This window comes from Flavobacterium xueshanense (assembly GCF_900112975.1).
Classification (GTDB): Bacteria; Bacteroidota; Bacteroidia; order Flavobacteriales; family Flavobacteriaceae; genus Flavobacterium; species Flavobacterium xueshanense.
Map to the genome: position 1 here is coordinate 153,736 of NZ_FONQ01000003.1, position 57,671 is coordinate 211,406.

The window sequence follows — 57,671 nt, forward strand, 5'->3', positions numbered from 1 at the left end:
TACAGTTATTGTCTTTTAGTAAGTTCGGTAGCTAATCTTGCAACTGTTCTTCTTACACTTCTTATTTGAAGTGGATTCTCAATTGGTGAAATAGCGTGAGCCATTTTTAGATCAGCATATGTTTTCTTAGTCTGGCTAAGCTTTTCTTGCAACTCTGCTGCAGAAAGATCTTTTATTTCTGATTGTTTCATAATATAATATAGATTATGCTTCGAAATCTCTAGCAACGACGAATTTAGTTTTTACCGGAAGCTTCTGAGCCGCAAGACGTAACGCCTCTTTTGCAACTGACAAAGGTACTCCTCCAACTTCAAACATAATTCTTCCGGGTTTAACAACGGCAGCCCAATACTCAACTGCCCCTTTACCTTTACCCATACGTACCTCAAGAGGCTTCTTAGTAATTGGTTTGTCTGGAAATATTTTGATCCATAATTGTCCTTCTCTTTTCATAAAACGAGTTGCGGCAATACGCGCAGCTTCGATTTGACGAGAGGTTAAGAACATTCCATCTTCATGTACAGATTTAATACCAAACATTCCATTAGAAAGTTCATGTCCTCTTTGAGAATTCCCTTTCATTTTACCTTTTTGTACCTTACGGTATTTTGTTCTTTTAGGCTGTAACATTTTTCTTTAGTTTAAAAATTTACTTTCGTTTACGAGCGTCTGGTTTTCCACCTTTGTTAAAAGGTTTTCTATCTCCTCTTGGAGAATCATTACCTTTACCACCAGCACCAGATTGTTTTTTGTCCATTCCAGCAAGTGGAGAAAGATCTCTCTTTCCATAAACTTCACCTTTCATGATCCATACTTTGATTCCCATTCTACCATAAGTAGTGTGAGCTTCAGCCAAAGCATAATCAATGTCAGCTCTGAAAGTTGATAGAGGAACTCTACCTTCTTTGAAACCCTCTGAACGAGCCATCTCTGCACCATTCAAACGACCAGAAATCAGGACTTTGATACCTTCTGCGTTCATACGCATAGAGGCAGCAATAGCCATTTTGATTGCACGTCTGTAAGAAATTCTGCTTTCAATTTGACGACAGATGCTTGTAGCAACTAGATACGCGTCAAGTTCAGGTCTTTTGATTTCAAAGATGTTGATTTGAACCTCTTTGTCAGTAATTTTCTTAAGTTCTTCTTTCAACTTGTCTACCTCTTGTCCACCTTTACCGATAATGATACCAGGTCTGGCAGTAGTGATAGTAACGGTTACAAGTTTCAAAGTTCTCTCAATGATTACTTTTGATACACTAGCTTTTGATAAACGAGCATGGATATACTTTCTGATTTTATAATCTTCGGCAAGCTTATCACCGTAATCATTTCCACCATACCAGTTTGAGTCCCATCCTCTGATGATACCAAGTCTATTTCCAATTGGATTTGTCTTTTGTCCCATCTTGTATTAAATTGCTTGTGTGTTATTAATAGATCCAAGCACGATTGTTACGTGATTAGAACGTTTTCTAATTCTGTGAGCACGACCCTGTGGAGCTGGACGAAGTCTTTTCAACATCATTCCACCATCTACTGTAATCGTTTTAACAAATAAACCAGCTTCTTCCATATTAGCATCAGGGTTCTTTGCTTGCCAGTTGGCAATTACAGATAAAACCAATTTCTCTAATTTTCTTGAAGCCTCTTTAGAACTAAATCTTAAGATGTTAAGTGCTCTTTCTACCTTCTGACCTCTTACTAGATCTGCTACTAAGCGCATTTTTCTAGGTGAAGTAGGGCAGTTATTTAACTTTGCAAAAGCCAATGACTTGTTAGCCTCTTTTCTTGCATCTGCTGTTTCTCTTTTACGAACTCCCATTGCTTCTTATTTTTTACCTTTATTTTTTGCTCCAGCATGACCTCTAAAAGATCTAGTTGGTGAAAATTCTCCTAATTTGTGACCTACCATGTTTTCTGTTACGTAAACTGGTACAAATTGACGACCGTTATGAACTGCGATAGTTTGCCCAACGAAGTCTGGAGTAATCATAGAAGCTCTAGACCATGTCTTTACAACTCCTTTATTTCCACCAGCGATGTTTTCTTGAACTTTCTTGTCTAACTTATAATGAACGAAAGGTCCTTTTTTTAATGAACGTGCCATATCTTATTATTTCTTTCTACGTTCTACGATATACTTGTTACTCGGGTTTTTCTTAGAACGAGTTCTATAACCTTTTGCTGGTATTCCATTTCGTGAACGTGGATGTCCACCAGAAGAACGTCCTTCACCACCACCCATTGGGTGATCGACAGGGTTCATTGCAACAGGTCTTGTTCTAGGTCTTCTTCCTAACCATCTTGTTCTACCTGCTTTCCCAGATACAACTAATTGATGGTCTGAATTAGAAACCGCTCCAATTGTAGCCGAACAAGTCAACAAGATTAATCTTGTTTCCCCAGAAGGCATTTTAATTGTAGCATATTTTCCATCTCTTGCCATTAACTGAGCAAATGTTCCAGCAGAACGAGCGATTACAGCCCCTTGTCCTGGTCTCAATTCGATACAAGAAATAACAGTTCCTAACGGAATTCTACTTAAAGGTAAAGTATTACCAATTTCAGGCTGAGATTCTGGACCAGAAACAAGTTTCTGACCTACTTTCAATCCGTTTTGAGCAATAACATACGTTTTCTCTCCATCAGCATACGCTAACAAAGCGATAAATGCAGTACGATTTGGATCATATTCGATTGATTTCACTGTAGCAGGAATTCCTTCTTTTGTACGTTTGAAATCAATAATACGATATCTCTGCTTGTGACCACCACCCGTATAACGCATGGTCATCTTTCCTTGACTATTTCTACCACCAGAGTTTTTTATCGGCGCTATCAAAGAGCGTTCCGGCTTATCAGTTGTAATGGCGTCATAACCATTCACAACTCTAAATCGCTGACCTGGGGTAATAGGTTTTAATTTTCTTACTGACATTTTATCTTAGATATTGTTGTAAAAATCAATTGTTTGTCCTTCTTGTACTTGAACAATTGCCTTTTTAATTGCATTAGTCTTTCCACTGATTAAACCACTTTTAGTGTATTTCGTAGTTCTGTCCGGTCTTACGTTCATCGTGTTAACACTCAAAATAGTTACTCCATAAGCAGCTTCAATAGCTTTCTTAATTTGCACTTTATTTGCTTTTTTGTCAACAACGAATCCGAAGCGGTTTAAAACTTCACTTTCTTTGGTTACTTTCTCCGTTACTATAGGCTTAATTATGATGCTCATATCCTATTATTTACTTAAATTTTCTTCAATTATCTCCAAAGAACTCTCTAAAAGCACTAAATTATTAGCGTTTAATATAGCGTAAGTACTTAATTCTAAGCTACTTACTACGCTAGAGCCTTTTAAATTGCGTGACGACAAATATACATTTTTATTAACATCACCCAAGACAAACAGGGATTTTTTATTTTCTAACTCTAAAGCTTTCAAAACATTAATGAAATTTTTAGTGTTTGGTGTTTCAAAATTAAAGTCTTCAAGAACGATAATGTTCGACTCTTTTGCTTTAATTGAGAAAGCAGATTTTCTAGCCAAACGTTTCAAGCTTTTATTCAATTTAAATGAATAACTTCTTGGCCTTGGTCCGAAAACTGTTCCACCACCTTTAAACAATGGATTCTTTGCACTACCCGCACGAGCAGTACCAGTTCCTTTTTGTTTTTTAATCTTACGTGTACTTCCCGCTACTTCAGCTCTTTCTTTTGCTTTGTGCGTTCCTTGTCTTTGATTAGCAAGATATTGCTTAACATCAAGGTATACTGCGTGATTGTTTGGTTCTATACCAAATACTGAATCAGAAAGTTGAACTTTTCTTCCAGTATCTTTTCCGTTGAAATCTAATACTTTTGCTTCCATTACTTCTGAATGATTACATAAGAGTTGTTATGACCAGGAATACATCCTTTTATAACAAGCAGGTTCTTTTCAGCTACTACTTTTAAAACTCTAAGGTTTTGAACTTTTACATTGTCTCCTCCCATTCTTCCCGCCATACGCATTCCTTTGAACACTCTAGATGGATAAGAAGAAGCTCCTACAGAACCTGGCGCTCTTAAACGGTTGTGTTGACCGTGAGTTGCTTGACCAACACCACCAAAACCGTGACGTTTTACAACCCCTTGAAAACCCTTACCTTTAGATACACCTTGTACATCTACAAATTCTCCTTCAGAAAAAATAGAAACATCAATAAGATCTCCTAATTTTTGCTCAGTTGCGAAATCTTGGAATTCAACGACTTTTTTCTTAGCTACAGTTCCCGCTTTTTTAAAGTGACCTAAAGCCGCTTTTGTGGAATGTTTCTCGTTTTTGTCATCGAAACCAAGTTGCAACGCTTCGTACCCGTCAACACCTTTGGTTCTGACTTGGGTAACAACACATGGTCCAGCTTCGATTACTGTACAAGGAATGTTCTTCCCGTTTTCGTCGAAAATGCTAGTCATGCCGATTTTTCTACCAATTAACCCAGACATAAATATTAATTATTAATTATTAAATATAAATATAGAACGCAGCTTTTAACCGAATCCTATTTTTTTAGTGGGTGCAAATGTATAACTTATTTACACACAAACCAAAAAAATATTCTTCGCTTAAAAACAGCGCTCTTTTCTTACTAGTAAGCTATTTAAACTTTGATCTCTACTTCAACACCGCTAGGCAATTCAAGTTTCATCAAGGCATCAATAGTTTTTGATGAAGATGAATAAATGTCAATTAATCTCTTGTATGACATTACTTCAAATTGCTCTCTCGCTTTTTTGTTAACGTGTGGAGAACGTAGCACTGTAAAAAGTTTTTTGTGCGTTGGCAATGGAATTGGTCCTGTAACAACTGCACCGGTACTTTTTACCGTTTTTACAATCTTCTCAGCAGACTTGTCTACCAACATGTGATCGTAAGATTTTAATTTTATTCTGATTTTTTGACTCATTTTCTTAAAGATTATGCGTTTCCTTTTGCTTTTTTGATAACTGCTTCCGAAATATTAGAAGGCGTTTCAGAGTAGTGTGAAAATTCCATAGTAGATGTTGCTCTACCTGATGAAAGTGTTCTTAACGTAGTAACGTATCCAAACATTTCAGATAATGGCACATCTGCCTTAATGGTTTTGGCCCCAGCTCTATCACCCATATCATTTACCTGACCTCTACGACGGTTGATATCACCTACGATATCCCCCATGTTTTCTTCAGGTGTAATCACTTCCATTTTCATGATTGGCTCTAGTATTACAGCACCAGCTGCTTTAGCTACCTCTCTATACCCCATTCTTGCTGCAAGCTCAAAAGAAAGTGCATCAGAATCTACTGGGTGGAAAGATCCATCCAATAAAGTTACTTTCAAACTATCTACTTGATATCCTGCTAAAGGACCAGTTTTCATAGCTTCTCTAAAACCTTTTTCTACAGATGGGATATATTCTTTGGGAACGTTACCACCTTTGACAGCATTAACGAACTGCAATCCCACAGGAGCTTTACCATCAACTTCATCAGCTGGCTCTAGTCTAAATACGATATCACCGAATTTACCACGACCACCAGATTGTTTCTTGTAAGTTTCTCTGTGTTGAGCAGACTTTGTAAATGCTTCTTTATATTCAACTTGAGGCTCACCTTGGTTTACTTCAACTTTGAATTCACGTCTCATTCTATCAACTAAGATATCCAAGTGAAGCTCACCCATACCCGAGATAATAGTTTGCCCTGAAGCTTCATCTGTTCTAACAGTAAATGTAGGATCCTCTTCGGCTAATTTAGCCAAAGCCATACCCATTTTATCTACGTCCGCTTTAGTTTTAGGCTCAATTGCAATACCAATTACCGGTGCAGGGAATTTCATACTTTCTAAGATAATTGGGTTCTTTTCATCACACAATGTATCTCCAGTTTTAATATCTTTAAATCCAACTGCCGCTCCAATATCACCCGCTTCAATATAATCAATTGGATTTTGCTTGTTAGCATGCATTTGGTAAATACGAGAAATTCTTTCTTTGTTTCCTGAACGTGTGTTCAAAACATAAGAGCCGGCATCTAAACGTCCTGAATAAGCACGGAAGAAAGCTAAACGACCTACGAATGGGTCAGTGGCAATTTTAAAAGCTAAAGCAGCGAATGGCTCTTTAACATCAGGCTTACGCAAAATTTTAGTTTGATCCTCTTCTAATAAATCAGCATCATCAGGATGAATTCCTTCGATACCATCTTTATCCATTGGAGATGGCAAGTATTTACATACGGCATCTAACATGAATTGAACTCCTTTGTTCTTAAAAGAAGAACCAGCAATCATAGGAATGATAGCCATATCCATTACAGCCGCTCTCAATGCAATATTGATTTCTTCCTCTGTTATAGAGTTTTCATCTTCCATGAATTTTTCAAGCAAAGTCTCATCATAATCAGCTACTGCTTCAATAAGAATCGATCTGTATTCTTTCACTTCTTCAAGCATGTCTTCTGGAATAGGCACAATCTCGTAAGTTGCTCCCATACCTTCTTCATCCCAAACAATAGCTTGGTTTCTTACTAAATCAACAACACCTTTGAAATCATTCTCTTCGCCAATTGGCAAAGTGATTGCAACCGCATTTGATTTCAACATATCTCTTACTTGTTGACATACCATCAAAAAGTTAGATCCTTGTCTGTCCATTTTATTAACGAATCCAATACGTGGTACTCTGTATTGATCTGCTAGTCTCCAGTTAGTTTCTGATTGTGGCTCTACACCATCAACAGCACTAAATAAGAAAACCAAGCCATCAAGTACACGCAACGAACGGTTTACTTCAACTGTAAAGTCAACGTGTCCCGGTGTATCAATAATATTAAAGTGATAAGGCAATGTTTCAGGCAAAACTTTACCTTGTGTAGTTGGAAAATTCCACTCACAAGTTGTAGCTGCAGATGTAATTGTAATACCTCTTTCTTGCTCTTGTGCCATCCAGTCCATTGTTGCAGCACCATCGTGTACTTCACCAATTTTGTGTGATTTTCCTGTATAGAATAATATACGCTCCGTTGTCGTTGTTTTACCAGCATCAATGTGAGCAGCAATTCCTATGTTTCTTGTATATTTAAGATCTCTAGCCATTTCTTAAGAATTAAAATCTAAAGTGAGAGAATGCTTTGTTAGCTTCTGCCATTTTGTGAGTATCCATCCTTTTCTTAACAGCTGCTCCTTCTTCTTTAGCCGCAGCTAAACATTCTGAAGCTAACCTTTGAGCCATAGATTTTTCGTTTCTTCTTCTAGAATAAAGAATTAACCATTTCATAGCCATAGAAATTTTTCTATCTGGACGAATTTGCATTGGAATCTGAAATGTAGCTCCACCTACTCTACGACTACGTACTTCTACGTGAGGCATAACATTGGTTAACGCATCTTTCCAAATTTCTAATGATGGTTTCTCTGCATCTTGTTTTTTAGACTCAATGATGTCAATTGCATCATAAAATACTTTAAACGCTGTCGATTTTTTTCCATCCCACATTAAGTTGTTCACAAAACGTGTTACCAGTTGGTCATTAAACCTTGGATCTGGTAAAAGTGGTCTTTTCTTTGCCGCTCTTTTTCTCATGTCTTTTTTTTAATAAAAGGTCATACTTGTAAGAATGCGACTAATCACATCCTTATGTAATAACTTTTTAAATTACTTTTTTGCTTCTTTTGGGCGTTTTGCTCCGTACTTAGATCTCCTTTGCGTTCTTCCTGCTACTCCTGACGTATCAAGCGCACCACGAACGATGTGATATCTAACTCCTGGTAAATCTTTTACCCTTCCACCCCTAACTAATACTATCGAGTGCTCTTGTAAATTGTGTCCTTCACCAGGGATGTAAGCATTCACTTCATTACCATTTGTCAAACGTACACGCGCTACTTTACGCATTGCAGAGTTTGGTTTTTTTGGTGTTGTAGTGTAAACACGCGTACAAACCCCTCTTCTTTGAGGACAAGAATCTAAAGCAACCGATTTACTCTTCTTAGTTATCTGAGTTCTTCCTGTTCTTACTAATTGTTGAATTGTTGGCATAATTAATACTAAAAATTTCTTATTATATTAAATTCCCGCTTTTTACGGGGTTGCAAATGTAGAAAATATTTTTTACTCTACAAACGTTAATCTATTAATTTTCAATAAGATTATTTTATCATTTGATTTTTATCACAAACATTAGATATTTGCATTACTTTTATTAAAAACACGTACTCATTTGAAATTCTCAGTTATTTTATTCTTCTTTCTAAATTTTTGCCTCAATTGTTCGGCACAAAATTTCCGATTATTAATATCTGGAAGTAACTTATTAGAAACAAAAACTATAGACTCCCTAAAATATAACACAGCTCACAAGAACACTAAAACAATGAGTGAAGAGATAATCAAACTTTCAGAAAAATTATCTGAAATAGGCTATATAGATAACACTGCCGTTGAATTTAATAAAACGAAGGATTCAGTTTATGTAGCCAATTTTACACTAGGAAAAAAGATAAAAACAATACATATATATATAGGTACAAATTTAATTCTCGAAAACTCAACTGAACCAAGTAAAGTAAACGACACTGTAAAATTACCCTACACCGAAATTAATTCTTTTCTAAAGCAAACTGTACAGAAATTAGAGCAAAATGGATTCGCATTAGTAAAACTGAAACTAACAAACATTAGAAGAGTCGACACTAAAATTTATGCCGATATAAAAGTGGAATCAGACAAGAAAAGAACACTAAACTCCATAATAATAAATTACGCAGAAAACAGCCGATCCAATAAATTCCCCAATGGACATTTAGCGCAAATTAACCGAAAATATAAAAACAGCGTTTTTAATCAAAAAATAGTAGACGAAATTTATAATGATTTTGAGAAATTTGGATTTATTAACCAACTGAAATATCCAGAAATTTTATTTACAAAAGACACAACAAAAGTTTACGTATATATCGAGAAAAAGAATTCAAATACTTTCGATGGCTTTATTGGATTTTCAAACAATGAAAACAAAAAAATAATTCTAAATGGATACTTGGATGTCAAGCTTGAAAATATTTTAGGTTTTGGAGAACAATTAACCGTTTACTGGAAAAGCGACGGAAATGATCAAAAAACATTTAACGCAAGCATTGAACTTCCTTATTTACTTAAAAGCCCAATAGGATTAAAAGCCCAAATTCAACTATTCAGACGAGACAGCACTTTTCAAAACACAAAAAGCGCAATTGATTTAAGCTACTTTCCAAATTACAACAGCCGCTTATATTTGGGATACCAAACCACAGAATCGAGCGACATTCAAAACTCGATAGACACTTCAATAAGCGATTACAACAGTTCTTTTTTAACATCTAGTTTTAATTACACAAAACTTGACTTAGCTAATTTTACTTTTCCGATAAAAACTTTTGTTACGATAACTGCCGGATCCGGAAACCGAGAAATCAACAATCAATTAAAAAATTCCACAAAAAGCAATCAATTTTTTTTAAACATTCAAGCTTCACATAATTTTAACTTAAATAAAAAGAATATTATAAATATTAATAGTCAGAATTACTTTTTACAAAGCAATACCTATATGGTAAATGAACTTTTTCGTTTCGGCGGATTTAAAAGCATAAGAGGATTCACAGAAAATAGTTTACAAGCTTATTTAACAACGTCAATTCTTACAGAATACAGGTACATAATGGCTTCAAATCTCTACATTCATTCAATCCTTGATTATTGTATTTACAGAAACAAATCGGGCATAGAACAAAGAGACAACATTGAAAAGCTATTAGGAATCGGATTTGGATTTGGTCTACAGACCAAAAATGGTTTATTAAAACTAGCTGTGGCAAATGGTAGCACCAAAAACCAATCATTAAATATAAATAACACAATTATTCACATTAGTTATAATGTTAAATTTTAAAATAAGTATAAATTAGAGTTTTATATATTAGGAAAGTTAACAAATTATTAAGAAGTTTGCGAGACTAATTCAAAATATTAAAAAATGAAACTAAAGTTTAATGGATTCTTAGTGCTATTATTAGTACTTGTGGCGCAAATTACGTTTGCGCAAGAAAGAGCTGTTTCAGGTGTTGTTTCTGATAATGCGGGAATGCCTTTGCCAGGTGTGAGTGTATTAGTGAAAGGAACACAAACTGGAACACAAACTGATTTTGACGGAAAATTTTCTATCAGAGCAACTCCAAGCCAAGTCTTGGTATTTAGCTACATTGGGATGAAAACCCAAGAAATATTAGCTAGTTCATCTAATTTAAATGTAAAATTGAAAGATGATTCAGTTGAACTTGAAGGAGTAGTAGTCACAGCCTTAGGTATCAAGAGAGAGAAAAAATCATTAGGTTATGCTACACAGGAAGTTAAAGCAGAAGACTTAAATTCTGGTGCAGGAAGTGGAAACTTCATCAATGAACTTTCCGGAAAAGTAGCAGGTGTTAATATCAAAAGAAACAACAACTTTGGTGGTTCATCTAGTATCGTATCAAGAGGTGTTAAAAGTTTGACTGGTAGTAATGAAATGCTTATCGTAATAGACGGTATGCCTATCAACAACTCATTAGTCACAGGTAGTACAGGAAACCAAGCTGGAGGAGCAGGTGGTACTTATGATTATGGAAATGCTGCAATGGATATCAATCCTGAAGACATCGAAAGTGTAAATATCTTAAAAGGAGCAGCAGCCTCCGCATTATACGGTTACTTAGGTGGAAATGGTGTTGTAATGATTACAACTAAAAGAGGTAGAGCAAAAAAAGGATTAGGAGTAACGGTTTCTTCTGAATTTGTTGGTAGTACTATAGACAAATCTACTTTTGTTAAATACCAAGATAAATATGGAGCAGGTTACGGTCCATTTTATGAAGATGCTTCTGGATATTTCTTATCGAGAGACATTAACGGCGATGGTATTGAAGATTTAGTGGTACCTACTTCTGAAGATGCTTCTTACGGAGCGGCTTTCGACCCTAATTTAATGGTTTACAACTGGAATGCATTTACTCCTTGGTCTGACAGCTTCGGAAAAGCTACTCCATGGGTAGCTGCTAAAAATGATCCAACTACCTTCTTCCAAACAGGTACTTCATTTAATAATTCTGTTTCGTTAGAAGACGGGAATGATACAACAAATTTTGTATTGAATTACACTAATTCTAAACAAACTGGTATACTTCCAAACAGTGATATGAAAAAAAATAGCGTAAGTGCTAAAATCAATCACCAGTTTTCTGATAAGTTATCTGCTAGTGTTTTTGCCAACTACAACGCTCAAAGCACTGTAGGAAGAAACTCAACAGGATACAATGAAAACATCATGTCTATGTTCCGTCAATGGTGGCAAACAAACGTGGACGTTCAAGAATTGAAACAAGTTTACGAAAGATCTGGTGGACAAAACATTAACTGGAACTATTCTGATCCTTCAGACTTAACACAGATTTATTGGGACAACCCTTATTTCATCAGAAATAAAAATTTCCAATCTGATGAAAGAAACCGTTTTATTGGTTATTCAAAATTAGATTATAAAATTGCAGAATGGTTAACTGCAACAGCAAAAATATCTACTGATTCCTATAGTGAATTGCGTGAAGAAAGAAGAGCATTTGGATCAATCGCAGGTCTTTTTGGAATAAACAGATTAGACGAAACTTCTGGATACCAAAAATACCAAAGATCGTTTTCTGAACAAAATTATGATTTCATCTTAACATTCAAAAAAGATATCTCTGAAAACATAAGCTTTAGTGGTGTTGCTGGAGGTACAGCTGTTAGAACTAGAATCATTTCTACTTTAAACTCAACTCAAGGTGGTCTTATCGTTCCAAACTTGTTTAGTTTATCAAATTCTGTTCAACAAGTTCCTTTCCCTTTAGAATCAGAAGTTAACCAAGGAATTAACAGCTATTATGGATCAGCATCTTTTGGATTCAAAGACTACTTTTTCGTGGATGCGACTGCAAGAAGAGATGCTTTTAGTAGCTTACCAGCTGCAAAAAATGCAATCTGGAGTTACTCTGCTTCTGGAAGTTATGTGTTTACCAACCATATTAACCAACCATGGTTAAGTTTTGGTAAAATTAGAGCTGGTTATTCTGAAAGCCCATTAGGTACTCCAGGATTATCTTTAGTAGACACTTATGTTAAAAATGATCCCTTTGGTTCTAATCAACTATATTCAGTTGCTGGCACTAAAAACAATCCAAACTTAGAAGCAGTAAAAACTAATACTCAAGAAATTGGTTTAGAAATGCAATTTTTAAACAAAAGACTTGGATTTGAAGTAAGTGCTTACAAAAACGTAAATAACGGTGAAGCTTTCCAAGTTCCTTTTTCTACTGCTACTGGTAACAGTGCTAGATATATTAATGCAGCAACTGTAGAAAACAGAGGTATCGAGGTCCAATTTAACGTTACACCTATCAAAACAAAAGATTTCGCTTGGGATGTTTTTGTAAACTGGTCTAAAAACAAAAATGAAGTTACTAAGCTAGCTGCGGGAATTGAAAACTTAAGATTAAACTCTTTCCAAGGTGGTGTAACTCTAAATGCTTCAATAGGACAACCTTATGGTGTACTAAAAGGAACTGACTATACTTATTACGATCCTAGTTTTGTACCTAGTTTCCCAGGTGAGGTTAATAAAAACGGACCAAAAGTAGTTGGAGCAAACGGAAGATATGTTGTTAATGCATCTGCAAATAATGTTATCGGTGATGTTAATCCAGATTGGCTAGGTGGTATTCGCAACAAATTTACTTACAAAAACTTATCTTTTGGATTCTTAATTGACATGAAGAAAGGTGGCGATATTTTCTCTCTTGACCAATCTTACGGTTTAGCTACAGGTTTATATGATGTTACTGCTGGTCTTAATGAGTTAGGCAACCCAATTAGAAACACTATCGCTAATGGTGGTGGTGTTATATTACCAGGTGTAAAAGCGGATGGTTCAGTAAATACTACAAGAACTCCTGCTCCTAATCAATATGGAAACGTATCAGGATATAGAAGAGCACCAAATAAAGCTTTCGTATATGATGCTTCATTCATTAAATTAAGAGAAGTAAATATCACTTATTCTTTACCAACTACTCTAGTTTCAAAAATGAATCTTCAAGAAATGAAATTTAGTATAGTAGGTTCAAATTTATGGATAATAGACAAAAACCTTCCATATGCTGATCCAGAAAGTGGATTAAGCGCAAGTGCTTCATCTGCAGGATATTCAGTAGGTTCTTTACCAACAACAAGAAATGTTGGTGTTAACGTAACATTTAAATTTTAAATTATGAAAAAAATAGTTTTATTAATCTCATTTTTAGCGCTGAGCGTATCATGTACTGATGATATTACCGGACTAAATACAGATACGAAAAATCCAACCTCTGCTAAACCCGAGTTTTTATTTACAAATGCTCAAAAAGCTTTAGTAGACCAGATGGTAAACTCTTCTGTAAACAGAAATGTTTTCAGAATGTTAGTACAACAATGGACGGAAACTACGTATCCAGATGAAAGTCAATACAATTTGACTACAAGACCTATTCCTGATACTCACTTTAACATCCTTTACAGAGATGTTCTTAGAGATTTTAAAGAGTCAAACGTATTATTAAACAAAGTTATCACTGCTGGAGCAAGTGAGGCTGCAGTTCTCGCTAACAAAAAAGCAATCATTGAAATTATGAACGCTTATACTTTTAGTGTTTTAGTAGATACTTTTGGAAATGTTCCTTATTCTGAAGCTTTAGATATTGAAGGTCACCCATTGCCAAAATACGATGATGCTCAAACAATATATAAAGACCTTATTGCAAGATTAGCTACAGCTCAAGCCGCAATAAACACTTCAGAAAGTAGCTTTGGATCTGCTGACTTAATTTATGGTGGTAATGCTGCAAAATGGAAAAAATTCGCAAATACTCTTAGATTAAGACTTGCTATAAACATGTCTGACGTAGATGCTAGTTACGCTTCTTCTCAAGCTACAGCTGCTATTAACGCAGGAGTTATGACAAGTAATAGTGATGATGCTAATTTGAATTATTTAGGTGCACAGCCTAATGCAAACCCATTGTTTGTAGATTTAGTAGCAAGTGGAAGAAAAGATTTTGTTATTGCTAACACATTTGTTGACAAATTAAACGCATTATCTGACCCTAGAAGAGCTAAATATTTTACGTTCGCTCCTAATACAACTAAATATATAGGTGGAATATATGGTTCTTCTAATAGTTACACTAATTTTTCTACTGTGAACAACACGCTTTTAGCTCCAACCTTCCCCGGAACTATACTTTCATACAGTGAACAAGAATTTTTGTTAGCTGAAGCTGCAGCAAGAGGCGTAGCTGCCGCTGGAGTAGCTGTTGCACATTACAACAATGGTATAACTGCTTCTATGAATAGCTGGGGTGTTGCCACAGCTGATGCAACAGCATATTTACTTGCAAATCCTTATATAGGAACTTCAACTGCAGCGTGGAAAAAAAGCATTGGAGAACAAGCTTGGATTGCATTGTATAATAGAGGTTTTGAAGCATGGGATTCTTGGAGAAGATTAGATTTTCCTGTGTTGTTAGCTCCTGCAACAACTTTTAACGATATAACATCTGTTCCGACAAGATTTAATTATCCTGCAAGTGAAGCTACCGTTAATGCTACAAATGTAGCTGCTGCTGCTGCAACTGTTACAGGTGGAGATAAATTGACATCTAAAATTTTCTGGGATAAATTTTAATTATCTCTTAATTTACATTAAAACCATCAGCCTAAGCTGATGGTTTTTTTTTTACACACATTTTACTTAGCTTTGCATCATGGAAAAAGAACATCAAATATTTGGGATTAGAGCAATAATTGAAGCAATACAAGCAGGCGCAACGGTAGACAAAGTTTATATTCAAAAGGAAGCAAGCAGCGAACTAATGAAAGACTTAATGAAAGTGATGAAGCGCGGAAACATCAACTTTTCCTATGTTCCTGTAGAAAAATTAAACAGACTTACGCCTAACAACCATCAAGGTGCAGTAGCTACTATCTCTCCTATTTCTTTTTTTGATTTGGAATCTTTGATCGAATCAGTACATGAAAACGGAAAAAAACCTTTGTTTTTGATTTTGGATCAAATATCAGATGCCCGTAATTTTGGTGCTATCATAAGAACGGCTGAGTGTACAGGAGTAAATGGAATCATCGTTCAAAAAGCGGGTTCAGCCCCTGTGAATGGTGATACGGTAAAAACATCTGCGGGAGCAGTTTTTAATATTCCAATTTGTAAAGTAGAACACATCAAAGACGCTATCTTCTTATTGCAGGCTAGTGGTATAAAAACCGTTGCGGCCACTGAGAAAACGGATCAGAATATTTATGACATTTCTTTGAATGAACCTGTTGCTATCATCATGGGCTCAGAGGATCGTGGTGTGAACCCATCGGTTCTAAAAATTGTTGACGAAAAGGCTAAACTTCCAATGTTTGGAACCATTGGATCATTAAACGTTTCGGTAGCTTGTGGAGCTTTCTTGTACGAAGCAGTAAGACAACGATCTTAAAAATTTTATTATAACAATTTCTTCTAAAATGAATTATGACTTCGGTTTTAATTCATTTTTTTCATTTCTAACAACTTCATAATTTACCTGAAAAATGGAAGTATAATACGTTGACAATTCCTGTTGTTGTTCTTCAACCTCCTCAACTTTTGGTAAATTAACAAAGTTTCCACTGGCATCAAAACGTTGCATAAATTTATCTTCTGAAGAATCGAATTCTGCATGTTCCCAATCATATTTAATGATTTTTTTATACTCAGGAGTTTTATAAATCAACGAAAGAAGGAATCCTGTCAATAACCCTCCCAAATGTCCTTCCCAAGAAATAGAATTTTCACCTCGCACAGTTGGTGTTGGAAAAATATACCAAACCAATCCGCCATACACAACAATAACGGCAAGTGACAATGCGGTAAGACGATTATACTTAGTTTGGATTCCCTTAAAAAAAACAAAACTAAAAAGCACATATATTAATCCGCTTGCACCAATATGATAATTATCTCTACCGATAATCCAAGTAATAAAGCCTGACAGAATAATTCCGTAAACAATAACTTGCAGCGACTGTTTTGCATAAAAAAATTGTAAGGCTGCTAAAAGAATCAATAACGGAAAAGTGTTGTTGTTCAAATGTTTCATGTCCGCATGAATGAACGGACTAAAAATAATCCCTTGTAAACCTGAAAATGTTCGAGGGTAAATACCGTTTTGAACAAAGTCAAAATCAAATCGGATTTCGAGCCAAAAGACAAACCACAATACTACCACAAAAAAAAGAGGCAGTCCAATCACTAAATTCGTCAATTTAAAATGTTTGTCCATGAGTAACGAGCAATTTTATACTTTACCTCTATTTCAAATACTTGTCCAAAAATAATTTAATGCTATTTTGTCATATTTAAACTGAAAAGGTATTTTTAAACAACAGCCTAGCCCAGATAGAAACGGCATCCTTTTATATTTTGTTATTTCAACAAGAAATAAAAGATATAGTGTAGAGCTGGAAATAGCTCCTAAAAAAATAAACTTTCACAAACGCAAACTGTTTCAAATTAAAAAAACAGTAATTTTACATTATGGAAGCACCACTTGCGGAACGAATACGACCACAAAAATTAGAAGACTACATCAGTCAATCCCATTTGGTTGGACCAAGTGGCTCATTGACACAACAAATTGCAAAAGGAATTATCCCTTCCTTAATTTTTTGGGGACCACCGGGAACTGGAAAAACTACTTTAGCACAAATTATTGCACAGGAATCAAAACGACCATTTTATATTTTGAGTGCTATCAATTCGGGTGTTAAAGACATTCGCGAAGTGATTGAAAAAGCGAAGCAAAGCGGTGGTTTATTTACTTCTAGAAATCCTATTTTATTCATTGATGAAATTCATCGTTTCAGTAAATCGCAACAAGATTCCCTGTTAGCTGCGGTAGAAAAAGGGTGGATTACCCTTATCGGCGCCACTACAGAAAACCCGAGTTTTGAAGTAATTCCTGCATTACTATCCCGCTGTCAAGTATATGTTTTGAATGCATTCACCAAACTGGATTTAGAGTCTCTACTAGAACGTGCGATGAAAACAGATACTTATTTATCTACAAAAAATATTATTTTAAGTGAAACCGAAGCCTTATTGAGACTTTCCGGCGGTGATGGACGTAAACTATTAAATATTTTTGAACTTGTTGTAAATGCGTCAAATGAAGACGAAATTAATATCACAAATGATCTGGTTTTCTCTTTGGTACAACAAAATACGGTTTTATATGACAAAACCGGCGAACAACATTATGACATTGTTTCTGCTTTTATAAAATCCATTCGAGGAAGTGATCCTAATGGAGCAGTTTACTGGCTCGCGAGAATGATTGAAGGTGGTGAAGATGTCAAGTTTATAGCGCGAAGAATGCTAATTCTAAGTAGTGAGGACATAGGAAATGCTAATCCAACTGCTTTTATTATGGCTAATAATACTTTTCAGGCTGTGGCTACAATCGGATATCCGGAAAGTAGAATTATTTTGAGTCAATGTGCCGTTTACCTTGCAACTTCTCCTAAAAGTAACGCTTCGTACCTGGCAATTGGAACTGCGCAACAACTTGTAAAACAAACTGGAGATTTACCGGTACCTATTCACCTGCGAAACGCACCTACAAAATTGATGAAAGAATTGGGTTATGGTGAAGAATATAAATACGCACATGATTACACCAATAATTTCGCAGAACAAGAATTCCTGCCAGAAGGCTTATCCAATAATCCCATTTATATTCCTGGAAATAACTCAAGAGAAAACATTACACGAGAGTTCTTAAAAAACCGATGGAAAAACAAATACGGTTATTAAAATCAAACCATAAAAAAAAAGCATTTATTGCTAAATACATTCTTTTGTTTATATTAGTAAGTACAAAGTTTTACTCTAAAACTTAACCGCTACTGTTTCAGACCAGAGCTGGTCGTTTTGATAATATTCGAAAACCCATTCATTATTTTTTAGTATTAAAACTCCCTGAATATCCCCTTTTACAGCAATATAACAGCCCTTATTTGATGTGCTAAAAACTTTCATAATCACTTTTGGCGTACTATCAATTAACTGATATCCATTAGCGGTGGGCTGTGCGTAAAGCAAAGTAGCGTCTGTTTTGCTTATAATCTTTGGTGTATTCAAAACTGGTTTTTCAATTTTAGCTACAGGATTAGAAACAGGCTTACTTACTTCTAGTTCACTACCAGATTCAGTTTTTGTAATCGATTGACCACTATACTTGTACTGCAAATTGTAAACGGACTGAAATGCTTCATTCAACGCTTCGGTATAGGCAACTTGATATTCTTTTTCTTTACTTTTCCCAGCGGCGGACTGAAAAATAATTTTGTTGTTACAATCCCTCATAGTTATAGTAAGTTTAGTTGTCAAAAAACTATTCTCTTTTACAACATCAACATATAGCAAACCACATCTGTCATTAAATTCGACCGGAATACTTTCATTACTATAAAACGAATTAAAACCGGCTTTATTCAAATTAAATTTAGTTAATGTATTTAAACGATATTGATTTTCTCCTTTTAGAAAATCATATTTAACTGGAACAATAAAAGCTTTATAATCGTTTACAGATTGAGAATAAGTATAACTAACAACGAACAATACTATTAATAAAAATTGCTTTTTCATAATTATAAATATTTTTTAAGTTCTAATAAATGATTAATTTGTTTGATATGATCTTCAACAGTCATATACCCTTCATTGAAATAAATAGCGTCTAAACCAGCATCTAACGCTCCTTGAACATCTGCATCTAAGCTGTCGCCGATCATAATACTATGTTTTTTTTGGGCTTTAGCCAAATCTATAGCGTAATCGAAAATTATAGGATTTGGTTTTTTTACTCCTGCCATTTCAGAATTAGTAATGGTCTGAAAATAAGAACCAATTTTTGAATTATTTAATTTTTTAAATTGAACATCGGCAAAACCATTGGTTATAATATGCAAATTATATTTTGGTTTCAGATAGTCCAAAAGTTCCATTGTTCCGTCAAAAAGATGATTATTCTCCGGTAAAAACCGAATATAATCATTTGCTATTGCATCAATTTCTTCATCGGAAATCGAATAATTTATAGCATCAAAAGAATGTTTGAGTCGATTGTAACGCAATTCTTGATGGGTAATTTTATCATATTGATACAACTTCCAACATTCTTGGTTTATCGGTACATACTTTTCAATAAATTCTTTTGTTTCTATTGTAGGATGATTTCTATTGAAAATAGTTTGGAATGTCAACTCTGAATTTTTATCAAAGTCCCAAAGCGTATGATCTAGATCAAAAAAAACGTCTTTAATATGTGTTTGTTTCATTTTATATTTTTAAAATATTCCTTCGTCTGCAAAACTGTAATAACTAGTTTCAGTTACAATGAGATGATCCAATACTTTTATTTCTAAATTATCGCCTGCCAATTTTAATTTTCTTGTAATCTGTTTGTCAGCATCACTGGGAATCAATGTTCCCGAAGGGTGATTGTGACACAAGATTAAAGCTGTAGCTCCTATTTCGAGCGCCGTTTTAAAAACAATGCGAACATCAACCAATGTCCCTGTGATTCCGCCCTTACTCAACTGAGATTTCGAAATGATCTTATTTGAATTATTCATGTAGATAATCCAAAATTCTTCATGCGGCAATTCGCCAATAATAGGCTGCATAATTTCAAATATGATTTTACTCGAAGTGATTTTCTTCAATTCCACTGCATCCTCCCCTCTTCGGCGTCTTCCTAATTCTAAAGCTGCAATGATAGAAATTGCTTTCGCCTCCCCTATTCCTCTGAATTGCATGAGCTGCGACAAAGATAATTTGCCTAAGGCATTCAAATTATTATCTACACTTGCCAAAATCCGTTTGCTTAAATCAACCGCAGACTCGTTTCTGCTTCCTGAACCAATCAAAATGGCAATCAATTCTGCATCACTCAAAACACTTTTGCCTTTGAGCATCAGTTTTTCTCGCGGCTTATCATCTTCGGACCAATTGGTAATAGGAAAAAAGGAATTTTCAGCCATTCATCTTGTTGTTTAAATTTGTTTCTCCATGCAAATACTATTGTCTAAACCCACGTAAGGCTCGTAATTATCAACTATTGTATATCCCGTTTTTTGATACAAAGCAATAGCTTCCTTTTGTTTTAATAAAGTTTCCAAAACAGAAAATAAATATCCTAAGTCATGTGCCCAAAGCTCTAATTCACGTAAAATATTTTGCGCTAGACCCATTCTTCTGGCTTCAGGCGAAACAAACATTCGTTTTATTTCTATTGTATTTTTATTGTATTTTTTAAAACAACCACAAGCCACCGCTTTGTTATCCAAATAAATAATAACGACATTTGGATTTAATTACAAAATATTATTTCCCCAATAATCTGCTTTCAATTCCGGATAACGTTCCCACAAACTTTTATCTAATGCTGATATGAGATTTATGAAATCCGGATTTTCACTTGTAGTTTTACAAATTATAATAGCATCACTCATATCACTACTTACTTTATCACTTCCTTTACTTCATCAAAGTTTAATCCCCCATAATTACCGGAACTCATCAACAGCAAAGCAGTATTTTCAAGATTCAAGTTGAATAAATAGTCTTTGAAATCTTTCGGATTGGTATAAATAATTAAATCTTTTCTATTGAAAGCATTTGCAATTTGGTCGTATGTAACTTCTTCAAGCTGTTTAATTTTTACCGCATCCGGCGAATAAAAAACTACTGCTTTATCAGCATATTCCAATGCACCTTCGTATTCTTTCAGGAATTCCGCATTTAAACTGCTGTACGTATGCAATTCTAAACAAGCCACTAAAGTCCGGTTTGGATATTGCTCTTTTACCGCTTTTGTAGTTGCAGCCACTTTGCTTGGTGAATGTGCAAAATCTTTATAGGCTACTTTCGTTTTGCTTTCGGCTATTTTTTCCAACCGTTTTGAAGCGCCTTTAAAACTGGCAATCGCTTCATAAAAATCAGCTTCATCAACGCCCATATTTTGGCAAATCCATTTGGCTCCAGCCAAATTATTAAGATTATGCGCTCCAAAAACCTCAATAGGCATATCGCCTTCTGGAGTTTCTAGAAGTGTCACACCATCGCTAACGCTATATTTTGGAGTATGATACGCTAATTTTCGAATTGGGTTTGTTGCAGCTTCGGAAACTCGTTTTACTTCTGTATCATCTTCATTATAAACGAGAATCCCGCCATTAGTAATTTTACCAATGAAAATTTCAAACTGTTCTACATAATTTTCATACGTTGGAAAAACATTAATATGATCCCACGCAATCCCAGAAATTAAAGCAATGTTAGGCTGATACAAATGAAATTTAGGTCTGCGATCAATTGGCGAAGACAAATATTCATCTCCTTCTAAAACGATAAAATCATTTTCCTCCGTAAGATGCACCATCGTATCGAAACCTTCCAGTTGCGCGCCAACCATATAATCCACTGCAATGTTATGGTAATGCATAACATGCAAAATCATCGAAGTTATAGTTGTTTTTCCATGAGAACCACCTATAACAACTCGTGTTTTATTTTTGGATTGTTCGTAAAGGAATTCCGGGTACGAATATATTTTCAGTCCTAATTCTTGCGCTTTTAATAATTCAGGATTATCTTCTTTGGCATGCATTCCAAGAATTACAGCTTCGATATCTTTAGTTATTTTTTCAGGAAACCAACCTAATACTGGTGGTAAAATACCCTTTTTGTCTAATCTTGATTTTGATGGTTCAAAAATCGCATCGTCACTTCCGGTAACTTGATATCCTTTGTTGTGTAATGCTAAAGCCAGATTGTGCATAGCGCTTCCTCCGATAGCTATAAAATGTGTATGCATTTTAATATTGGTTTATGGTTGTTGAGTTCAAGATGAATTAAGATCAGTCCTAATTTTTTTTATTGTAGGTTTCTAATATTGCTTTTGCTTTTTCAGAATCTCGCATTTTGTTCTTGTACAAGTTAGCTAACTTTTCATAACTTGTTTTTGAATCTCCTACAAGAATTGCTTTTTTATATTGTTGCTCTGCAACATTGTATCTTTTAAAATATTCCTCAATATGGCCTCTTGACAAATATCCGTCAACGGGTGATAATTGCAATAATTCGTTGGAATATTTTATAGCTTTAGATTCGCTTCCGCCAACTATTCCCGGTAATTGAATATATAACTCTATCAGTGCCCAACGCGATTCAATGTGTTTTGGATTCAGATTGATGGCTTTTTCAAAGGAAGCTTTCACTTCATCAATCATTCCAAGCGCCTTAAACTTGTTTGAATCTTTGGCTTTCATGCCTAAAACTCCTCCATATTTAAAATGATAATCGGCCTCGGAAGGTTTCAGCTGCTTGAGTTTTTTGTAATACCCAATAGCTTTATCCCAAGATTTACGATGTCCGGCAATATCTCCCAGATATTCAATAGTCTTCAAATCTGATGGATTGGTCTTTAAAATAGATTCAAAAACTAACTGCGCCTGATCAAATTTTTGTGCTTTGAATAGCTTTTCTGCTTTATCGAAATCAGATTGAGACCACATCATAACCGGTAGGAATACAAATAAATAAATAATATGTTTCATTCTTCAAAAATAGGGAAATATGATACGTTAGATTTGATTTTAAGTAAAAATTAGTAATTTAGTAGGAAATATTTTCTGATATTAAATTAAGCACATTAGAGAATATTTCTTCACTATTTTAAACGCTAATTATGAAAAATATTTTTTTACTATTCCTTTTCATCTCTACTTCAATTTTTGGACAAGATTATGACAAAAACTGGCTTAAGGTAATTGAATATGAAAATGATGTAAAAATTAAATCTGCCAATGAAATAGTTTCAAAAATACAGCAAAAAGCTTCTCGAGATAAAAACGAGGTGCAAATCATCAAATGCTTTTTTTATGAATCAAAATATTTGCAAGTCTTGGATGAAAACGCGCAAACCAAAATTATAAACAATTTAAAAACTGAAATCAATAAAGCTTCAGTTCCAACGAAAGCGATTTTGAATTTAGTTTATGCGAAATGCTTGATTGATTATCAAAAGCATAACTCCTATTTGCTGTACAACAGAACAAATACAATAAGTTTTGATAATCAATTTTTAACATGGACTTCAAAAGACTTTTTGGAACAGATTAATCGTGCTTTAGAAAAAACACTACTGGACGAAGCGATATTAAAACAAACTTCCTTGAGTAATTACCTTCTTATTTTTGATTATAGTGATGAAGAAAAAACAAAAAAAGACAATCTGTTTAACTATTTATTAAAAGAAAACATTGCGTTACTTACTCCGCAAATTCAGCAATGGGAAATTCAAAAAAAGGAATTTTTACCCTATGAAAAAGAACTTTTAGGAAATTCAGCATCCTTTTTAAAACTAAATTTTGCTTTTGTAAAAAATGAAAAACTAAAAAAAGTGCTTGAATTGTATCAGAAACAAGAAAAAGACGCTCCCGTTTTAGAAAACCAATTTGACAGAATTCAATTTTGCAACAGCTATATATTAGAATCTGTTGATACATTTATGAAGTCCTTGAATGCGATTCAAAAAGAATCTAAGGACCTAATTTTGACTCAAAATATTCAGTTAGAAAAAGCAATTATTCTGAACAGATATGCCTCAAAAGAAATTCATCCAGATTATAACATCCAAGCCGTTGCAACTCTCGACAGTATTATCAACATCAACAATCGTATTAATGCACACAAACTGGCCCTACAAAAGAAACAAAATATTAGTTCTAAATCACTGAATATTCAACTTCAAAAATTCATTTATAGTGATGAAATCACAAGAGCTTTTGTTCAGTACAAAAACACAAACCGCATTTCGATTTCTTTCTTTAAAATCGATCAAAACAACATAAAAGACTTCCGAAACTCCCCTTATAACAAAGACAGTTTAGTATCTGCAATAATTAAAAACAAAATAGCAATTGCAACTAAATACTATGAAGTTGAAGAAAAAAATAATTATTTCGAATACAGCACTGAAGTACTTTTACCGCCATTAAAAACAGGCAGTTATTTGGTGTATTTTGAAAGTGACGCAGTTATCAAGAACTCAAAAGCATTTGCTTATGAAACTATCACTGTTTCAAATATTACAGTTCTAACTTCGGAAAACGATAAAAAAGAAAATTATCAGGTGTTAGACAGAAAAACTGGAAAACCTATAGAAAATGTTTCTATAACACTATTAAATCAAACTATTTTAACCGACAAAAATGGCAAAGCAACGTATCTCAAAGAAAATAACAACCGTAACTATAACCTAATTGAATTTACAACTGAAAACGATTCTCTGTTGTTGAACAATCGTTACTCGAATTACTATAATGATTACGCGACGATAGAAAACCAGAAAGCAAAAGGAAAAGTCGAATTTTATTTGGACCGCGCCATTTACCGTCCGGGACAAACGGTTTACTACAAAGGAATTGCTTTTAGGAAAGGACAAGACAAAACGAGTGTTGTTGCAAAAACATCTTTCAAAATTACAATTCAAGACCCAAATGGTACTGTTTTCAAAGAATTTGATGTGGTCACCAATGAATACGGCTCCTTTTTCGGAGAATTTTTATTACCTAAAAGTGGACTGACAGGAAATTTCAGAATGACAGCTGATGAACCCGACAATAATAAAAATTTTATTTTTGTTAAAACAAATGACCAACATCAGTTTTGGGACGATATAGAATTTAATGATTCTGAAATATCTTTCAGAGTTGAAGAATATAAACGCCCAAAATTTGAAGTGACTTTCGAGCCTTTTAAAAATGCCTATCAAGTCAATCAAAAAGTAAGCGTAAATGGATTGGCCAAAGCTTTTTCCGGAAGCAACATTTCGGATGCAAAAGTAGCCTATAAGGTCACACTCATTCCTTACACCTTAAATAATGGTTATTATTACCACCAAAACGGTAAATCAGAAATTATTTTAGTTGGAGAAACTAAAACAGATGCTACGGGAAAATTTGAAATAAATTTCATTGCCAAACCTTTTGAAAATGCTTCCAAAGAACAGTTACCCATTTTTGAATACTATATCACAGCATCCGTTACTGATAGTAATGGCGAAACGCACCAAGCCCAAACAAATGTTAGGATTGGCTACCATTCTTTGACACTCACTGCAACTATCCCAAAACGAATTGAAACCAAAAATAAAAATGAAATTGAACTAAACAGCACCAATCTCAATGGAGAATTTTTAGCTGTTAAAGTCGAAATTAAACTCTATTATGTGAGTCCCTTTTCGAATAAATTTAAATCTAGAGTTTTTCCGAAACCAGAAATTGAAACTATTTCAAAAGAAGATTTTCAGCGCTCCTTTCCATACGAAGACAATAAAAAGCCAAATGACCTAAAACTCACTGAAATTCTGGTCTTTTCTAAAAAAATTGATACTGAAAAAGATAAAAAAATAGCATTAGATTTTATTTCCAAGTACAAATCCGGGAATTATAAAGTGGTTTTTTCGGCCAAAGACGCTTTTGAAAATCCAATAGAAACCATTTCTAATTTCCAATTGATACAAAGCAAAGACAAAATCGATTCAAGTAAATTATTTGTCGCTGAACAAATTAATACTGATGCTAAAAAAGATGGTTTTGTTTTAGTAAAATTAAAGTCGGTTATTCCGGAACTGTATATTAACACCACCGGAAATTACCAAAGTTCCCTTTATTTTGAAAATACTTTCCACTTGCAAAATAACGAAACTATTGTCAAAATCCCACTAAAAAAAGAATTTGAAAAAAGTATGAAGATCGGTTTTGAAAGTATATTTGAAAATCAAACTTTCTACGACCAAATAGAAGTAATCCTCAAGGAAGAAGAATCCAAATTAAAATTCACAGTTGAAAGTTTCAGAAACAAAATACAACCCGGAAGCAGTGAAAATTGGTCGTTTCAATTAAAAACATTTAATACTTCAAAAGAAGCTGAAGTTTTGGCCTCAATGTATGACAGCTCTTTAGATCAGTTTGCCAAAAGAGATTGGAATGGATTGAAATTCAATGACTATAACTACAACTCTGCTAACTTTAAAACGGGTTTAGGATTTGATAAGACATCGAGTTACATTCGGAATCTAAATCCAATTTTTAATCGAATCGAACTTATTGATGAAACTACCAAACTAATGTGGTTTGGATTCAACTTCAACGATTCTTTCACAAAACAGCAACTAAAAGAATATCAAAAACAGCTAAATACTAAAAGTAAAAAACCGCTAAATGCAAAAATGATTTCAGGGATTGTCACTGACGGGAAATACCCTTTACCCGGCGCGCGAGTTACTATAGAAGGAATTGAACGTGGTACTCAAACTGATTTTGATGGGTATTATCAAATAGAAGCCGCTGTAGGAGAAGAATTAACGTTCTCCTACATTGGGTTTGAAACTAAAAAGATCGCAATTGTTTCCAACAGAATTGATGTTCAGTTAGAGGAATCTGACAATAATCTAGAAGAAGTAGTGGTGGTGGGTTATAGCAGTGTAAAAAAGAAATCTTTAACTGCAGCTACACCGGAAGTTGTAGAAGAAGCGGACAATCAAATTTACAACACTGCAGGAATAGATATGAAATTAGAAGGAAAAGCCAGTGGAATAACAATTAGAGGAAACTCAAGTATTTCAGGTAATTACAAAAACGCCTTGTATATCGTTGATGGCGAACCAATAACTGAAGAACAATTCAAATTAATTTCTCCATCAGATATCATTTCTGTTGATATTTTAAAAGCCGAAAAAGCCACCGCATTATACGGAAGCAAAGGAGCTAACGGCGTCATTATCATCACAACCAAAAAAGCATTAGAAGCCTTGACTCAAGTTAAAGCCAGAAAAAATCTCTCGGAAACTGCTTTCTTTTATCCGAATCTAAAAACAGATGCCAAGGGGAAAGTAAGTTTCAATTTTACTTCGCCTGAAGCTTTGACCGCTTGGAAACTCCGATTATTGGCACACAACAAAGAAGCTGGTTCTGGTTATTTAGAAAAAAGTGTCATTACTCAAAAAGAGTTAATGGTGACGCCAAATTTTCCTCGTTTTTTCCGAGAAAAAGATTCGATAGTCATCACGGCAAAAGTGGCAAACATTACAAGTACAGCCAAAACAGGAATCGCTGTCTTGCAACTTTTTGATGCGACCACAATGCAATCAATCGATGCTAAAATGAGAAATGCGAATACAGTAAGAAATTTCAAAATCGCTCCTTTTGGAAATACAACCGTGAGTTGGAAAATTTATATCCCAGAGGGATTGCAAGGCGTTCAGTATAAAGTTTTGGCCAAAGCAGGAAACTTTTCGGATGGCGAAGAGAACATACTTCCGGTTTTAACTAATAATATGTTGGTTACCGAAAGTATCCCGATTTGGGTACGAGAAAATTCGAAGAAAGAATACACTTTCGAGAATCTAAAAAATAACACTTCTTCTACTTTACGAAACCATCAGATTACATTAGAATACACTTCAAATCCCTCTTGGATTGCCATTCAATCGCTACCCTATTTGATGGAATTCGAACACGAATGTGCGGAACAAACCTTTGCCCGATTTTATGCGAATGCTTTGGCTTCGGAAATCATTTCGAGTAATCCGAAAATTGCAAATCTATTCGAAACTTGGAGAAAAAACGGAAAATTGAATTCGGAACTGGAAGAAAACGAGGAATTAAAATCAATAATCCTTGCCGAAACGCCTTGGCTGAATGATGCGAAAAGTGAAGACGAAAAGAAAAAAAACGTAGCGTTGCTTTTTGATTTAGAAAAAATGAAAATTTCACAAGAAGCTACTTTCAAGAAGTTAAAACAAAAGCAAAATGATTCGGGAGGATTTGCTTGGTTTGAAGGAAGCACCGAAAACGAATACATAACCCGACACATTTTGGCTGGTTTGGGACATCTCTCAAAATTAAGCACTACCGAAAATAATGCAGTTAAAATTAAACAAATTACTGCAACAGGAATTCCGTTTTTGGATCAAAAGTTTTTAGAAAATCACAAAACCACAACGGAAAAATTAAACGCAACCGAGAAATTCATTTGGTCAAATCCGTATACTGACTTGCATTATTTATACACCCGAAGTTTCTATTTGAAAACTTATCCGCTTTCGGACACGTTAAAAAAAGTAACTAAACTGTACCTTGAAACTGCCAAAAAAGAGTGGTTGACTTATTCTTTATACGAAAAAGGATTGGCGGCCTTGACCTTAAATCGTTTTGGCGAAAAAGAAACTGCCAAAAAAATTCTGGTAAACCTAAAAGAAACCGCTTCAAACAATAAAGATTGGGGAATGTATTGGATTGCCAACAAATCTGGCTGGTATTGGTATCAAGCGCCTATCGAAACTCAGGCTTTGCTGATTGAGGCTTTCGCCGAAATTACAAATGATAATGAATCCGTAAATGCCATGAAAGTTTGGTTACTCAAAAACAAACAAACTAAAAACTGGCCCACGACAAAATCGACCACCGAAGCAATTTATGCTTTATTGATGCAAGGAACAGATTGGTTGAGTGTGAAAGACAATACGATTATCAAAATTGGAAACGAGAAAATCCTAACCAGAAAACTATCCGAAAACGAAAAAGAAGCCGAAACAGGTTATGTAAAACTTAACTGGAAGGCAGATGAAATCAAAAAAGATATGGCAACTATTTCCATCGATAACAAATCGAAAGTTCCTGGTTTCGGTGGTGTTTATTGGCAATTCTTTGAAGATTTGGATAAAATAAAAACCAATTCTACCGCTGCACTATCGGTTACTAAAGAATTGTATGTTAAGAAAAATACCGACAAAGGCGAAATACTGCAACGAATAACTTCGAATAATTCGCTTCAACTTGGTGATTTAGTTACCGTTCGATTAGTGATTTCTGCCAAGGAAGATATGGAATTTGTGCATTTAAAAGACATGCGTGCTTCTTGTTTTGAACCTGTAGATGTACTTTCAGCATACCAATATAAAGGCGGATTGGGTTTCTATAAAAGTACAAAAGATGCCGCAACTCATTTCTTTTTTGACCAAATAAACAAAGGTACTTATGTTTTAGAATATGATCTTCGTGTAAATAATAGTGGTGATTTCTCAAACGGAATTACAACTATTCAAAGTATGTATGCTCCTGAATTTACCAGTCATACCGAAGGAATTCGGTTTATGGTAAAACAGTAACGATATTTAATTAAAAAAAGTTCGTCATGTTTTTCCCGGGAGAGCAATTCTACTCTCTATAATTCCTCAATTAATTTAAGCTTTCAATTGATAAAACATTGTACAAAATTACCGTCATAAAAATAGAAAAAAGAAAAGATCTTCATTGTCTTAGTATTTATTAATTAAAATGTTTTAGCTGTAGGACTATTATCATTCATCAAGACGGCAGGAGCCAAATTATTCGGAAAAGAAGAAGAGGAAGCTCCAGTTGTAGAGAAAGAAGCTGTGAAAGCAAGTGCGCTTTCGGTTCATGTACAGTCTTTAAATTTACCTTTCAAAACTTTAACTGTGGTTTTACAAAATGAAAAAGTTACTTTGAAAGGAGAAGTTGACAATCAGTCTGATGCTGAAAAAATCGCTTTGGCAGTTGTTAATGTCGAGGGAGTTTCGCCAGTGGACAACCAAATAGAAGTAGTTGTAAAGCAATCAGAATCAAAATACCTTACTGTAGTTGAGGGAGATTAGTTATCCAAAATTGCAAAAACCTATTATGGTGACGCAACTAAATTTGATGTTATTATTGAAGTTAATAAACCAATGCTTTCTGATCCAGATAAAATATATCTAGGACAGGTTTTGAGAATTCCAAATCTGTAATTAATATCAATAAAAAGGGCTTCAAAAATTTGAAGCCCTTTTTTTATACAAATGGTACTTTTTAAATACTTTTAGTCATTCAACATTTTCCATAATTTATCTTTCAATTCTGTCAAACCTTGTTGCGCGACAGAGGAAATAAACATATATGGAATATCTTTAAAAGCTATATCTAAGTCTGTTTTTAATTCTGCTTTCAACTCATCATCCAGCATGTCGCATTTAGAAATCACCAACAAACGCTCTTTATCAAGCATTTCAGGATTATACTTCGTTAACTCGTTTACTAAAATATCATATTCAGCTTTTATGTCTGCCGTATCAACAGGAACTAGAAAAAGTAAAGTCGAATTACGCTCAATATGCCGCAAGAAATAATGTCCTAATCCTTTTCCTTCGGCAGCTCCTTCTATAATCCCCGGAATATCCGCAATTACAAAAGATTGAAAATCTCTGTATGCCACAATTCCAAGATTAGGCTTTAAGGTTGTAAAAGGATAGTCCGCAATTTTTGGTTTAGCTGATGTCAATACTGACAACAACGTTGATTTTCCAGCATTAGGAAAACCTACCAAACCTACATCAGCAAGCACCTTTAATTCTAAAATTACATCCATTTCTACTCCAGGTAAACCAGGTTGCGAGTATCTGGGAGTTTGGTTTGTTGAACTTCTAAAATGCCAGTTCCCAAGACCTCCTTTTCCACCTCGAGATAAAATTTGTTTTTCACCATCATCGGTGATTTCAAATAATATTTCTCCGGTTTCTTTGTCTTTTACAACAGTCCCCAATGGTACTTCAATGTATTTGTCATCTCCATCAGCACCTGTACTTCGATCTCCACTTCCATCTCCACCATTTCCAGCTTTGATGTGTCGGGCAAATTTTAAGTGAAACAATGTCCAAAGACCTTTATTTCCCACTAAATATACATGGCCTCCACGACCACCATCACCACCGTCAGGTCCACCTTTTTCAATAAATTTCTCTCTGTGCAAGTGCGTAGATCCTTTTCCTCCTTTACCGGATGAAACATATATTTTAACATAATCTACAAAATTCCCTTCTGTCATTTTTTTTAATTTCAGATTTCAGGTTTCAGCTTGAATAAATTCAAACTTCCAACTTACATCTATTTTTATAATTTAATCGCCTTCACCATCACTTTATCAATCTTCACGCCATCCATATCGATAACTTCTAATTCAAATTTCTGCCAAATTAATTTCTCCCCTTGTTTTGGAATATGAGAGAGCTCTGTCATTATTAATCCACTCACGGTTGTTACCTCATAATCATTGATTAATTCATCTAATTCAAAGTATGTCAAGAAATCGTGCAACGAATAATGTCCGTCAACTAACCACGTTCCATCTTCTCTTTCTATTAACTGAAAATCATCTTTATAAAAATCAGAAGCATCACCTACCAAAGCTTCCAGAATATCATTCAACGTTATTACACCTTGAAAAACGCCATATTCATCAGAGACAAATGCGTAATGTATTCCTGTTTTTTTGAAATCCTCTAAAGCTACATAAGCTGTCGTTTGCTCCATCATGAAAGGAGCTTCGGTCATGATATCTGCTAAATTGAAATTTTCATTTTCAAAATGTGCAAAAATATTTTTTAGATTAACAACCCCAACAATATCATCATAGTTTTCGCCATAAACCGGATAAATTGAATGCAGTTCTTTAAGCATAAATTCCTTAACCTGGTCTTTATTTGAATGTAATGGCAAAAACATCACTGATTTTCTGTGAGTCATCAAAGAGTTTATTTTTCTGTCGCCAATATGAAAAACACGCTCCACAATATCTTGTTCTATCTCCTGAACTTCACCGCCTTCAGTTCCTTCTTTGATAATCGCTTTTATTTCTTCCTCAGTAACTTTTCCGTCTGCTGTTGGTTTTATTTGCAAAATTTTTAATAAAAAATCAGTTGAATAAGTTAACAACCAGATAAAAGGCGCAGTGATTATTGACACAATTTTCATAGGCAACGCCACTGCTTTTGCAATAGCTTCCGGATGGTTGAGTCCAATTCTTTTTGGCAACAATTCACCCAAAACCAGCGAGAAAAAAGTTAATATCACAACAACTAAACCCACTGCTACAGAATGTGCGTATGGTTTTAAAAACTCAAAGCCACTTACAAATGTTTCTACATCGACCGTTATTTTGTCTCCACTATAAATACCGGTAAGAATTCCTATCAAAGTAATTCCTATTTGTACGGTTGACAAAAATTTGTTTGGTGAATTCGCTAAATCCAGAGCGATTCTGGCACTTTTATTTCCTTTTTTCGCTGCAGTTTCCAGTCTATTTTTTCGTGCTGAGATCAATGCGATTTCTGACATCGAGAAAACCCCATTTAGCAGTATTAGAAAAAATATTATTACTATTTCCAATTTTTTAATTAATTCGTTTATATCTTGAAATGTGATTCCTAAATTTATCTTTTAGAAAACAGTTGTTTGCCACCTTATCATTTAGCCCTGATGGCAGTGAAAAGCCCAGAGATAAAAAAATTACTTTTTCTTGGCAAAAAAGAGCGACCAAAGGAAGCTCCTTTTATGACTTAGAAAAATATTTTTTTTATCGAGGACTTGTAATGTACAGCTGGAATTGCTCCTATATATTATCAATCACTTTACTTACCCTTTCGGTAATTTCCGCAATTGAACCAATTCCGTTTACTGCATGAAATTTGCCTTGCTCCTGATAATATTCCATTAAAGGAGCCGTTTTTTCATTGTATTCCTGATAGCGATTTCTAATTTTTTCTTCATCTTGATCGTCTATTCTACCACTTGTTTTTCCTCTTTCCAATAATCTCTGGATCAAGATTTCATCATCAGCTTCGAGCGCAATTGTTGCAGCAACATTAGAACCAATTGAAATAAGAAACGCGTCTAATGCTTCGGCTTGTGAGATTGTTCTTGGATATCCGTCAAATAAAATCCCGTTAGTATCCGGATGTTTATTTACCTCATCAATCAACATTTTTGTAGTCAATTCATCCGGCACCAAATCGCCGGCATCCATATACACTCTTGCCTGTTTGCCTAATTCTGTATCGTTTTTCAAATTAAAACGGAACACATCACCAGTGGAAATATGCTTTAATCTATATTTTTCTTTCAAAAACTCTGCTTGAGTTCCTTTACCAGCTCCTGGTTTTCCAAATAAAACAATGTTAGTCATGTGATGTGTAGTTATTCTTTTAGTTTATATACTTCGGGTAAATTTCTTCCTAATCCATTATAATCTAAGCCAAAACCAACAATAAATTTATTTGGAATTCGGATTCCAACGTAATCTATTTTAATGTTTTTAGTGTAGGCTTCCGGTTTGAAAAAAAGCGTCGCTATCTTAAAATGTTTTACATTTTGTTGCTTGAATAATTCTTTCAATTCCACCAACGTGTTACCGGTGTCTACAATATCTTCTATAATAACAACTGAACGTCCAGTCAAATCCTGGTTGAGTCCTATCAATTGTTTCACTTGGTTTGTTGAAGAGGTTCCTTCATAAGAAGCCATTTTTATAAAAGACACTTCACATGGTTTTTTATATAGTTTCATAAAATCAGAAACAACCATAAAAGCACCATTCAAAACACCTACAAATACTGGTATTTCATCAGCAAAATCGTCTTCTATCAGGGCAACCATTTTTGTCAAGGCAAATTCTATTTCTTTAGCAGAAATAAACGGAACAAATTGTTTATCGAGAAGTTGTATCATTATTTTTGTATTTAAAATAATGTGCAAAGATATAGAATTCGGATTTGTGAATTGATACTTGGGCATTAATTTGTATTTTTAAGTAAATTTCATAAAAAAGTACCCTAAAAAGTATTAACAATCACAAAAGTCACAAGGGAAATTCCGAAGAAAATAAAATAGCATTTTCCAATTCAATCATTATAAAGTATCTTTGCTTAAACATACAACTACACAATGAATTATTTTTCTTCTGATTTCAAATTAGGAATTCTCGGTGGCGGACAGCTGGGCAAAATGCTGTTGTTTGATACCCGGAAATTCGACATACAAACCTACGTCCTGGATCCAAGTGACCAAGCACCTTGCAAAATTGCCTGTGACCAATTTTTCAAAGGAGACTTAATGGACTTTGAAACGGTTTATAATTTTGGTAAAAAAGTGGACGTTTTGACTTTCGAAATTGAGCTGGTAAATCTGGATGCTTTGGTAAAACTAGAGAAAGAAGGATTGAAAGTATATCCATCGCCAAAAACGTTGAAACTGATTCAAAATAAAGGAATACAGAAAGATTTTTACATTAAACATACTATTCCAACCGCCAATTACAAACGTTTTGACGATCTTAAAAGTCTAGTTGTTTCTATATTGGATTCAAAAACAAAACTGCCGTTTGTATGGAAATGTACCGAATTTGGTTATGATGGAAATGGTGTAAAAGTGATTCGGCATATTTCAGATTTGGATAATTTAGCTAATGTTGAATGCATTGCCGAAGAAATGGTTCCGTTCAAAAATGAATTGGCCGTTATTGTTTGTCGCAATCCTTCCGGTGAAATAAAAACGTATCCTGTCGTGGAAATGGAATTTCATCCGGAAGCCAACCAAGTGGAATATGTGATTTGTCCTGCTCGAATTAACGACAAAGTAGCCGAAAAAGCTCGAGCAATAGCATTGAACGTTTCCGAGAAATTCAATCATGTGGGATTATTAGCCGTTGAAATGTTTCAGACCGAAGATGATGAAATCCTCGTGAATGAAGTGGCTCCACGCCCTCATAATTCGGGTCATTATTCTATTGAAGCCAGTTATACGTCCCAATTTGAAAACCATCTACGTGCTATTCTTGATTTGCCTTTGGGAAATACGGATAGTAAAGTCGCTGGAATTATGGTAAACTTAGTCGGTTCCGCAGGATTTTCTGGAGATGTGATTTATGAAAATATCGAAAAAATATTAGGATGGAATGGTGTAACACCACACATTTACGGGAAGAAACAAACGCGTCCTTTTAGAAAAATGGGACACGTCACCATCGTAAATGAAGACATCAACGAAGCACGAAGAATTGCTGAAGAGGTGAAGAATACGATTCGAGTAATCAGTGGTCAGTAAATAGTAATCCGTGGTCAGTCGCAGTTTGCAACTTTAAACTTTAAACGAAAAAAACAATGAAAGTAGCCGTAATAATGGGAAGCATATCCGATATGCCTATCATGCAAGAAGCCATAGATATCCTAAAAGCATTCGATATAGAAATAGAAGTCGATATCGTTTCGGCACACAGAACACCTGAAAAATTATTTGATTTCAGCCAAAATGCACACACCCGTGGCATATCGGTTGTTATTGCTGGTGCTGGCGGCGCTGCACATTTGCCTGGAATGGTCGCTTCAATGTCGCCACTTCCTGTAATTGGCGTTCCTATAAAATCAAGTAATTCCATTGATGGTTGGGACAGTATTTTGTCCATTCTTCAAATGCCAGGCGGAGTTCCCGTTGCAACAGTTGCGCTTAACGGTGCTAAAAACGCCGGAATTCTTGCCGCTCAAATCATAGGAAGTCACAACAAAAGTGTATTGGAGAAAGTCATTAAATATAAAACAGGATTGAAAGAAGCCGTTAACATCGCTGCTGAAAGTCTCCAAAAATAGAAAAAGCTCCATAACGGAGCTTTTTTAAATTTAAATCCTGTCTTTTATCATTCAGCCTCAGCTGGTATTTCTAAAATCCCTTCAAATTCCGAAGCGATTATATCCTCCTTATTTAACCAATATTCTGAAGTGAGAATGGTATAGTTCAAATTATCCGTAGTTGTCAAATCCCACAAAACATCCTCTGCTTCTGGGAAAGGAGCGTTTTCATTCATCGCGTGATCAAACAATCTTTTGATAAGATTACCATCAGACAATCCTTTGCTCAATAATTTAAGCACATATTCTTTGGTCAATTGAATCTCATTTTCACTTTCTAATGGTGCGATTGTCAGCGTTACGATTGTTGCTTTTGCATTGGGAAACTTTCCATTGTATGCTTTAAAAAGCAATTGATTAATATGAAACAATTTCGCATGCAATCCTATTTCCGGATATTCTTCGCAAACTTTATCCAGAAACATATCATTTGAAATTTGTTGAATTTGACCTTCATTCAAATCTTCTGACAACTTATATTCTAATACGACAACAGCGGCGTCTCTAGGTTCAAAATCGCTTATTGCCATAAACAACAACTCTCTCAAAGTGGAAGGATCAGCATCCGCAGCATCCGGATAATCGAACTTTTCTAACAGTTTGACGTAGTCTTCATTTGTCCAATATTCCTCAATTTCATCTACTGTATTCGCGCTATTTATTGTAATTTGATACTTCATATTTCTTTTACTATTAATTTTATATTCTACTTAATTGTTTCCAAAACCAATCATTTTTTTACAATTTAGGGCTTTATTACTGGTAAACGAAATAAATAACATTTAAATAACACAATTACCTCCGCTATTTTGGACCGAATCAATTGCTTGGATAACCTAGTTTTTTTTATTAAATCCGTACATTTGATATTTTTAAACATGGAATTATTTTATCAAAAATACAAATGAGCATCTTAACCCACCATTTCAATACAAAATACAATACAGCACCTTTTTCGAAAATTAAAAACGAAGATTTCCTTCCCGCTTTCCAAAAAGGAATCGAATTGGCAAAATCCGAAATCGATGCAATTGTACGAAATCCAATAAAACCCACTTTCGAAAACACTATTGAAGCATTGGCATTCAGCGGCGATGTTTTAGACCGAATCTCAAGCATTTTTTTCAATTTGAATTCAGCAGAAACGAATGACGAAATTCAAAAAATCGCTCAGGAAGTTTCCCCGTTATTATCTGAATTTGGAAATGATGTTCGCCTTAATCCTGATTTATTCGCTCGAGTAAAAACCGTTTATGAGCATCGAGAAAAACTAAATCTCAATCCGGAACAAACCACGCTTTTGGACAAAAAATACAAAAGCTTTTCCAGAAACGGAGCAAACTTACCGGAAGACAAAAAGAATCAATTACGAGAAATTGACAAAGAATTATCGAAATTGAGTTTGCAGTTTGGCGAAAATGTATTGGCCGAAACGCAAGCCTATCAATTACATATTACAAACAAAGAAGATTTAGCTGGCTTACCGGAAGGAATTATCGAAGCCGCTCGCTCTTTGGCTAAAAGCCAAGAAAAAGAAGGCTGGGTTTTTACTTTAGATTACCCAAGTTATGTTCCGTTTGTGACGTACGCTGACAATCGCGAATTGCGCAAGAAAATAGTAATTGCTTTTGGTGCCAAAGGTTTTCAAAACAACGAATTTGACAATCAGGAAATCGTATTGAAAATTGCCAAATTGCGTTTTGACAGAGCGCAAGTTTTAGGTTACGGTACTCATGCTCATTTTGTGCTTAAAGAACGAATGGCAGAAAGTCCGGAGAAAGTAAAAACATTCTCGAATGATTTATTGGAAAAAGCCAAACCGGCAGCTTTGAAAGAATTTGCACAATTAAACGCTTTCGCAAAAGAGTTACACGGAATCGAACAACTCGAGAAATGGGACGGCGCCTATTACTCCGAGAAATTGAAGCAGCAATTATTCAACTTGGATGATGAAATACTGAAACCGTATTTTCAATTAGAAAAAGTTTTGGACGGTGCTTTTGCAGTAGCGCAAAAATTATACGGAATCACTTTCGAAGAAATTTACCAAGTAGATAAATACCATGAAGAAGTAAAAACGTACGAAGTAAAAGATGAAAACGCCCAACTGGTTGCTGTTTTTTATGCTGATTTCTTTCCAAGAAAAGGCAAACGAAACGGTGCTTGGATGACTTCTTTTAAATCGCAATATATTAAAAAAGGAATTAACGAAAGACCTCATATTTCTATTGTGTGTAATTTTACGAAACCTACCGAAACAAAACCATCCTTACTAACTTTTAACGAAGTAACAACTTTGTTTCATGAATTTGGTCACGCGTTGCACGGCATGTTAGCCAACACCACGTATCCAAGTTTATCTGGAACCTCTGTGTACTGGGATTTTGTGGAATTACCAAGTCAGATTCTTGAAAACTGGTGTTATGAACCGGAAGCTTTAGCTTTGTTTGCGTATCATTATGAAACTGGCGAAATAATTCCGATGGAATTAGTCCATAAAATTAAAGAAAGCGCGAGTTTCCAGGAAGGAATTGCAACGATGCGTCAATTGAGTTTTGGATTATTAGACATGGCATGGCACGCTGAAGATCCTTCGAACATCAAAGACATAAAAGCTTTTGAAACTGAACAATTTGCAGCCACACAATTGTATCCTGATGTAAAGGAAAATGCAATGAGTACTTCTTTCTCCCACATTTTTCAAGGCGGCTATTCATCCGGTTATTACAGTTATAAATGGGCCGAAGTGCTGGATGCTGACGCTTTTGAATATTTTCAGGAAAAAGGTATTTTCAATAAAGAAGTCGCAACCAAGTTCAAAGAAAACGTACTCTCGAAAGGCGGAACAGAACACCCGATGATTTTGTACAAACGTTTTAGAGGACAAGAACCAAAACCGGAAGCATTATTGAGAAGAGCTGGATTGATTTAATTCTAAATATTATAAAAACCGAAGTAATAGGTTTCGGGTTTTTTGATAGATTTTCAGTATACGTACAAAAAATTAAAATCCAATGAAATATGAGTTTTTTAAAAGCCGAATGGAATAATTTAGCATTGATTAATTACGAAGTCAATCCGGAAATTCTGCAAAAATATGTCCCAAAAGGAACAGAAATAGATTTCTGGAACGGCAAATGTTATGTTAGTTTTATTGGATTCCTATTTGAAAACGTGCGCGTTTTGGGAATGAAAATACCTTTTCATTCTGATTTTGAAGAGGTAAATCTTCGCTTTTATGTGAGACGATTAGAAAATGGAGTATGGAAAAGAGGTGCGGTTTTTATCAGCGAAATTGTTCCAAAACACGCTATTACACTTGTTGCAAATACGTTTTACAATGAGCATTATAGAACGCTACCGATGAAACATACTTTGAAAGTGAATGAAAACTCCAGAGAATTTACGTACCAATGGAAGGTAAACAATAACTGGAATACTATTCATGTAGAAACCAATATAGATCCAGTTACAATTGAACCCGATTCCGAAGCTGAGTTTATCACGGAGCATTATTTTGGCTATACCAAAATTAACGAAAATGCAACTTTTGAATACCAAGTCACGCATCCCAGATGGCAACAATTTGAAGTAATTAAGAACGAGTCAGTAATTGATTTTGAAGGTGTTTACGGAAAAGAATTTGCTTTTATCAAGGATTTAAAACCTACATCTGTATTTCTGGCCATTGGCTCAAAAATTACAATTGAAGACAAACGAAAAATACAAATGTAATGACCAAAATAAAAATTAGGACCAAAATAAAAGCTCCCATACAAACTGTTTTTGACATTTCCAGAGACATCGATTTTCACCAAAAATCTGCCAGTCCTACAAACGAAACAGCCATTGACGGAGTCACTTCTGGATTGATAAATTACAACCAAACGGTGACTTGGCGCGGGAAACATTTTGGTTTTTATCTGACGCACAAAAGCCGAATAACAGCAATGAATCAGTATGATTATTTTGTGGATGAGATGGAGGAAGGAAAATTCAAATCCTTCCGACATGAACATATTTTTTACGAAAAAAATGGACTAACCGTAATGAAAGACAAAGTATTTTACGAAGTTCCCTATGGTATCTTTGGTGAATTGTTTGATTTTTTGTTTCTAAAAAATCACATGATTAATTTTATTCTCGAAAGAAACAAAGTATTGAAAGCTTTTTCTGAAAGTAAGCAATGACAACCAGTAAACAATAGGGATGTTTACAGCCAAAAAAATAACATTATTTCAAAAATTCCCTGAAATTCTCTTTACTTATTACTAGAAAACTTGGTTGATAGGCATCTTGAAATGATTTGGGTAATTTGGTTTTTTTATTTGAAGACCATTTAAATTCAAAAGCACTTACCGCATCAGCATTAGTTTCGACATAATCTATTTCCTGTTGCTGAGTAGTTCTCCAAAAATAAGGTTTTGACAAACTTTGGGTATAAGAAAGCTTCTTAAGTCGCTCCGAAACTAAAAAATTTTCCCATATAGCGCCTTTGTCTTGACGAAATTCTAAAGAATTGAAATTTCCAATCAACATATTTCGAACACCATTGTCGTAGAAATAGATTTTTCTATTCGCTTTTATTTCATTTCTTAAGTTTTTACTAAAACTATTCAATCTGAAAATTACAAAAGCTTTCTCCAGCAAATCTATATAATTATTAACTGTATTTTTATCCACACCAACTAATTGTGCAATTTCATTATAGCTGACCTCACTGCCAACCTGAAAGGCCAATGCCTGTAAAATTTTCTCTAAAACTTCTGATTTCCTAATGCCCGCTAAGCTCAAAACATCTTTAAATAAGTAACTGGAAACAAGATTTTTTAAAATTTCATATTCATTCCCAAAGTTGTTTATGACATCAGGATACATTCCATAAAGCAACCGCAACTCCAATTGTTGTTGCGCTTTTATAAACCCTACATTACTTTCAAATTCACTCCATGAAATGGGGTACAATCGGTATTCAAATTTTCGACCAGTCAATGGCTCTTGGGTAACATGATTAATATCAAAAGCTGAAGAGCCGCTAACAATTACATGTACATTTTTGATTTGATCAACAATAATCTTTAATTTCAAACCAATATTAGGAATGCGTTGCACCTCATCAATAAAGACATATTTATAATTCGCAATAATATTTTTTAAGGTTTCTGTATTTGCATTTGCTAAAGTATCTGACACAACTGCATCATCGCCATCAAGAAACAGAAACGGAATATCTCTCAACAAAGAATTCACCAATGTAGTTTTACCTACTTGACGCGGGCCTATCAAGACGATAACTTTTCCTTTATCTAAATTATTCTTTATTACTGGGGTTAAATCTCTAACAATCATGACTGTGAATTTTATTCAAATATACTACTAATATATCCTATTCACCAAATTAATACTATTATTGGTGAACGTATTCACCAAATTAATACTATTATTGGTGAACGTATTCACCAATTAAGTGCTTTTTAAAATAATAAAAGTAACAACCACCAAACTATTGGAATGCTTTCTACGCAAAAAGAAGTGTAATATTTTGATCGTTTTTCATTGGCAAAAATCAAAAATAATGAAATCATCAGTACTAAAATGAAGTTTACAATCAATTGATCTTTATCTAAATTACTTTTAAAAAACTCCAAAAAATAAAACGGAATCAAAAGTATCGATCCCAATATTTTGGTATGCTTTACTCCTATTTGTTGCGGAACGGTTTTAAGATGCGGATCATCATATTCCAAATCAATGATTTCAAAAATCAGAACTAACACGAAAATCAGGATAAAGCGCTGCACGAATTTTAAATAAAAGTCTGGAGTAACTGGTATTTCCGAATCTAAAATTGGTAATCCCAACGTGACGCCCACCCAACACAACGCCACAATATAAATTTTGACACCAGCCCAATTCCTCGCGTTTTTCTTGTTCGGAAAAAAGGGAAGCGTATACAGCAATGTAATACTCAAAAACGCAATGGCAACAATTTGGGTAACGCGTTCCAGCTGAAAAAAATAAAAGCCAACCAAAATAAACGAACAAAAACTGAACAAAGTAATTATTTTAAGTTCCTTCCGCATTTGTATTTTTTTGGCCCGAGCCAAAGCATCATATTTTACAAAATTATATCCTACAATGGTACCAAAAAAAGCAAAGTTAGCAACTGCATCACCTTCAGGAATGTGGAACATATATTGCGTCATTCGCACCAAGGCGTAACACGACAAACCCACGTGAATACTACCATTTAAATAAAAATTGAATATTAGTTTAAAAAACCTCATTAGACAAAATTAATCAAAGTGTTAATAAGAACGGCTTTTAGTTGAAAAATTCACAGAAAATCAAGTTAAAAAAGGCAATTAATAGCATATTAATATTTAATTTTACAGCCTTTAAAACTAGAAACACACAACCCATTTTATATACAATGAAAACAGACGCTTTTGCATTAAGACACATTGGCCCAAGAGAAAATGATCTAGAACACATGTTGAAGACAATTGGGGCAGGAACACTGGAACAATTGATTCAAGAAACGATTCCCAGTGACATTCGTTTAAAATCTGATTTAGATTTAGAACCTGCAATGACCGAATATGAGTTTGCAAATCACATCCAGAAATTAGGGAATAAAAATAAAGTTTTTCAATCGTACATTGGTTTAGGATACAATGCCGCCATTATTCCTGCGGTGATCCAAAGAAATGTTTTCGAAAACCCGGGATGGTACACTGCTTACACACCGTATCAAGCCGAAATCGCGCAAGGTCGTCTGGAAGCAATTCTGAATTTCCAAACGATGGTTATCGAATTGACCGGAATGGAAATCGCGAATGCTTCTTTATTGGATGAAGGAACTGCCGCTGCAGAAGCAATGGCATTACTTTTTGACGTTCGTTCTCGTGACCAAAAGAAAAAAAATATCAATAAATTCTTTGTTTCTGAAGAAATATTACCTCAAACTTTATCGGTTTTACAAACACGTTCAACGCCAATTGGAGTTAAATTAGTAGTTGGAAATCATGAAACATTTGATTTTTCATCGGAATATTTTGGAGCAATCCTTCAATATCCAGGGAAATTTGGACAAGTGTATGATTATGCTGCATTTATCGCGAAAGCTGCTGAAAACGAGATAAAAGTAGCTGTTGCCGCTGATATTTTGAGTTTAGTAAAACTAACTCCTCCAGGCGAAATGGGCGCTGCAGTTGTTCTTGGAACAACACAACGTTTCGGAATTCCGTTAGGTTATGGTGGTCCACACGCTGCTTATTTCGCTACAAAAGACGAATACAAAAGAAGCATGCCAGGAAGAATCATCGGTGTAACCGTTGATACTGATGGAAATCGCGCTTTGCGTATGGCGTTACAAACCCGCGAGCAACACATTAAACGTGATAAAGCAACATCAAATATTTGTACGGCTCAGGTTTTATTGTCAGTAATGGCAGGAATGTATGCCGTTTATCATGGTCCAAAAGGCTTGCAATACATCGCTGATAAAGTACACGCTTCGGCAGCGACATTGGCAAACGCTTTAGAAAAATCAGGTTATAAACAAACCAACACCGCTTTTTTTGATACAATAGTTGTAAAGGCTGATGCCAAAAAAGTAAAAACAATTGCTGAAGAAAACGAAATTAATTTCTATTACATTGACGATAATACGATTTCAATTTCTCTAAACGAGACAACAAGTATTACCGATTTAAATAAAATCATTGCTGTTTTCGCTTCCGCAAATGGTACTGCGGTAAACACCATTAAAAGTTTATCCGAAACCAATCATTTTCCTGAAAACGTAAACAGAACATCAACGTTTTTACAACACGATGTCTTCAATAAACATCACTCAGAAACAGCTTTGATGCGTTACATCAAAATGTTAGAAAGAAAAGATTTAGCGTTGAATCATTCCATGATTTCATTAGGGTCTTGTACCATGAAACTGAATGCCGCATCAGAAATGTTACCTTTGAGCATGGCACAATGGAATAACATTCATCCGTTTGCACCGCTTGACCAGGCACAAGGATACCAGGAAATGTTGGCTAAATTAGAACATCAGCTAAACGTCATTACTGGTTTTGCAGGAACAACATTACAACCTAATTCAGGTGCTCAAGGAGAATACGCCGGATTAATGGTAATTCGTGCGTACCACCAATCAAGAGGAGATCACCATAGAAATATTGCTTTAATCCCATCATCAGCTCACGGAACAAACCCGGCTTCGGCAGCGATGGCCGGAATGAAAGTTGTGGTTACTAAAACATTGGAGAACGGAAATATCGACGTGGAAGATTTACGTGAAAAAGCACTTTTGCACGCAGCCAATCTTTCTTGTTTAATGGTAACCTATCCTTCAACTCACGGTGTTTTTGAAAGCGCGATTAAAGAAATTACACAATTGATTCACGATAACGGTGGGCAAGTCTATATGGATGGTGCCAACATGAACGCCCAAGTTGGATTAACAAATCCTGCAACTATTGGTGCTGACGTTTGTCACCTGAACTTACACAAAACATTCGCTATTCCTCACGGAGGAGGTGGACCAGGAGTAGGACCAATTTGTGTTGCTCCACAATTAGTACCATTTTTACCTACTAACCCAATAATTCCAACAGGTGGAGAAAACGCTATTACGGCAATTTCTGCAGCACCTTGGGGATCAGCATTAGTTTGCTTAATCTCTTACGGATATATCTGCATGCTTGGTGCCGAAGGCTTGAAACAATCCACTGAATATGCAATTTTAAACGCAAATTATATCAAGGAGAAATTAAACGGTCATTACGATACGTTATACTCTGGAGAAATGGGTCGTGCAGCACACGAAATGATTTTAGAATGTCGCCCTTTTAAACAAAAAGGAATTGAAGTGACAGATATTGCAAAACGTTTAATGGATTATGGATTTCATGCTCCAACGGTTTCCTTTCCTGTTGCCGGAACTTTAATGATTGAACCTACTGAAAGTGAAAACTTAGAAGAGCTAGATCGTTTTTGTGACGCTATGATTGCGATACGAAAAGAAATTGAAACTGCTACAATAGACAATCCAAATAATATATTGAAAAATGCGCCACATACCTTGATGATGGCTACAACTGATAACTGGAATTTTCCATACACACGTGAAGCAGCAGCATTTCCTTTAGAATACATTGCCGAGAATAAATTCTGGCCTACTGTTCGTAGAGTAGATGAAGCGTATGGCGACAGAAATTTAGTTTGCTCTTGCGCTCCAATTGAAGCCTACATGGAAAGCTAATTTACTACTTAAAATGTCTCGAGAAATCGAGACATTTTTTTTACTATTAAAAAACAAAAAATACTTTAAAAATTTTAAACTAAAAAAACGTTAATTATTGATCAGGAGATTTAAGAAATAAAAATCATATCAAAACTTTCAATTCATAATAAAATAATCAATATTTTTGCCAATAAATTATTATTTCGCAATTATATGCATGCATAGTAAATTTTGTGACTGTAGTAATTTTATAATGATTAAATTAGCCTTAAATTTGGAAAATTAACGCAATGAGAATAAAAATAGCTGGAATAGGAAGTTATATTCCTGAGAAAAAAGTAAGTAATACTGACTTTGGCGAACATGTTTTTTTGAATGAAGATGGAACCGCCTTTGCTTATCCTAACGAGGTAGTAATTAAAAAGTTTAAGGGCATCACTGGAATCGAACACAGGCGTTATGCGGAAGACCATTTAAATTCTTCTGATTTGGCTTTTTTTGCTTCTCAAAAAGCCATACAAAATGCTGGAATCGATCCGGAAACTATAGACTACATTATATTTGCACACAACTTTGGCGATGTAAAACACGGAACAATTCAATCTGATATGCTTCCTAGTTTAGCCACCCGCGTCAAAAATAAATTACAAATAAAAAATCCAAAATGTGTCGCTTACGATATCCTTTTTGGCTGTCCCGGTTGGATCGAAGGAGTACTTCAAGCTAATGCGTTCATCAAATCCGGAATGGCAAAACGTTGTTTAGTTATAGGTTCTGAAACCCTTTCTAGAGTGGTAGATGCGCACGACAGGGATTCTATGATTTATTCAGACGGAGCCGGCGCTTCTATTATTGAAGCTTCAGATGACGAAAGTGGAATGCTAGCTTATGAAAGTGCAACGTATGCAAATGACGAAGCGGGGTATCTATTCTTCGGAAAATCATACAATCCTGATTTAGATCCAGATACTCGCTACATAAAAATGTACGGACGCAAAATATATGAATTCGCATTAAATCAAGTTCCGGCAGCCATGAAAAGTTGTTTGGACAAAAGCGGACTTGGCATTGACGATGTGAAAAAAATTCTAATCCATCAGGCCAACGAGAAAATGGATGAAGCGATAATCCAACGTTTTTATAAATTATACGATAGATCTGTTCCTAAAGACATTATGCCCATGAGCATCCATGAACTGGGAAACAGCAGTGTGGCTACTGTCCCAACGCTTTTTGACTTATTAATTCGCGGCGAAATCGAAAATCAAACAATACACAAAGGTGATGTAATGATTTTCGCTTCTGTTGGAGCAGGAATGAATATCAATGCCTTTATATATAGATATTAATTCTTTTAGGAATATGTCATTCAAGAGCTAATCCGGCTGTACATTACAATTCCTCACTACAAAACTTGTTTTTCTAAGGTGCAAGAAAGCTTCTTTTAGTCGCTTTTTGTACCTTGAAAAACTACATTCTGAAGTTCCGGGATTTTCATTCCCATCCGGGCTAAAAAACAATGCCAAAAAACACATTTATTACTATATTTGTGCCTTTGTGCCCTTGCGGCAAAATCCAAAAAACATGTACGAAAAAACGTTTCCCAATAAAAGATTCAAACACACTTTAGAATTCCTAAAAAAACATGTCTCAACGTCAGAGACCATATTAGATTTAGGTGTTGAAAATCCTTTTTCTAAAATCATGAAATCCGAGGGATTTTCAGTTTCTAATACAACCGGAGAAGATTTAGATTTGGATCAGTCCGTATTTTCAAATGAAAAAAAGGATGTGGTTACCGCTTTCGAAATTTTTGAACATTTACTGAATCCTTTTCCCATTTTGAGTGAAATCAAATCTGATAAACTTTTTATTTCTATTCCATTGCGTTTGTGGTTTTCACCAGCTTACCGCAGTAAAACGGACATGTGGGACAGACATTACCATGAATTTGAAGATTGGCAACTCGATTGGCTTTTGGAGAAAACCGGCTGGAAAATAATCGACAGAAAAAAATGGACCAATCCCGTTAACAAATTTGGTATCCGACCACTACTACGAAAATTCACCAACCGTTATTATATTGTTTACGCTGAAAAAATAAAAGAATGAATTATTATATTGTCATTCCGGCGCATAACGAGGAAGCATTTATTACTTTAACTTTAAATTCTTTGATTTCACAAACCGTTTTACCCAAAAAAGTTGTTGTTGTCAATGACAATTCTACGGATAAAACTGCCGAAATCGTAACTGCTTTCGCTAAAGAAAATCCGTTTATAACTTTGGTAAATAAAACCTCCGAAGCGATTCATTTGCCGGGAAGCAAAGTCATTCAGGCTTTTCATAAAGGTTATGAAACATTGGATAAAGAGTATGACGTTATCGTAAAACTGGATGCCGACTTGATTCTACCCAACAATTATTTTGAAACTATCTCAACCATTTTCGAAAAAGATCCTTTGATAGGAATGGCTGGCGGATTTGCTTACATTGAAAAAAACGGCGAATGGATTTTAGAAAATCTTACCGATAAAGACCATATTCGTGGTGCCTTCAAAGCCTACAGAAAAGCATGTTTCGAGCAGATAGGGAATTTAAAACCCGCAATGGGTTGGGATACCGTTGATGAATTATTGTCGAAATTTTATGGATGGAAAGTGGTTACGGATGCTTCATTAATCGTGAAACATTTAAAACCAACTGGAGCAAACTACAACAAAACGGCCCGTTACAAACAAGGTGAGGCATTTTACACTTTAGGTTACGGGTTTCTTATCACTTCCATAGCTTCAGCAAAACTGGCAATGATGAAAAAAAAACCACTACTCTTTTTAGATTACATCAAAGGTTTCTGGAAAGCTAAAGCGGCTAAAACTCCTTTGTTGGTAACAACGGAACAAGCAAAATTCATTCGCAACTATCGGTTGAAAAAAATGAAGGAAAAGCTTTTTTAGCTTTAAAAATCAAAAACTGCTGAATCAAAAGGCATAACTCCTAACATTTTTTGTAATTTAGCCCATAATTGAAAAACTTATGATGCTCACCCGCTATATAACGCAAATAGGAAGATACTTCCTAATGCTAAAAGAAATTTTCAACAAACAGACAAAATGGTCTGTAATGAAAAATCTAATTTTTAAAGAAATTGATGATTTGATTATCGGTTCTTTAGGTATTGTTGCCTTCATTTCTTTCTTCGTTGGGGGAGTTGTTGCCATTCAAACGGCACTTAATTTAACTAATCCTTTAATTCCAAAATACCTTATTGGTTTTGCTACGAGACAATCAGTAGTATTAGAGTTTGCTCCCACTTTTATCTCCGTTATTATGGCTGGAAAAATGGGATCATTTATCACCTCCAGTATAGGTACAATGCGGGTTACGGAACAAATCGACGCCTTAGAAGTGATGGGAGTAAATTCCTTAAACTACCTTGTTTTCCCTAAAATAATAGCGTTGTTACTATACCCGTTCCTGATAGGAATCGCAATGTTCTTGGGAGTTTTGGGCGGTTGGATGGCTGGAGTATATGGCGGTTTTATCTCAAGCGCTGAGTTTATAAATGGAACCCAAATGGATTTTATTCCGTTTCATATTGTTTACGCTTTTATCAAAACATTAATTTTTGCGATGCTATTAGCCACAATCCCTTCTTTTCATGGTTATTACATGAAAGGTGGCGCACTCGAGGTAGGTAAAGCCAGCACTGTATCATTTGTTTGGACATCGGTTTCCATAATACTTTTCAATTATATATTAACACAGTTGTTACTAGGATCATGATAGAAGTAAAAAATATAGAAAAATCATTTGGCGGAAACAAAATTCTTAAGGGTATTTCAACGGTTTTTGAAACTGGAAAAACGAATTTAATAATTGGACAAAGTGGTTCCGGAAAAACCGTTTTGCTTAAAAGTCTTTTAGGCATTCATACTCCAGAATCTGGAACTATTTCATTTGATGGACGAATTTACTCCGAATTAAATCCGGATGAGAAACGAGAATTACGAACTGAAATCGGAATGGTTTTTCAAGGAAGCGCTTTGTTTGATTCCATGACTGTGGCTGAAAATGTTGGATTTCCGTTACGAATGTTCACCAAAGACAATAATAAAAAAATTCAGGAGCGCGTTGACTTTGTATTAAAAAGAGTTGATCTAACAGAAGCACACAAAAAATTACCTTCGGAAATTTCTGGAGGAATGCAAAAACGCGTTGCTATTGCCCGCGCCATTGTAAACAATCCCAAATACTTATTTTGTGATGAACCTAATTCTGGTTTAGATCCCAATACAGCTATTTTGATTGATAATCTTATCAGAGAAATCACCGAAGAATACAACATCACTACGGTTATAAACACGCATGATATGAACTCCGTGATGGAAATTGGAGAGAAAATTCTATTCCTGAAAGATGGTTTAAAAGCCTGGGAAGGAAACAAAGAAGAAATTTTCAGAACCGATAATGAGGCAGTTGTTGCCTTTGTTTATTCTTCAAATTTATTCAAAAAAGTACGGGAAGCGTATTTGAAAGAGTAAAAGCACTCTAAATCAAATGCTCTTTTTTCATTAACAGCAACAATATATTTGACAAAGGTTTAATACGCAACTACGTAATAAAAAATGATTTTTTGCTGACAATGATTTTAGACAAAGATAAATACGACACTAATGATTGTATTTTTCATACATAATTTTAAAGGTTATGTTTTACACCAATATTGATTAGATTATTCATAACATACTGATCATTATCAAAAATAAGCGCTGGTATTTTTGCTTTTCGTCCTCCAAAATAGGTTTCAAAATCAACATAGATAGCAATTTTATTGTTTAAAAAATAATTTAAACCCAATCCTGAATTTGAACTTCCATAATTTTTCGGGTAGTCGCTTTTTAAATTCTCAGAGTAATTGGAATAACTACTTTTGGTTTCAAAACTGTGCGCATACCCCATTTTCAAACTTCCGCTAAAGTTTTTAAAAATTCTAAACTCCCATTTTATAGCTACAGGAATAGAAATAACAGCTCCTTTAAAAATACCGGAATACGCATCGCTACCCAAATCAAACCAACCGCCACTATGTGTATCTGGTTTGTAAAATGAAACTCCGGTTTCAAAATATTTAATTCGTCCACTCAAACTCCAATGCCTCCCCGTGTAATATTCTGCTAAAACTCCTCCCTGAAATGATTTATTGGGGTCGCCTAGCTTGAAAGAGGTTATGGTATTCGAACCCATTTCTGCACCAAAATACCAATTCCCTTTTGGATTGACGATTGCGGTTTCTGCAGTTTCTTGTGCGTTTATCAAAAAAGGTATAAAGATAAATACGAAACAAATGATTGCATTTTTCATATTTCTATTAACTAAAATGATAAAACTTTAGACAATATGAGCATAGTTGCAAATGGGAATCGTAGATTTTTCATAATTGTATTCTTTTATGTGAAGTAGAGACAGCACTGTAAATATAAGATAAAATTTACATAGAATTATCGTAAAAAACCTTTTTCCTTTTAAAGTAGCAAAATAAGCAATTAATAATGAGGTTTTTATAGAATTATTATACATCCCAAAAAGTACTTGAAGCGTATTTGAAAGAGTAAAAAGCTAGCTTGATTTCAACAGTTCCACCTCAGCATTTGGATTAAATAAATACGTTTTTCCAGAACTTATTTCAAGGCATTCAAAACGCTTGGTTCTTACAGCTATTTTCTTGAAAATCTTTCCGTTTTGGATTCGGAAGACACTGCCGTACGGAATTTCGAAAACATAGTTTTTATCGTTTTGTTGGTCAAATTGTTTCAGTGCCAAAGCCAAAGTAGCATCAGTATCGCTGCTGGCTGTTGGATTTTTGAAATGTCTCGCCAACAACGGCAGCAAATGATTCGGAAAGATTTCCGGTCGAATGTAAGGAATCATCAACCGTTGGAACGAATATTTCCACTCGTTTCCATGCGGTTTAATTTGTCTGCCAAATTTTTCAAACGCAACCAAATGTGAAATTTCATGAATTAACGTAATCAAAAACTTGTATTTATTAAGATTTGAATTTACCGTGATTTCATGCTTTCCGTTCAAACCTTTTCGATAATCACCATGACGCGTCTGTCGTTCGTTGACGATCTTAAGATGCACTTGATTGGCAACAATAAGTTCGAAAACGGGTTTTACCGCATGCTCTGGAATGTATCTGGCTAAGGTTTCGCTCAAAACAATTGCAAATTATAAGTTAAGAATTATGAGTTATGAGTTTTTTTTAGAGGTTATTATAATACTTCGTATAATTTTCAAAACTTCATTATTTTGTTGGTAAATCGATTCAAATTCTAACTCAGAAATATAATTGGTTTCTTTTAAAAGTTCTAACCAATAAAGAGATTCATCACATTCTTTCTGGGCTATTGACAACTTATGAATAAAGTCAGGCTTGCTTTGCGCATTTACAGCTTCACGGACATTTGCACCAACTGAAGTAACGGATCGCAAAAATTGTTTACTCATAATATATTCTTTCTTTTCAGCGACCAAGTATTTATAAAAATTCACACCTCTAATTGCCAACTCAAAACTCTTTGTTTTTACAATACTTTCACTCATAATTCATAACTTAAAATTTATAACTCTAAGTTATGGATTTGTAGAAGAAACTTGCAACACTTTGCCGTTGAAATATTTATTCCCTGTCAAAGTAAAATCATAAATATAATTGGCCATTTCACCCGCTGTTATTGGCGCTTGATAACCTGGGAAAGCTTCAGCAAGCATTTCTGTTTGCACAGAACCCAAAGCTAAAACATTGAAAGAAATCCCACGCTCTTTGTATTCTTCAGCTAACAACTCTGACAATGTAATAACGGCTCCTTTACTCGAACTGTAAGCAGCAAGTCCGGCAAACTTCAAACTTCCCTGAATTCCGCCCATAGAACTTATCGTTACCACATGGCTTCCTTTTTGTAAAAAAGGCAAACAAATTCGGGTCAGATTAGCAACCCCAAAAACATTGACTTTATAGATGTTTTCGAAATCTTCCTGAGTGGTTTCTGAAAAAGGTTTCAGCAATAAACTTCCTGCGTTATGAATGACTGCGTCAATTTGTTTCCATGATTTGGAAAGAAAATCAGTTACTTTCACTAATTCAGATTCATTAGATAAATCAACAGAAAGACAGGTTATGTTTTCGTTCCCTAATAAAGCTTGAGGAATTTTTCTGGAAATGGCTAAAACTTGGTGTCCCGCATTGGCAAATTGCAATGCCAACTCAAATCCTATTCCCCTACTCGTTCCTGTGATGATAATATTTTTCATAGAGCAAAAATAAACAAAAACGGTAAAAAGTAATGCTTTACGTAAAGGATTCTTGCTGTAAAAAAAATTAAAGTTTCCTGTAATTTTCCATAATTTTGGTAAAATAAATTAACATCCGAATTCCTAGAAAATGACAGAAAGAATTACATTCGAAATTGCAAAAATGAGTGACATTGATGGCGTATTGGCATTACAGGAATTGTATCTTGTTGCTAATTTATCCGAAGAAGAAAAAGCTTCCGGCTTTGTTACGACGCCATTTACGACTCAACAACTAACCGAAGTTATTCAAAAATCAGAATTGTTTATTGCTAAAGACAATTACAAAATCATTGCTTATGTTTTTTCGGGAAGTTGGGATTTTTTCAAACAATGGCCCATTTTTAATTACATGAGTTCGTTGTTTCCCGAACTGACCTTTTTAGATTTTGACATCACCACAAACAATAGTTTTCAATATGGCCCTATTTGTATTCACAAGAAATATCGTGGAAAAGGATTGATTACGCCGCTGTTCGAATTCATGAGAACACACATGCTTTATAAATACCCATTGGGATTGACTTTCATCAATAAAATTAATATTCCATCCACCAAAGCGCATACCGAAAAACTGAAATGGACCATTATTGGGGATTTTCAATTTAACAATAATGACTATTTAATTTTGGCTTACGATATGAATCAGGCGGTTTCTTAAACTATCTAAGCATTATGATTTCCTTAGTTGGTGTGTTTGCCATTTTAGTAACAGCCGGTAATAATTCTTGAATGAAAGAAGTCATGTGCGGAATATCCATAGCGCTGAAATCATCCGAAACATGATGATAAAACTCAAAGTTTTCAAAATCAAAAGTACTCACAGATTGGCAAGGCACTTTAAAAAGTTCGCAAAAAGAGTAGTTATCTGATCTGTAAAATAATTTATATTCGGCTTCTTTTGGAAGAAAACCAATGGTGTTTTTTCCTGTGTATTCGTTGATTTTTCCCGCCATGTTCGACTTATCAAAACCGGTAATGTACGCTAGATAATCTCTTTTCATCGGCACACCAATCATTTCAATATTGAACTGGGCATACAATTTAAAATCTTGTGCTTTCAGTTTTTTGGCTAAATGTTTAGAACCCAATAAGCCTTTTTCTTCTCCTGCAAAAAACACAAAAAGAATGCTGCGTTTATTATTTTTGGCGATACTGAAATATTTGGCCATTTCAGCAACTGCAGTTGTTCCTGAAGCATCATCATTGGCACCATTGTTTATAAAATCTCCATTCACTCCTTTTTTATCCAAACCAATATGATCGTAATGCGCACTTAAAATTATAAATTCTTTTTTTAGAACTGGGTCATTTCCTTCAACAACACCTACAACATTAAAGGCCGTTTCCTTAAAAGTTGATAACGTATCACGATACGATTTGAAATACGGTTTTACATTATTATCCTTAAAAAATTGTTCTAAATAATCCGCAGCCTTAAACATACCGGCTTTTCCTGTTTCTCTGCCTTCTAGGTCATCTGAAGCTAAATATTTCAATGTTTTAGCAACGTCATTTTCTTTTATTCTATATGCAATTGACAACGGTTCACTTGTTGCGGTCTCATTTACAATCGACGAAATTGGTTTGCAACACAAGAAAAGAAATGGAAGTAACAGAAAAACTTTTTTCATAATTAAAGCAGATTTTGGTTAATAAAGACAGCTATTCATTAGCGCTAAACTTATATATTCAGATTCTTTTTCGATAATATTTTTTGTACACTTTAATCATTTGAACAAAGGCTAAAACTACAAAAAACAACGGAATCACAACAGGAATTACATATTTAGAAAAGCTGGTTGTGTTTTGAGATAACGTGTTTAATATCAAAACCAAAGTCAGCATTCCCGCGAATGTGCCTATTAAAGTCCCTGCAATATAATACAGTTTGAGTTTATTTACAATGGAAATATAATTCCCATTAATTAAATAAAGATTCCAGCCGGTCCAAAATGGCACTTGAAGAAAATTGATCCCACTCAAAAAAACACCGATTAGAAACGGAGAATACATTGCATATTTTTCTAATACACCTTGCTGTTCATTTGTTTGATTGGCACTGGCGTAAAAAGAATACCCTATAATTAACAGAAAGAAAACGGCAAAAAAATCAATAAACTTCATTAATTTTTTATTTTCGACCAATTGCTTTGCAAAAATCAAAGTGATATAAATCACAAACATTTCCACGCAAATGACGCCGAACAAAAAGAAAACCAAACTGTTCATCCCCAGTTTTATATAGATTTCAAAACCAATAACATTCAAATATCCCAACGGTATCGAACCAATAAAGCTCACTAAAAAACCAATAAAAATGTTCTTTAATGCTTTCATTATTTTAGAAATTTATAATTTTATTGCTTTGTTCCAAGTGCATTCTGTATTCCTTCATGCCGTCTTTGTGCAGTAAATAGGGAACACCATTTTTATGATTTGCAACGCTGATTTCATACATATACGTAATGTGACGCGCGAGTTCTTTCCATGCAAAAAACAAAGAATGTTTTGGGTCATAAATATGTGTAGGCTCGCTTCCGGCACCATTTAACTCCACAACCGAGAAGTGTAATCCTTGTTCTAATTCTTCAACTGTATGGTACATTACATCCAATCTTCCAAAGTAGAAACCCGGAATCTGCAAACACATTTCGTTGATGGTTTGTGTCAATTTCGGGGTTACCCAATGACTTCCGTCAATGAATTTTGCGCCTCTTGCATGATTTCCGTAAGGCACCAAGTTTAGTTTTTCTCCTTTTGGAAGAATATCAAGTAGTTTTTTACCGTATTCCTGTTTTAAAACCTTTAACTGCATTTCGTACCGCGGATTTTCTTTGATTAATTCTTCTACGGTAGAGAAACCGTTTCCGGTTATAATCAAAAATTCTTTAGAAACTATTCCTGTAATTTTGCCCACTTTTTCATGAGGATAACGCACATAGAAAATTCCAATTTCGTTCTCGTAAGGAATTAAATCCTGCACTACGTAATCAAAATTTGCTTTATTAGCATATTCTTTTAAATCGGTAATCGAATTGATTTTTTTTACTGCAGATCCTCGCAGTCCAATATCCGGTTTTGCAATCAAAGGATACTTAATTTGTGCTACTTCAATCAAATTTAAAATTTCTTCCAGAGCAGTTCCTTCTTTTATCAATTCCGTTTTTGGATAATACTGTTGTGGAATCAAATCATAAATTTCTTTTTTGGACTCCATCATAAACCCGCCATTTTTTATGGTTGGATTTGCAGCATTAAAGAAAAAAATCGATTTTGCCTTGATAGAATAATAGGACCAAAGAAAATAAATAGGAATGTAAACAATCTGGAAAGGCCAATATTCCCAATGCGTAATTTTATGAAAAAGTAGTTTGCTTCGCCTGTTCGTCATAACTCGGGTCAAATTAAGTTCTTTAAACAGTGATAAATGAGGTCGAAAAATCCTGCTGTGCAATTAAATCGTAATGCAATACAGCTACTTTATTTTTTTCAATAACCGATTGCGTGATACTCAACGTTTTCATCTCGTCATTTCTATTGATAACCAAACCGTTTTCATCATTTCCTTCTTCGGTGTAGCGATGAAAATTGTGCATTTTTGATTCGGAAATTTCAGAATTATCGTCCATAAAAGCATGAAACCAATTGGCTCGTTTTTCACGAATCGATTGCGAATACAAAGTTGAGGAAGACCAAATATGATTGTGATGAACATCAAGAGGAGTTGTTTGCTTTTCTTCTCCGTTCCATCGCAATTGAAAAAGAGCATTGTTTTGAAACAAAACTAACGTAAAAGGTTCTATGTTTTCCAAATCAATTTCGGTCCAGAAATCCTTTGGCGAAAAGCCGCTAATCAGATCTAAAACAATTAAACCACGACTTTTTCGATACGGAAGTTTTACTTCATGTTTTTCATCAGCGCCGTTTAACAATACTAAAATTGTTCCATCCGCATTTGCAACAAACCAAGTTCCTCCGGCTTTTGGATCCTTTGGAAAAATAAGATTTTTCCCGTTTACGATATAATTATTTGGTGGTATTGCGCTCGGTCGTACCGTTTTTTCATCCCGATTGGAGGTAATGATAATTTTATCATTCGTTGCTACAAAACTTACTGTGCACATTGATTTCTATATTCTATTGTGGAGCGTGCAACGCCAAAATTAGGATCAATTGTCACTGTTTCACATTGCAAAATAGCCACTTTTATAAGCGCCTGATGATGAATGCAATGTTCCAGATTATACAATAATTCTCTAAAATAGTTGCTTTCAATTCGAATTTCCTCTCCGTCAATGATTTGCAACAGCTCGAGGTTTTTATTTTTTTTGTCTAAATTTTTTTGAATCGAAACAATATTTTCAATAGCAAAAGCGGTATCTGTTTGAATACGAGTATTTCGTTCCCTTTTATCATAATTTACAAGACCTGAATCATATTGATTTTCTAAGCATTGAAACATCTCAAGAATATGTCTGGTATGCTCCCCAATAGTTGCATTACTCAATTCCGCACAAGAACTGGAATATTCTTCTTGCGACAATTGATTCAGCAAATCAATTAGTTCTCTTAAACTATTATTAATGGAAGGTATCAGCATATTTATATTTTAATTCAACAAATTCATTACATTATTTCTATCCTTAAAAACTAAAATAACACAACAAAGAAAGGTAATTAGTGCCAAAATAAAAAGTGCGCCACCATCATTTTTACTTCCTTTTTAAGTACAAACAGAGTAACAAAAATTGAATTAACCGCATTTCCGTAACACACTGCAGCGCCAAACAACGGAGTTCTTCGGTTTAAAATTAAAATAGTCGCAATCAACTCCGCATTGCCTTTTAAATTTAATAGTGTCTAAAAAAAATTCTTTCCGTAAATATATTAAAAAAACAAAATCCTTTCCAACCGAAATTAGAAAGGATTTCCATAATTATTTTGTTTTATTTACGAAACTAATCCTCTTGAAATTACAATTCGTTGTATTTCAGAAGTTCCTTCATAAATTTGAGTAATTTTAGAGTCACGCATCATACGTTCCACATGATATTCTGCTACATAACCATTTCCACCGTGAATTTGAACAGCTTCATTGGCCACTTCCAAAGCAATTTCTGAGGCGTACAATTTTGCCATCGCTCCAGAATGCGCAATATCTTTACCTTCATCTTTTTCGCAAGCCGCTTTCATCACCAATAATTTTGCTGCAGTTACTTTGACGTACATATCAGCCAGTTTAAAAGCGATTGCCTGATGGTTGAAAATTTCTTTTCCAAAGGCTTTTCTCTCATGCGAATATTTCAATGCAAT

The 57,671-nt window shown here is 34.6% G+C and carries 57 protein-coding genes (1 of these 57 running past the window's edge); 19 read left to right on the forward strand and 38 right to left on the reverse strand.

The window, feature by feature from the left end:
• Nucleotides 1-5: 5 nt before the first annotated feature.
• From rpmC to rpsL, 13 genes are all read right to left on the reverse strand, one after another.
• Nucleotides 6-191 carry a 50S ribosomal protein L29 gene (rpmC, locus tag BMZ76_RS05210; RefSeq protein ID WP_091203666.1) on the reverse strand — a complete coding sequence of 62 codons (186 nt, stop codon included), beginning with the start codon at nt 189-191 and terminating at the stop codon, nt 6-8.
• Between the two features lie 13 nt (nt 192-204).
• Nucleotides 205-630, reverse strand: a complete 426-nt coding sequence (gene rplP, locus BMZ76_RS05215) for a 50S ribosomal protein L16 (protein ID WP_007803637.1) — start codon at nt 628-630, stop codon at nt 205-207.
• Between the two features lie 19 nt (nt 631-649).
• Nucleotides 650-1,408, reverse strand: a complete 759-nt coding sequence (gene rpsC / locus BMZ76_RS05220) for a 30S ribosomal protein S3 (protein WP_091203667.1) — start codon at nt 1,406-1,408, stop codon at nt 650-652.
• A gap of 6 nt (nt 1,409-1,414) precedes the next feature.
• Nucleotides 1,415-1,825, reverse strand: a complete 411-nt coding sequence (rplV, locus tag BMZ76_RS05225) for a 50S ribosomal protein L22 (RefSeq protein WP_091203668.1) — start codon at nt 1,823-1,825, stop codon at nt 1,415-1,417.
• A gap of 6 nt (nt 1,826-1,831) precedes the next feature.
• Nucleotides 1,832-2,110, reverse strand: coding sequence for a 30S ribosomal protein S19 (gene rpsS, locus BMZ76_RS05230; protein ID WP_007136562.1), 279 nt, complete (start codon nt 2,108-2,110; stop codon nt 1,832-1,834).
• Between the two features lie 6 nt (nt 2,111-2,116).
• Nucleotides 2,117-2,941 carry a 50S ribosomal protein L2 gene (rplB, locus tag BMZ76_RS05235; RefSeq protein ID WP_059114053.1) on the reverse strand — a complete coding sequence of 275 codons (825 nt, stop codon included), beginning with the start codon at nt 2,939-2,941 and terminating at the stop codon, nt 2,117-2,119.
• Between the two features lie 6 nt (nt 2,942-2,947).
• Entirely contained in the window at nt 2,948-3,238 is a 291-nt protein-coding gene (gene rplW / locus BMZ76_RS05240) for a 50S ribosomal protein L23 (protein WP_073018945.1), read from the reverse strand.
• Nucleotides 3,239-3,244: 6 nt separating this feature from the next.
• Complete coding sequence (rplD, locus tag BMZ76_RS05245) at nt 3,245-3,874, reverse strand: 50S ribosomal protein L4 (RefSeq protein WP_091173690.1); 630 nt, start codon at nt 3,872-3,874, stop codon at nt 3,245-3,247.
• Nucleotides 3,874-4,491, reverse strand: coding sequence for a 50S ribosomal protein L3 (rplC, locus tag BMZ76_RS05250; RefSeq protein WP_091203669.1), 618 nt, complete (start codon nt 4,489-4,491; stop codon nt 3,874-3,876). Before rplC ends, rplD begins: the two co-directional genes overlap by 1 nt.
• Before the next feature lie 155 nt (nt 4,492-4,646).
• Nucleotides 4,647-4,952 (reverse strand): 30S ribosomal protein S10, encoded by a 306-nt coding sequence (rpsJ, locus tag BMZ76_RS05255; protein WP_011963470.1) that lies wholly within the window; start codon nt 4,950-4,952, stop codon nt 4,647-4,649.
• A gap of 11 nt (nt 4,953-4,963) precedes the next feature.
• The gene (gene fusA / locus BMZ76_RS05260) at nt 4,964-7,120 is read right to left on the reverse strand and encodes an elongation factor G (RefSeq protein ID WP_091203670.1); all 2,157 of its coding nucleotides are present in this window, start codon (nt 7,118-7,120) and stop codon (nt 4,964-4,966) included.
• A gap of 10 nt (nt 7,121-7,130) precedes the next feature.
• Nucleotides 7,131-7,607, reverse strand: coding sequence for a 30S ribosomal protein S7 (rpsG, locus tag BMZ76_RS05265; RefSeq protein WP_035668130.1), 477 nt, complete (start codon nt 7,605-7,607; stop codon nt 7,131-7,133).
• 72 nt (nt 7,608-7,679) lie between these two features.
• Nucleotides 7,680-8,063 (reverse strand): 30S ribosomal protein S12, encoded by a 384-nt coding sequence (rpsL, locus tag BMZ76_RS05270; protein WP_007136570.1) that lies wholly within the window; start codon nt 8,061-8,063, stop codon nt 7,680-7,682.
• Between the two features lie 334 nt (nt 8,064-8,397).
• On the opposite strand from rpsL, the gene BMZ76_RS05275 reads away from it, so the two are divergent.
• The 4 genes from BMZ76_RS05275 (at nt 8,398) to rlmB (ending at nt 15,607) form a co-directional block, all read left to right on the forward strand.
• Nucleotides 8,398-9,954 (forward strand): BamA/TamA family outer membrane protein, encoded by a 1,557-nt coding sequence (locus BMZ76_RS05275; protein ID WP_244281752.1) that lies wholly within the window; start codon nt 8,398-8,400, stop codon nt 9,952-9,954.
• 84 nt (nt 9,955-10,038) lie between these two features.
• Nucleotides 10,039-13,338 carry a SusC/RagA family TonB-linked outer membrane protein gene (locus BMZ76_RS05280; RefSeq protein ID WP_091203671.1) on the forward strand — a complete coding sequence of 1,100 codons (3,300 nt, stop codon included), beginning with the start codon at nt 10,039-10,041 and terminating at the stop codon, nt 13,336-13,338.
• Nucleotides 13,339-13,341: 3 nt separating this feature from the next.
• Nucleotides 13,342-14,793 (forward strand): SusD/RagB family nutrient-binding outer membrane lipoprotein, encoded by a 1,452-nt coding sequence (locus tag BMZ76_RS05285; RefSeq protein ID WP_167547423.1) that lies wholly within the window; start codon nt 13,342-13,344, stop codon nt 14,791-14,793.
• 79 nt (nt 14,794-14,872) lie between these two features.
• Entirely contained in the window at nt 14,873-15,607 is a 735-nt protein-coding gene (gene rlmB, locus BMZ76_RS05290; protein WP_091203673.1) for a 23S rRNA (guanosine(2251)-2'-O)-methyltransferase RlmB, read from the forward strand.
• Between the two features lie 33 nt (nt 15,608-15,640).
• Here the strand turns inward: rlmB and BMZ76_RS05295 are convergent, their stop codons facing one another.
• Entirely contained in the window at nt 15,641-16,432 is a 792-nt protein-coding gene (locus BMZ76_RS05295) for a rhomboid family intramembrane serine protease (protein WP_091203674.1), read from the reverse strand.
• A 254-nt stretch (nt 16,433-16,686) separates the two neighbouring features.
• On the opposite strand from BMZ76_RS05295, the gene BMZ76_RS05300 reads away from it, so the two are divergent.
• The gene (locus BMZ76_RS05300) at nt 16,687-17,964 is read left to right on the forward strand and encodes a replication-associated recombination protein A (RefSeq protein WP_091203675.1); all 1,278 of its coding nucleotides are present in this window, start codon (nt 16,687-16,689) and stop codon (nt 17,962-17,964) included.
• Nucleotides 17,965-18,039: 75 nt separating this feature from the next.
• On the opposite strand, the gene BMZ76_RS05305 is transcribed toward BMZ76_RS05300, so the two are convergent.
• The 7 genes from BMZ76_RS05305 to BMZ76_RS05330 are packed head-to-tail and all read right to left on the reverse strand — an operon-like array spanning nt 18,040 to nt 22,775.
• Nucleotides 18,040-18,801 (reverse strand): hypothetical protein, encoded by a 762-nt coding sequence (locus BMZ76_RS05305; RefSeq protein WP_091203676.1) that lies wholly within the window; start codon nt 18,799-18,801, stop codon nt 18,040-18,042.
• A 2-nt stretch (nt 18,802-18,803) separates the two neighbouring features.
• Entirely contained in the window at nt 18,804-19,493 is a 690-nt protein-coding gene (locus BMZ76_RS05310; RefSeq protein WP_091203677.1) for a YjjG family noncanonical pyrimidine nucleotidase, read from the reverse strand.
• A 9-nt stretch (nt 19,494-19,502) separates the two neighbouring features.
• Nucleotides 19,503-20,198 (reverse strand): RadC family protein, encoded by a 696-nt coding sequence (gene radC, locus BMZ76_RS05315; RefSeq protein WP_091203678.1) that lies wholly within the window; start codon nt 20,196-20,198, stop codon nt 19,503-19,505.
• Nucleotides 20,199-20,210: 12 nt separating this feature from the next.
• Nucleotides 20,211-20,513 carry a GNAT family N-acetyltransferase gene (locus tag BMZ76_RS16090; RefSeq protein WP_317615054.1) on the reverse strand — a complete coding sequence of 101 codons (303 nt, stop codon included), beginning with the start codon at nt 20,511-20,513 and terminating at the stop codon, nt 20,211-20,213.
• Between the two features lie 18 nt (nt 20,514-20,531).
• A complete protein-coding gene (locus BMZ76_RS16095) occupies nt 20,532-20,669 on the reverse strand; it encodes a hypothetical protein (protein ID WP_244281753.1) in 138 nt (45 codons plus the stop codon).
• An 8-nt stretch (nt 20,670-20,677) separates the two neighbouring features.
• The gene (locus tag BMZ76_RS05325; RefSeq protein WP_091203679.1) at nt 20,678-22,033 is read right to left on the reverse strand and encodes a UDP-N-acetylmuramate--L-alanine ligase; all 1,356 of its coding nucleotides are present in this window, start codon (nt 22,031-22,033) and stop codon (nt 20,678-20,680) included.
• Nucleotides 22,034-22,082: 49 nt separating this feature from the next.
• A complete protein-coding gene (locus BMZ76_RS05330) occupies nt 22,083-22,775 on the reverse strand; it encodes a tetratricopeptide repeat protein (protein ID WP_091203680.1) in 693 nt (230 codons plus the stop codon).
• Nucleotides 22,776-22,906: 131 nt separating this feature from the next.
• Between BMZ76_RS05330 and BMZ76_RS05335 the strand changes: the two genes are divergently transcribed.
• Nucleotides 22,907-29,392, forward strand: a complete 6,486-nt coding sequence (locus tag BMZ76_RS05335; protein ID WP_091203681.1) for an alpha-2-macroglobulin family protein — start codon at nt 22,907-22,909, stop codon at nt 29,390-29,392.
• Between the two features lie 267 nt (nt 29,393-29,659).
• A complete protein-coding gene (locus BMZ76_RS16375; protein ID WP_317615051.1) occupies nt 29,660-29,899 on the forward strand; it encodes a BON domain-containing protein in 240 nt (79 codons plus the stop codon).
• A gap of 203 nt (nt 29,900-30,102) precedes the next feature.
• On the opposite strand, the gene obgE is transcribed toward BMZ76_RS16375, so the two are convergent.
• From obgE to hpt, 4 genes are all read right to left on the reverse strand, one after another.
• On the reverse strand, nt 30,103-31,104 hold the full coding sequence (obgE, locus tag BMZ76_RS05345) for a GTPase ObgE (protein WP_091203682.1): 1,002 nt from the start codon (nt 31,102-31,104) through the stop codon (nt 30,103-30,105).
• Nucleotides 31,105-31,169: 65 nt separating this feature from the next.
• Nucleotides 31,170-32,444, reverse strand: a complete 1,275-nt coding sequence (locus BMZ76_RS05350) for a hemolysin family protein (RefSeq protein ID WP_091203683.1) — start codon at nt 32,442-32,444, stop codon at nt 31,170-31,172.
• 223 nt (nt 32,445-32,667) lie between these two features.
• Nucleotides 32,668-33,240, reverse strand: coding sequence for an adenylate kinase (locus tag BMZ76_RS05355; RefSeq protein ID WP_091203684.1), 573 nt, complete (start codon nt 33,238-33,240; stop codon nt 32,668-32,670).
• An 11-nt stretch (nt 33,241-33,251) separates the two neighbouring features.
• On the reverse strand, nt 33,252-33,782 hold the full coding sequence (gene hpt / locus BMZ76_RS05360; RefSeq protein ID WP_091203685.1) for a hypoxanthine phosphoribosyltransferase: 531 nt from the start codon (nt 33,780-33,782) through the stop codon (nt 33,252-33,254).
• A gap of 216 nt (nt 33,783-33,998) precedes the next feature.
• Here hpt and BMZ76_RS05365 point away from each other — a divergent pair, with 216 nt between their 5' ends.
• On the forward strand, nt 33,999-35,156 hold the full coding sequence (locus tag BMZ76_RS05365) for a 5-(carboxyamino)imidazole ribonucleotide synthase (RefSeq protein WP_091203686.1): 1,158 nt from the start codon (nt 33,999-34,001) through the stop codon (nt 35,154-35,156).
• Nucleotides 35,157-35,212: 56 nt separating this feature from the next.
• The gene (gene purE, locus BMZ76_RS05370; RefSeq protein ID WP_091203687.1) at nt 35,213-35,695 is read left to right on the forward strand and encodes a 5-(carboxyamino)imidazole ribonucleotide mutase; all 483 of its coding nucleotides are present in this window, start codon (nt 35,213-35,215) and stop codon (nt 35,693-35,695) included.
• Nucleotides 35,696-35,742: 47 nt separating this feature from the next.
• On the opposite strand, the gene BMZ76_RS05375 is transcribed toward purE, so the two are convergent.
• A complete protein-coding gene (locus BMZ76_RS05375) occupies nt 35,743-36,414 on the reverse strand; it encodes a hypothetical protein (protein WP_091203688.1) in 672 nt (223 codons plus the stop codon).
• A 224-nt stretch (nt 36,415-36,638) separates the two neighbouring features.
• On the opposite strand from BMZ76_RS05375, the gene BMZ76_RS05380 reads away from it, so the two are divergent.
• The 3 genes from BMZ76_RS05380 (at nt 36,639) to BMZ76_RS05390 (ending at nt 39,924) form a co-directional block, all read left to right on the forward strand.
• Nucleotides 36,639-38,666 (forward strand): M3 family metallopeptidase, encoded by a 2,028-nt coding sequence (locus BMZ76_RS05380; protein WP_091203689.1) that lies wholly within the window; start codon nt 36,639-36,641, stop codon nt 38,664-38,666.
• An 89-nt stretch (nt 38,667-38,755) separates the two neighbouring features.
• Entirely contained in the window at nt 38,756-39,469 is a 714-nt protein-coding gene (locus tag BMZ76_RS05385) for a YqjF family protein (RefSeq protein WP_091203690.1), read from the forward strand.
• A complete protein-coding gene (locus BMZ76_RS05390) occupies nt 39,469-39,924 on the forward strand; it encodes an SRPBCC family protein (protein WP_091203691.1) in 456 nt (151 codons plus the stop codon). Before BMZ76_RS05385 ends, BMZ76_RS05390 begins: the two co-directional genes overlap by 1 nt.
• A 43-nt stretch (nt 39,925-39,967) precedes the next feature.
• Here the strand turns inward: BMZ76_RS05390 and BMZ76_RS05395 are convergent, their stop codons facing one another.
• Together BMZ76_RS05395 and BMZ76_RS05400 are read right to left on the reverse strand one after the other, a co-directional pair.
• On the reverse strand, nt 39,968-41,083 hold the full coding sequence (locus tag BMZ76_RS05395) for an ATP-binding protein (protein WP_091203692.1): 1,116 nt from the start codon (nt 41,081-41,083) through the stop codon (nt 39,968-39,970).
• 125 nt (nt 41,084-41,208) lie between these two features.
• Nucleotides 41,209-42,021: a UbiA prenyltransferase family protein gene (locus tag BMZ76_RS05400; RefSeq protein WP_091203693.1), complete on the reverse strand. Its 813-nt coding sequence runs from the start codon at nt 42,019-42,021 to the stop codon at nt 41,209-41,211.
• Between the two features lie 146 nt (nt 42,022-42,167).
• Here BMZ76_RS05400 and gcvP point away from each other — a divergent pair, with 146 nt between their 5' ends.
• From gcvP to BMZ76_RS05430, 6 genes are all read left to right on the forward strand, one after another.
• On the forward strand, nt 42,168-45,017 hold the full coding sequence (gene gcvP / locus BMZ76_RS05405; protein ID WP_091203694.1) for an aminomethyl-transferring glycine dehydrogenase: 2,850 nt from the start codon (nt 42,168-42,170) through the stop codon (nt 45,015-45,017).
• 272 nt (nt 45,018-45,289) lie between these two features.
• Nucleotides 45,290-46,348, forward strand: a complete 1,059-nt coding sequence (locus BMZ76_RS05410) for a 3-oxoacyl-ACP synthase III family protein (RefSeq protein ID WP_091203695.1) — start codon at nt 45,290-45,292, stop codon at nt 46,346-46,348.
• Nucleotides 46,349-46,583: 235 nt separating this feature from the next.
• Nucleotides 46,584-47,111 carry a class I SAM-dependent methyltransferase gene (locus tag BMZ76_RS05415; protein ID WP_091203741.1) on the forward strand — a complete coding sequence of 176 codons (528 nt, stop codon included), beginning with the start codon at nt 46,584-46,586 and terminating at the stop codon, nt 47,109-47,111.
• On the forward strand, nt 47,108-47,956 hold the full coding sequence (locus BMZ76_RS05420; RefSeq protein WP_091203696.1) for a glycosyltransferase family 2 protein: 849 nt from the start codon (nt 47,108-47,110) through the stop codon (nt 47,954-47,956). The genes BMZ76_RS05415 and BMZ76_RS05420 overlap by 4 nt, the downstream gene beginning before the upstream one ends.
• Before the next feature lie 79 nt (nt 47,957-48,035).
• Nucleotides 48,036-48,785, forward strand: a complete 750-nt coding sequence (locus BMZ76_RS05425) for an MlaE family ABC transporter permease (RefSeq protein ID WP_091203697.1) — start codon at nt 48,036-48,038, stop codon at nt 48,783-48,785.
• The gene (locus tag BMZ76_RS05430) at nt 48,782-49,543 is read left to right on the forward strand and encodes an ABC transporter ATP-binding protein (RefSeq protein WP_091203698.1); all 762 of its coding nucleotides are present in this window, start codon (nt 48,782-48,784) and stop codon (nt 49,541-49,543) included. Before BMZ76_RS05425 ends, BMZ76_RS05430 begins: the two co-directional genes overlap by 4 nt.
• Nucleotides 49,544-49,700: 157 nt before the next feature.
• Here the strand turns inward: BMZ76_RS05430 and BMZ76_RS05435 are convergent, their stop codons facing one another.
• The 4 genes from BMZ76_RS05435 to BMZ76_RS05450 all read right to left on the reverse strand — a co-directional run bounded on the left by BMZ76_RS05435 (nt 49,701) and on the right by BMZ76_RS05450 (nt 52,316).
• Nucleotides 49,701-50,363 (reverse strand): outer membrane beta-barrel protein, encoded by a 663-nt coding sequence (locus tag BMZ76_RS05435; RefSeq protein ID WP_091203699.1) that lies wholly within the window; start codon nt 50,361-50,363, stop codon nt 49,701-49,703.
• 255 nt (nt 50,364-50,618) lie between these two features.
• Nucleotides 50,619-51,221, reverse strand: a complete 603-nt coding sequence (locus BMZ76_RS05440; RefSeq protein WP_091203700.1) for a SprT-like domain-containing protein — start codon at nt 51,219-51,221, stop codon at nt 50,619-50,621.
• Nucleotides 51,222-51,254: 33 nt separating this feature from the next.
• On the reverse strand, nt 51,255-51,608 hold the full coding sequence (locus tag BMZ76_RS05445; RefSeq protein ID WP_091203701.1) for a four helix bundle protein: 354 nt from the start codon (nt 51,606-51,608) through the stop codon (nt 51,255-51,257).
• Between the two features lie 30 nt (nt 51,609-51,638).
• Nucleotides 51,639-52,316, reverse strand: coding sequence for an SDR family NAD(P)-dependent oxidoreductase (locus BMZ76_RS05450; protein ID WP_091203702.1), 678 nt, complete (start codon nt 52,314-52,316; stop codon nt 51,639-51,641).
• A gap of 130 nt (nt 52,317-52,446) precedes the next feature.
• Between BMZ76_RS05450 and BMZ76_RS05455 the strand changes: the two genes are divergently transcribed.
• Nucleotides 52,447-53,016 (forward strand): GNAT family acetyltransferase, encoded by a 570-nt coding sequence (locus tag BMZ76_RS05455; protein ID WP_091203703.1) that lies wholly within the window; start codon nt 52,447-52,449, stop codon nt 53,014-53,016.
• Nucleotide 53,017: 1 nt separating this feature from the next.
• Here BMZ76_RS05455 and BMZ76_RS05460 read toward each other — a convergent pair whose 3' ends face one another.
• The 6 genes from BMZ76_RS05460 to BMZ76_RS05485 all read right to left on the reverse strand — a co-directional run.
• On the reverse strand, nt 53,018-53,989 hold the full coding sequence (locus tag BMZ76_RS05460; RefSeq protein WP_091203704.1) for a M28 family peptidase: 972 nt from the start codon (nt 53,987-53,989) through the stop codon (nt 53,018-53,020).
• Nucleotides 53,990-54,047: 58 nt separating this feature from the next.
• Entirely contained in the window at nt 54,048-54,695 is a 648-nt protein-coding gene (locus BMZ76_RS05465; protein ID WP_091203705.1) for a LysE family transporter, read from the reverse strand.
• 4 nt (nt 54,696-54,699) lie between these two features.
• Entirely contained in the window at nt 54,700-55,749 is a 1,050-nt protein-coding gene (locus tag BMZ76_RS05470; RefSeq protein ID WP_091203706.1) for a D-alanine--D-alanine ligase, read from the reverse strand.
• Nucleotides 55,750-55,771: 22 nt separating this feature from the next.
• Nucleotides 55,772-56,482 (reverse strand): NRDE family protein, encoded by a 711-nt coding sequence (locus BMZ76_RS05475; RefSeq protein ID WP_091203707.1) that lies wholly within the window; start codon nt 56,480-56,482, stop codon nt 55,772-55,774.
• On the reverse strand, nt 56,470-56,958 hold the full coding sequence (locus BMZ76_RS05480) for a hypothetical protein (RefSeq protein ID WP_091203708.1): 489 nt from the start codon (nt 56,956-56,958) through the stop codon (nt 56,470-56,472). Before BMZ76_RS05480 ends, BMZ76_RS05475 begins: the two co-directional genes overlap by 13 nt.
• A 350-nt stretch (nt 56,959-57,308) precedes the next feature.
• Nucleotides 57,309-57,671 carry the 3' portion of an acyl-CoA dehydrogenase family protein gene (locus BMZ76_RS05485; RefSeq protein WP_091203709.1) on the reverse strand. Its footprint extends 777 nt past the window's final position, so the window shows 363 of its 1,140 coding nt (coding positions 778-1,140); the start codon falls outside the window, past its right edge — the gene reads right to left on this strand; its stop codon occupies nt 57,309-57,311.

Bases quoted from the DNA above. Each gene is read 5' to 3' on its own strand.
- rpmC (WP_091203666.1), bottom strand. From the start codon at position 191: ATGAAACAATCAGAAATAAAAGATCTTTCTGCAGCAGAGTTGCAAGAA.
- rplP (WP_007803637.1), bottom strand. From the start codon at position 630: ATGTTACAGCCTAAAAGAACAAAATACCGTAAGGTACAAAAAGGTAAA.
- rpsC (WP_091203667.1), bottom strand. From the start codon at position 1,408: ATGGGACAAAAGACAAATCCAATTGGAAATAGACTTGGTATCATCAGA.
- rplV (WP_091203668.1), bottom strand. From the start codon at position 1,825: ATGGGAGTTCGTAAAAGAGAAACAGCAGATGCAAGAAAAGAGGCTAAC.
- rpsS (WP_007136562.1), bottom strand. From the start codon at position 2,110: ATGGCACGTTCATTAAAAAAAGGACCTTTCGTTCATTATAAGTTAGAC.
- rplB (WP_059114053.1), bottom strand. From the start codon at position 2,941: ATGTCAGTAAGAAAATTAAAACCTATTACCCCAGGTCAGCGATTTAGA.
- rplW (WP_073018945.1), bottom strand. From the start codon at position 3,238: ATGAGCATCATAATTAAGCCTATAGTAACGGAGAAAGTAACCAAAGAA.
- rplD (WP_091173690.1), bottom strand. From the start codon at position 3,874: ATGGAAGCAAAAGTATTAGATTTCAACGGAAAAGATACTGGAAGAAAA.
- rplC (WP_091203669.1), bottom strand. From the start codon at position 4,491: ATGTCTGGGTTAATTGGTAGAAAAATCGGCATGACTAGCATTTTCGAC.
- rpsJ (WP_011963470.1), bottom strand. From the start codon at position 4,952: ATGAGTCAAAAAATCAGAATAAAATTAAAATCTTACGATCACATGTTG.
- fusA (WP_091203670.1), bottom strand. From the start codon at position 7,120: ATGGCTAGAGATCTTAAATATACAAGAAACATAGGAATTGCTGCTCAC.
- rpsG (WP_035668130.1), bottom strand. From the start codon at position 7,607: ATGAGAAAAAGAGCGGCAAAGAAAAGACCACTTTTACCAGATCCAAGG.
- rpsL (WP_007136570.1), bottom strand. From the start codon at position 8,063: ATGCCAACAATTCAACAATTAGTAAGAACAGGAAGAACTCAGATAACT.
- BMZ76_RS05275 (WP_244281752.1), top strand. From the start codon at position 8,398: ATGAGTGAAGAGATAATCAAACTTTCAGAAAAATTATCTGAAATAGGC.
- BMZ76_RS05280 (WP_091203671.1), top strand. From the start codon at position 10,039: ATGAAACTAAAGTTTAATGGATTCTTAGTGCTATTATTAGTACTTGTG.
- BMZ76_RS05285 (WP_167547423.1), top strand. From the start codon at position 13,342: ATGAAAAAAATAGTTTTATTAATCTCATTTTTAGCGCTGAGCGTATCA.
- rlmB (WP_091203673.1), top strand. From the start codon at position 14,873: ATGGAAAAAGAACATCAAATATTTGGGATTAGAGCAATAATTGAAGCA.
- BMZ76_RS05295 (WP_091203674.1), bottom strand. From the start codon at position 16,432: ATGGACAAACATTTTAAATTGACGAATTTAGTGATTGGACTGCCTCTT.
- BMZ76_RS05300 (WP_091203675.1), top strand. From the start codon at position 16,687: ATGGAAGCACCACTTGCGGAACGAATACGACCACAAAAATTAGAAGAC.
- BMZ76_RS05305 (WP_091203676.1), bottom strand. From the start codon at position 18,801: ATGAAAAAGCAATTTTTATTAATAGTATTGTTCGTTGTTAGTTATACT.
- BMZ76_RS05310 (WP_091203677.1), bottom strand. From the start codon at position 19,493: ATGAAACAAACACATATTAAAGACGTTTTTTTTGATCTAGATCATACG.
- radC (WP_091203678.1), bottom strand. From the start codon at position 20,198: ATGGCTGAAAATTCCTTTTTTCCTATTACCAATTGGTCCGAAGATGAT.
- BMZ76_RS16095 (WP_244281753.1), bottom strand. From the start codon at position 20,669: ATGAGTGATGCTATTATAATTTGTAAAACTACAAGTGAAAATCCGGAT.
- BMZ76_RS05325 (WP_091203679.1), bottom strand. From the start codon at position 22,033: ATGCATACACATTTTATAGCTATCGGAGGAAGCGCTATGCACAATCTG.
- BMZ76_RS05330 (WP_091203680.1), bottom strand. From the start codon at position 22,775: ATGAAACATATTATTTATTTATTTGTATTCCTACCGGTTATGATGTGG.
- BMZ76_RS05335 (WP_091203681.1), top strand. From the start codon at position 22,907: ATGAAAAATATTTTTTTACTATTCCTTTTCATCTCTACTTCAATTTTT.
- obgE (WP_091203682.1), bottom strand. From the start codon at position 31,104: ATGACAGAAGGGAATTTTGTAGATTATGTTAAAATATATGTTTCATCC.
- BMZ76_RS05355 (WP_091203684.1), bottom strand. From the start codon at position 33,240: ATGACTAACATTGTTTTATTTGGAAAACCAGGAGCTGGTAAAGGAACT.
- hpt (WP_091203685.1), bottom strand. From the start codon at position 33,782: ATGATACAACTTCTCGATAAACAATTTGTTCCGTTTATTTCTGCTAAA.
- BMZ76_RS05365 (WP_091203686.1), top strand. From the start codon at position 33,999: ATGAATTATTTTTCTTCTGATTTCAAATTAGGAATTCTCGGTGGCGGA.
- purE (WP_091203687.1), top strand. From the start codon at position 35,213: ATGAAAGTAGCCGTAATAATGGGAAGCATATCCGATATGCCTATCATG.
- BMZ76_RS05375 (WP_091203688.1), bottom strand. From the start codon at position 36,414: ATGAAGTATCAAATTACAATAAATAGCGCGAATACAGTAGATGAAATT.
- BMZ76_RS05380 (WP_091203689.1), top strand. From the start codon at position 36,639: ATGAGCATCTTAACCCACCATTTCAATACAAAATACAATACAGCACCT.
- BMZ76_RS05385 (WP_091203690.1), top strand. From the start codon at position 38,756: ATGAGTTTTTTAAAAGCCGAATGGAATAATTTAGCATTGATTAATTAC.
- BMZ76_RS05390 (WP_091203691.1), top strand. From the start codon at position 39,469: ATGACCAAAATAAAAATTAGGACCAAAATAAAAGCTCCCATACAAACT.
- BMZ76_RS05395 (WP_091203692.1), bottom strand. From the start codon at position 41,083: ATGATTGTTAGAGATTTAACCCCAGTAATAAAGAATAATTTAGATAAA.
- BMZ76_RS05400 (WP_091203693.1), bottom strand. From the start codon at position 42,021: ATGAGGTTTTTTAAACTAATATTCAATTTTTATTTAAATGGTAGTATT.
- gcvP (WP_091203694.1), top strand. From the start codon at position 42,168: ATGAAAACAGACGCTTTTGCATTAAGACACATTGGCCCAAGAGAAAAT.
- BMZ76_RS05410 (WP_091203695.1), top strand. From the start codon at position 45,290: ATGAGAATAAAAATAGCTGGAATAGGAAGTTATATTCCTGAGAAAAAA.
- BMZ76_RS05415 (WP_091203741.1), top strand. From the start codon at position 46,584: ATGTACGAAAAAACGTTTCCCAATAAAAGATTCAAACACACTTTAGAA.
- BMZ76_RS05420 (WP_091203696.1), top strand. From the start codon at position 47,108: ATGAATTATTATATTGTCATTCCGGCGCATAACGAGGAAGCATTTATT.
- BMZ76_RS05425 (WP_091203697.1), top strand. From the start codon at position 48,036: ATGATGCTCACCCGCTATATAACGCAAATAGGAAGATACTTCCTAATG.
- BMZ76_RS05430 (WP_091203698.1), top strand. From the start codon at position 48,782: ATGATAGAAGTAAAAAATATAGAAAAATCATTTGGCGGAAACAAAATT.
- BMZ76_RS05435 (WP_091203699.1), bottom strand. From the start codon at position 50,363: ATGAAAAATGCAATCATTTGTTTCGTATTTATCTTTATACCTTTTTTG.
- BMZ76_RS05445 (WP_091203701.1), bottom strand. From the start codon at position 51,608: ATGAGTGAAAGTATTGTAAAAACAAAGAGTTTTGAGTTGGCAATTAGA.
- BMZ76_RS05450 (WP_091203702.1), bottom strand. From the start codon at position 52,316: ATGAAAAATATTATCATCACAGGAACGAGTAGGGGAATAGGATTTGAG.
- BMZ76_RS05455 (WP_091203703.1), top strand. From the start codon at position 52,447: ATGACAGAAAGAATTACATTCGAAATTGCAAAAATGAGTGACATTGAT.
- BMZ76_RS05460 (WP_091203704.1), bottom strand. From the start codon at position 53,989: ATGAAAAAAGTTTTTCTGTTACTTCCATTTCTTTTCTTGTGTTGCAAA.
- BMZ76_RS05465 (WP_091203705.1), bottom strand. From the start codon at position 54,695: ATGAAAGCATTAAAGAACATTTTTATTGGTTTTTTAGTGAGCTTTATT.
- BMZ76_RS05470 (WP_091203706.1), bottom strand. From the start codon at position 55,749: ATGACGAACAGGCGAAGCAAACTACTTTTTCATAAAATTACGCATTGG.
- BMZ76_RS05475 (WP_091203707.1), bottom strand. From the start codon at position 56,482: ATGTGCACAGTAAGTTTTGTAGCAACGAATGATAAAATTATCATTACC.
- BMZ76_RS05480 (WP_091203708.1), bottom strand. From the start codon at position 56,958: ATGCTGATACCTTCCATTAATAATAGTTTAAGAGAACTAATTGATTTG.